This is a genomic window from Polaribacter ponticola, from assembly GCF_026191475.2.
Classification (GTDB): Bacteria; Bacteroidota; Bacteroidia; order Flavobacteriales; family Flavobacteriaceae; genus Polaribacter; species Polaribacter ponticola.
Genome location: NZ_JAOSLC020000002.1, coordinates 115,343 through 173,013 on the forward strand (window position 1 = coordinate 115,343; position 57,671 = coordinate 173,013).

The 57,671-nt window shown below is 28.5% G+C and carries 51 protein-coding genes and 3 pseudogenes (2 of these 54 running past the window's edge); 25 read left to right on the top strand and 29 right to left on the bottom strand.

The window, feature by feature from the left end; genetic code table 11:
- The 4 genes from N5A56_RS00845 to N5A56_RS00860 all read left to right on the top strand — a co-directional run.
- Positions 1-100: the 3' portion of a hypothetical protein gene (locus tag N5A56_RS00845; protein ID WP_265724214.1), read on the top strand. The gene continues 41 nt to the left of window position 1, outside the view; only the last 100 of its 141 coding nucleotides appear in the window; its start codon lies off the left edge, out of view; it ends in the stop codon at positions 98-100.
- 65 nt (positions 101-165) lie between these two features.
- Positions 166-483 (top strand): hypothetical protein, encoded by a 318-nt coding sequence (locus N5A56_RS00850; protein ID WP_265724213.1) that lies wholly within the window; start codon positions 166-168, stop codon positions 481-483.
- 156 nt (positions 484-639) lie between these two features.
- Positions 640-1,539, top strand: coding sequence for a DUF4097 family beta strand repeat-containing protein (locus N5A56_RS00855; RefSeq protein WP_265724212.1), 900 nt, complete (start codon positions 640-642; stop codon positions 1,537-1,539).
- Positions 1,540-1,571: 32 nt separating this feature from the next.
- A complete protein-coding gene (locus N5A56_RS00860; RefSeq protein ID WP_265724211.1) occupies positions 1,572-2,306 on the top strand; it encodes a head GIN domain-containing protein in 735 nt (244 codons plus the stop codon).
- Between the two features lie 84 nt (positions 2,307-2,390).
- Here N5A56_RS00860 and N5A56_RS00865 read toward each other — a convergent pair whose 3' ends face one another.
- Positions 2,391-3,566, bottom strand: a complete 1,176-nt coding sequence (locus N5A56_RS00865) for a GlmU family protein (RefSeq protein ID WP_265724210.1) — start codon at positions 3,564-3,566, stop codon at positions 2,391-2,393.
- A gap of 103 nt (positions 3,567-3,669) precedes the next feature.
- On the bottom strand, positions 3,670-4,455 hold the full coding sequence (locus tag N5A56_RS00870; protein ID WP_265724209.1) for a choice-of-anchor V domain-containing protein: 786 nt from the start codon (positions 4,453-4,455) through the stop codon (positions 3,670-3,672).
- A gap of 242 nt (positions 4,456-4,697) precedes the next feature.
- On the opposite strand from N5A56_RS00870, the gene N5A56_RS00875 reads away from it, so the two are divergent.
- Together N5A56_RS00875 and N5A56_RS00880 are read left to right on the top strand one after the other, a co-directional pair.
- Complete coding sequence (locus N5A56_RS00875) at positions 4,698-5,261, top strand: acyl-CoA thioesterase (protein WP_265724208.1); 564 nt, start codon at positions 4,698-4,700, stop codon at positions 5,259-5,261.
- Positions 5,262-5,361: 100 nt separating this feature from the next.
- Positions 5,362-5,790: a hypothetical protein gene (locus N5A56_RS00880; protein ID WP_265724207.1), complete on the top strand. Its 429-nt coding sequence runs from the start codon at positions 5,362-5,364 to the stop codon at positions 5,788-5,790.
- Positions 5,791-5,908: 118 nt separating this feature from the next.
- Here N5A56_RS00880 and N5A56_RS00885 read toward each other — a convergent pair whose 3' ends face one another.
- From N5A56_RS00885 to N5A56_RS00915, 6 genes and pseudogenes are all read right to left on the bottom strand, one after another.
- Entirely contained in the window at positions 5,909-6,301 is a 393-nt protein-coding gene (locus N5A56_RS00885; RefSeq protein WP_274270127.1) for a hypothetical protein, read from the bottom strand.
- A gap of 156 nt (positions 6,302-6,457) precedes the next feature.
- Positions 6,458-7,326: pseudogene (locus tag N5A56_RS17635) on the bottom strand (DUF5777 family beta-barrel protein).
- 4 nt (positions 7,327-7,330) lie between these two features.
- Positions 7,331-7,876, bottom strand: a complete 546-nt coding sequence (locus N5A56_RS00900) for a YceI family protein (protein ID WP_265724203.1) — start codon at positions 7,874-7,876, stop codon at positions 7,331-7,333.
- A gap of 14 nt (positions 7,877-7,890) precedes the next feature.
- Entirely contained in the window at positions 7,891-8,307 is a 417-nt protein-coding gene (locus tag N5A56_RS00905) for an OB-fold protein (protein WP_265724202.1), read from the bottom strand.
- Positions 8,308-8,318: 11 nt separating this feature from the next.
- Positions 8,319-8,687, bottom strand: a complete 369-nt coding sequence (locus N5A56_RS00910; RefSeq protein WP_265724201.1) for a cytochrome c — start codon at positions 8,685-8,687, stop codon at positions 8,319-8,321.
- Positions 8,688-8,835: 148 nt separating this feature from the next.
- Complete coding sequence (locus N5A56_RS00915) at positions 8,836-9,921, bottom strand: LytR/AlgR family response regulator transcription factor (RefSeq protein WP_265724200.1); 1,086 nt, start codon at positions 9,919-9,921, stop codon at positions 8,836-8,838.
- Positions 9,922-10,060: 139 nt separating this feature from the next.
- On the opposite strand from N5A56_RS00915, the gene N5A56_RS00920 reads away from it, so the two are divergent.
- From N5A56_RS00920 to N5A56_RS00935, 4 genes are read left to right on the top strand one after another with little or no spacing between them, the layout of a single operon-like run.
- The gene (locus tag N5A56_RS00920) at positions 10,061-10,498 is read left to right on the top strand and encodes an OB-fold protein (protein WP_265724199.1); all 438 of its coding nucleotides are present in this window, start codon (positions 10,061-10,063) and stop codon (positions 10,496-10,498) included.
- The gene (locus N5A56_RS00925) at positions 10,491-10,670 is read left to right on the top strand and encodes a hypothetical protein (RefSeq protein ID WP_265724198.1); all 180 of its coding nucleotides are present in this window, start codon (positions 10,491-10,493) and stop codon (positions 10,668-10,670) included. The genes N5A56_RS00920 and N5A56_RS00925 overlap by 8 nt, the downstream gene beginning before the upstream one ends.
- Before the next feature lie 44 nt (positions 10,671-10,714).
- A complete protein-coding gene (locus tag N5A56_RS00930) occupies positions 10,715-11,038 on the top strand; it encodes a YceI family protein (RefSeq protein ID WP_265724197.1) in 324 nt (107 codons plus the stop codon).
- A complete protein-coding gene (locus tag N5A56_RS00935; RefSeq protein ID WP_265724196.1) occupies positions 11,028-11,936 on the top strand; it encodes a DUF5777 family beta-barrel protein in 909 nt (302 codons plus the stop codon). Before N5A56_RS00930 ends, N5A56_RS00935 begins: the two co-directional genes overlap by 11 nt.
- 288 nt (positions 11,937-12,224) lie before the next feature.
- Here the strand turns inward: N5A56_RS00935 and carB are convergent, their stop codons facing one another.
- Both carB and rpmH read right to left on the bottom strand, forming a co-directional pair.
- Positions 12,225-15,080, bottom strand: a complete 2,856-nt coding sequence (carB, locus tag N5A56_RS00940; RefSeq protein WP_265724195.1) for a carbamoyl-phosphate synthase large subunit — start codon at positions 15,078-15,080, stop codon at positions 12,225-12,227.
- Between the two features lie 107 nt (positions 15,081-15,187).
- Positions 15,188-15,349, bottom strand: a complete 162-nt coding sequence (gene rpmH, locus N5A56_RS00945; protein WP_026775082.1) for a 50S ribosomal protein L34 — start codon at positions 15,347-15,349, stop codon at positions 15,188-15,190.
- A gap of 227 nt (positions 15,350-15,576) precedes the next feature.
- On the opposite strand from rpmH, the gene N5A56_RS00950 reads away from it, so the two are divergent.
- Positions 15,577-17,190: a CTP synthase gene (locus N5A56_RS00950; RefSeq protein ID WP_265724194.1), complete on the top strand. Its 1,614-nt coding sequence runs from the start codon at positions 15,577-15,579 to the stop codon at positions 17,188-17,190.
- A gap of 204 nt (positions 17,191-17,394) precedes the next feature.
- Positions 17,395-19,293, top strand: a complete 1,899-nt coding sequence (gene yidC / locus N5A56_RS00955) for a membrane protein insertase YidC (protein ID WP_420793177.1) — start codon at positions 17,395-17,397, stop codon at positions 19,291-19,293.
- Positions 19,294-19,751: 458 nt separating this feature from the next.
- On the opposite strand, the gene N5A56_RS00960 is transcribed toward yidC, so the two are convergent.
- The 3 genes and pseudogenes from N5A56_RS00960 to N5A56_RS00970 form a co-directional block, all read right to left on the bottom strand.
- Entirely contained in the window at positions 19,752-21,059 is a 1,308-nt protein-coding gene (locus N5A56_RS00960) for a sugar MFS transporter (protein WP_265724193.1), read from the bottom strand.
- 220 nt (positions 21,060-21,279) lie between these two features.
- A pseudogene (locus N5A56_RS00965) lies at positions 21,280-22,282 on the bottom strand (isoaspartyl peptidase/L-asparaginase family protein).
- A gap of 43 nt (positions 22,283-22,325) precedes the next feature.
- Positions 22,326-25,258 (bottom strand): annotated as a pseudogene (locus N5A56_RS00970) (GH92 family glycosyl hydrolase).
- A gap of 62 nt (positions 25,259-25,320) precedes the next feature.
- Here N5A56_RS00970 and N5A56_RS00980 point away from each other — a divergent pair.
- The 6 genes from N5A56_RS00980 (at position 25,321) to N5A56_RS01005 (ending at position 35,378) form a co-directional block, all read left to right on the top strand.
- On the top strand, positions 25,321-27,573 hold the full coding sequence (locus N5A56_RS00980) for a beta-N-acetylhexosaminidase (protein ID WP_265724190.1): 2,253 nt from the start codon (positions 25,321-25,323) through the stop codon (positions 27,571-27,573).
- Positions 27,574-27,796: 223 nt separating this feature from the next.
- Positions 27,797-28,501 (top strand): copper homeostasis protein CutC, encoded by a 705-nt coding sequence (locus tag N5A56_RS00985; RefSeq protein ID WP_265724189.1) that lies wholly within the window; start codon positions 27,797-27,799, stop codon positions 28,499-28,501.
- On the top strand, positions 28,494-31,118 hold the full coding sequence (locus N5A56_RS00990) for a beta-mannosidase (RefSeq protein WP_265724188.1): 2,625 nt from the start codon (positions 28,494-28,496) through the stop codon (positions 31,116-31,118). The genes N5A56_RS00985 and N5A56_RS00990 overlap by 8 nt, the downstream gene beginning before the upstream one ends.
- Positions 31,119-31,343: 225 nt before the next feature.
- The gene (locus tag N5A56_RS00995) at positions 31,344-33,659 is read left to right on the top strand and encodes an outer membrane beta-barrel family protein (RefSeq protein WP_265724187.1); all 2,316 of its coding nucleotides are present in this window, start codon (positions 31,344-31,346) and stop codon (positions 33,657-33,659) included.
- A gap of 280 nt (positions 33,660-33,939) precedes the next feature.
- Positions 33,940-34,707, top strand: coding sequence for a sensor histidine kinase (locus tag N5A56_RS01000; RefSeq protein ID WP_274270128.1), 768 nt, complete (start codon positions 33,940-33,942; stop codon positions 34,705-34,707).
- On the top strand, positions 34,704-35,378 hold the full coding sequence (locus N5A56_RS01005) for a LytR/AlgR family response regulator transcription factor (RefSeq protein ID WP_265724185.1): 675 nt from the start codon (positions 34,704-34,706) through the stop codon (positions 35,376-35,378). The genes N5A56_RS01000 and N5A56_RS01005 overlap by 4 nt, the downstream gene beginning before the upstream one ends.
- A gap of 212 nt (positions 35,379-35,590) precedes the next feature.
- On the opposite strand, the gene N5A56_RS01010 is transcribed toward N5A56_RS01005, so the two are convergent.
- From N5A56_RS01010 to N5A56_RS01065, 12 genes are all read right to left on the bottom strand, one after another.
- Entirely contained in the window at positions 35,591-36,550 is a 960-nt protein-coding gene (locus N5A56_RS01010; protein ID WP_274270129.1) for a glycosyltransferase family 2 protein, read from the bottom strand.
- A 3-nt stretch (positions 36,551-36,553) separates the two neighbouring features.
- Positions 36,554-37,003 (bottom strand): hypothetical protein, encoded by a 450-nt coding sequence (locus tag N5A56_RS01015; protein WP_265724184.1) that lies wholly within the window; start codon positions 37,001-37,003, stop codon positions 36,554-36,556.
- A gap of 89 nt (positions 37,004-37,092) precedes the next feature.
- A complete protein-coding gene (locus N5A56_RS01020; RefSeq protein ID WP_265724183.1) occupies positions 37,093-37,911 on the bottom strand; it encodes an enoyl-ACP reductase FabI in 819 nt (272 codons plus the stop codon).
- Positions 37,912-37,969: 58 nt separating this feature from the next.
- On the bottom strand, positions 37,970-39,622 hold the full coding sequence (gene recN / locus N5A56_RS01025) for a DNA repair protein RecN (RefSeq protein ID WP_265724182.1): 1,653 nt from the start codon (positions 39,620-39,622) through the stop codon (positions 37,970-37,972).
- A 61-nt stretch (positions 39,623-39,683) separates the two neighbouring features.
- Positions 39,684-40,574, bottom strand: coding sequence for a type IX secretion system protein PorD (gene porD, locus N5A56_RS01030; RefSeq protein ID WP_265724181.1), 891 nt, complete (start codon positions 40,572-40,574; stop codon positions 39,684-39,686).
- A gap of 96 nt (positions 40,575-40,670) precedes the next feature.
- Entirely contained in the window at positions 40,671-41,879 is a 1,209-nt protein-coding gene (coaBC, locus tag N5A56_RS01035; RefSeq protein WP_265724180.1) for a bifunctional phosphopantothenoylcysteine decarboxylase/phosphopantothenate--cysteine ligase CoaBC, read from the bottom strand.
- Positions 41,879-42,199: a DNA-directed RNA polymerase subunit omega gene (locus N5A56_RS01040; RefSeq protein ID WP_265724179.1), complete on the bottom strand. Its 321-nt coding sequence runs from the start codon at positions 42,197-42,199 to the stop codon at positions 41,879-41,881. The genes coaBC and N5A56_RS01040 overlap by 1 nt, the downstream gene beginning before the upstream one ends.
- Before the next feature lie 6 nt (positions 42,200-42,205).
- Positions 42,206-43,078 carry an outer membrane protein assembly factor BamD gene (locus N5A56_RS01045; protein ID WP_274270130.1) on the bottom strand — a complete coding sequence of 291 codons (873 nt, stop codon included), beginning with the start codon at positions 43,076-43,078 and terminating at the stop codon, positions 42,206-42,208.
- Positions 43,079-43,195: 117 nt separating this feature from the next.
- On the bottom strand, positions 43,196-43,708 hold the full coding sequence (locus tag N5A56_RS01050; RefSeq protein WP_265724177.1) for a ferritin: 513 nt from the start codon (positions 43,706-43,708) through the stop codon (positions 43,196-43,198).
- 107 nt (positions 43,709-43,815) lie between these two features.
- The gene (dapA, locus tag N5A56_RS01055; RefSeq protein ID WP_265724176.1) at positions 43,816-44,691 is read right to left on the bottom strand and encodes a 4-hydroxy-tetrahydrodipicolinate synthase; all 876 of its coding nucleotides are present in this window, start codon (positions 44,689-44,691) and stop codon (positions 43,816-43,818) included.
- Positions 44,692-44,834: 143 nt separating this feature from the next.
- Complete coding sequence (locus N5A56_RS01060) at positions 44,835-45,314, bottom strand: DUF6913 domain-containing protein (RefSeq protein WP_265724175.1); 480 nt, start codon at positions 45,312-45,314, stop codon at positions 44,835-44,837.
- Between the two features lie 30 nt (positions 45,315-45,344).
- Positions 45,345-46,430: an esterase-like activity of phytase family protein gene (locus N5A56_RS01065; protein WP_265724174.1), complete on the bottom strand. Its 1,086-nt coding sequence runs from the start codon at positions 46,428-46,430 to the stop codon at positions 45,345-45,347.
- A 133-nt stretch (positions 46,431-46,563) separates the two neighbouring features.
- On the opposite strand from N5A56_RS01065, the gene N5A56_RS01070 reads away from it, so the two are divergent.
- On the top strand, positions 46,564-46,905 hold the full coding sequence (locus N5A56_RS01070) for a DoxX family protein (RefSeq protein ID WP_265724173.1): 342 nt from the start codon (positions 46,564-46,566) through the stop codon (positions 46,903-46,905).
- On the opposite strand, the gene N5A56_RS01075 is transcribed toward N5A56_RS01070, so the two are convergent.
- From N5A56_RS01075 to N5A56_RS01085, 3 genes are all read right to left on the bottom strand, one after another.
- Positions 46,883-47,548 carry a lysoplasmalogenase gene (locus N5A56_RS01075; RefSeq protein WP_265724172.1) on the bottom strand — a complete coding sequence of 222 codons (666 nt, stop codon included), beginning with the start codon at positions 47,546-47,548 and terminating at the stop codon, positions 46,883-46,885. The two genes, N5A56_RS01070 and N5A56_RS01075, sit on opposite strands and share 23 nt — an antisense overlap.
- Before the next feature lies 1 nt (position 47,549).
- Positions 47,550-51,203 carry an ABC transporter permease/M1 family aminopeptidase gene (locus N5A56_RS01080; RefSeq protein WP_274270131.1) on the bottom strand — a complete coding sequence of 1,218 codons (3,654 nt, stop codon included), beginning with the start codon at positions 51,201-51,203 and terminating at the stop codon, positions 47,550-47,552.
- A gap of 101 nt (positions 51,204-51,304) precedes the next feature.
- Complete coding sequence (locus N5A56_RS01085) at positions 51,305-52,195, bottom strand: ATP-binding cassette domain-containing protein (protein WP_265724169.1); 891 nt, start codon at positions 52,193-52,195, stop codon at positions 51,305-51,307.
- 229 nt (positions 52,196-52,424) lie between these two features.
- Here N5A56_RS01085 and N5A56_RS01090 point away from each other — a divergent pair, with 229 nt between their 5' ends.
- The 3 genes from N5A56_RS01090 to N5A56_RS01100 are packed head-to-tail and all read left to right on the top strand — an operon-like array spanning position 52,425 to position 55,275.
- Positions 52,425-53,513 (top strand): M42 family metallopeptidase, encoded by a 1,089-nt coding sequence (locus N5A56_RS01090; protein WP_265724168.1) that lies wholly within the window; start codon positions 52,425-52,427, stop codon positions 53,511-53,513.
- A gap of 55 nt (positions 53,514-53,568) precedes the next feature.
- A complete protein-coding gene (locus N5A56_RS01095; RefSeq protein WP_265724167.1) occupies positions 53,569-54,726 on the top strand; it encodes an aminotransferase class V-fold PLP-dependent enzyme in 1,158 nt (385 codons plus the stop codon).
- A gap of 6 nt (positions 54,727-54,732) precedes the next feature.
- Positions 54,733-55,275: an NUDIX hydrolase gene (locus N5A56_RS01100; RefSeq protein ID WP_265724166.1), complete on the top strand. Its 543-nt coding sequence runs from the start codon at positions 54,733-54,735 to the stop codon at positions 55,273-55,275.
- Here the strand turns inward: N5A56_RS01100 and N5A56_RS01105 are convergent.
- Entirely contained in the window at positions 55,257-56,003 is a 747-nt protein-coding gene (locus N5A56_RS01105; RefSeq protein ID WP_274270132.1) for a DUF6503 family protein, read from the bottom strand. The genes N5A56_RS01100 and N5A56_RS01105 overlap by 19 nt on opposite strands.
- Before the next feature lie 138 nt (positions 56,004-56,141).
- Between N5A56_RS01105 and N5A56_RS01110 the strand changes: the two genes are divergently transcribed.
- The 3 genes in view from N5A56_RS01110 to N5A56_RS01120 are tightly spaced (at most 55 nt apart) and all read left to right on the top strand, a layout consistent with a single transcriptional unit that may run on beyond the window.
- Positions 56,142-56,702 carry a TetR/AcrR family transcriptional regulator gene (locus N5A56_RS01110; RefSeq protein ID WP_265724163.1) on the top strand — a complete coding sequence of 187 codons (561 nt, stop codon included), beginning with the start codon at positions 56,142-56,144 and terminating at the stop codon, positions 56,700-56,702.
- A 55-nt stretch (positions 56,703-56,757) separates the two neighbouring features.
- Positions 56,758-57,165 carry a nuclear transport factor 2 family protein gene (locus tag N5A56_RS01115; protein ID WP_265724162.1) on the top strand — a complete coding sequence of 136 codons (408 nt, stop codon included), beginning with the start codon at positions 56,758-56,760 and terminating at the stop codon, positions 57,163-57,165.
- A gap of 34 nt (positions 57,166-57,199) precedes the next feature.
- Positions 57,200-57,671: the start of an alpha/beta fold hydrolase gene (locus tag N5A56_RS01120; protein WP_265724161.1), read on the top strand. 515 nt of this gene lie beyond the right edge of the window; the window shows 472 of its 987 coding nt (coding positions 1-472); it begins with the start codon at positions 57,200-57,202; its stop codon lies off the right edge, out of view.

Consider the following 57,671-nt stretch of genomic DNA (forward strand, 5'->3'; position numbering starts at 1 on the left):
CGATTTTCATGAGCCACAATCTGCACATTTAGAACGTTTTGAACGTAAGTTAAATAGAACTGAAAAAAAAGCAATTCTTCTTGGAAATGGCTTTCTGTAGCAGCATCTGTAGTTTTAGTTTTAGGTTTTTGGCTAGGAAGTAACCATCAAAAACAACAAATAGAATTGGCAGACATTTCTCCTAAAATGGAAGAAGTACAAAATTACTTTGTTTCCACAATCAATCAAGAAATAAAAACTATTGAAAAAAATAGAAACTTAGAAACTGAAACAATTATTGAAGAAGCCTTAGATCAATTAGAAGAATTAGAAGACAATTATAAACTTTTTATTAAAGAATTAAATTCTGAAGGAAGCGCAAGAAGAATTATAAATTCTATGATTAAAAATTACCAACAACGTCTTCAAGTTTTAGAAAATGTTTTAAAACAGATAGACCAAATAAAGAATTCAAACAACATAAACAATGAAAGCTATATATAAAATTACTTTATTAATATTACTTTTTCCGCTCATTGCATTAGCAAACAACGATGGCAAAAAACACGAAAAAAGTAAAAGATTAAAAAAAGAATATAAAGTTAATTCTGATGCCAAATTATCTATTGATAATAGGTACGGGAATTTAAACATTACTACTTGGAAAAAAATAATATTGAAATTGAAGTTATTATAACTGTAAAAGGTGATGATTTAGATAGAGTTGAAGAAAAACTAGATAATATTGATGTAGAATTTGAAGCTTCTTCTAACCTAGTTTATGCGAAAACTATATTTGGAAAAGAACAAAAAAGTTGGTCTTTCTGGAAAAGAAACAATAATTTAAGTTATAAAATTAACTATAATGTTAAAATGCCAAAAACTAATTCTGCTGATTTAAATAACGATTATGGAAATATTTCTTTAGGAGATTTAATGGGTAAAGCAAATATTAACTGCGATTATGGTAAAATTTCTATTGGAGAATTATCTGCAAACAATAATGATATTAATTTAGACTATTGCTCATTATCTACAATTGTATATATGAAAGGTGGAAACTTAAATGCAGATTATTCTAAAATTACTATTGAAGAATCTGAGAGTTTAAAAGCAAATATCGATTATTCAACTTTAAATATAGAAAAAGCTGGTAATGTAAACTTCAACGCAGATTATGGATCTATTTCTATTGATGAAGCTACAAATGTAGTTGGTAATTCTGATTACGTAGGTATGCATTTTGGAACCATAAAAAAGAACTTAAAAATAGATACTGATTATGGAGCAATTTCTGTAAAAAGGTTGGTTAAAGGTTTTGAAAATGTAAACATAGATGGAGAATATGCTGGCATTAGAATTGGAGTAGATGCAGATGCTAGTTTTGAATTTGAATTAGATTTACAATATGCAGGTTTTAAAAGAGATGATGATAAAATAGAATTCTTTAAAAAGATTTCTAAATCAACTAAAAAATATTACCAAGGAAAATTTGGAACAGGAAAATCAAATTCTCGTATCAATATTAGATCTCAATATGGTGGTGTAACTATCAAATAAAATTAAAAAAATAATTTAAAATATAAAAAATCATGTTTAAAAAAATAATATTAACCTCTATTATATTAACTGTAAGTCTATCTCTTAATGCACAAGATTGGTGGGGTAATAGTAAAAAAATTAAAGGAAACGGAAACGTTGTAAAAGTAAAAAGAACAACATCTGATTATGATGGAATTGGAGTTGGTGGTTCTTTTGATGTTATACTTGTAAAAGGAAAAGAAGGCAAAATTACTATTGAAGGTGAAGAAAATATTATCCCATATATAGAAACCGAAGTTAAAGGAAATACTTTACGAGTTAAATACAGAAAAAACATAAATATTAGAACTACAAAAAAACTAGTTGTTACTATAACTTATGAAGATATAGAAAAAGTTTCATTAGGTGGTTCTGGTAATATTACCAACGAGGGTATTATTAAAAGTAACGACTTTAAAGTCTCTTTAGGTGGTTCTGGTAATATTACTTTACAAATAGATGCAGATGAAGTTAGCTCTAACATTGGTGGTTCTGGTAATATAAAATTATCTGGTAACTCTAATGAGCTAAATTGTTCTATAGCAGGTTCTGGAAGTATAAAAGCATATGAATTAAGAACAGATAAATTATATGCAAATATTGCTGGATCTGGAAGTATAAAAACAACTGTTAAAAGTAAAATAAAAGCTAAAGTTGTTGGTTCTGGTAGTATCTATTATAAAGGAAACCCATCTCACATAGATAGCAAATCTGTTGGTTCTGGAGATATTATAGATAGAAATTAACTATTAATAATTAGAAAACTTAAAAAGCCATAAAACAAATATATGTTTTATGGCTTTTTAAGTTTATTCTTTTAAGTAAAAAAATTAATAATTTCTAAACTCTTTAGTTGTATCGAAAACATGCTGTAAAATTCGTTGTTCAATATCATTAAAAACCATATTTCTTCGCTTCATAACTACTTCTGCTACTTCATATACTTTATTCGTTTTATATTCGGTAAAACCAGCTGCTCCACCCCAACTAAAAGAAGGAACAAAATTTCTAGGAAATCCGCTTCCATATATATTTGCAGAAACACCTACAACAGTTCCAGTATTAAACATTGTGTTAATTCCACATTTAGAATGATCTCCCATCATCAAACCACAAAACTGAAGTCCGGTTTTTGCAAATCTACCCGTTTCATAATTCCATAATTTAACCTCAGCATAATTATTTTTTAAATTTGAGTTATTTGTATCTGCTCCTAAATTACACCATTCTCCTAAAACAGAATTACCTAAATAACCATCGTGTCCTTTGCTAGAATATCCCATTAAAACAGAATTACTAATCTCTCCGCCTACTTTACAATAAGGTCCTAAAGTAGTCCCCGAATAAATTTTGGCTCCCATTTTTACTACAGCATTATTACACATTGCAAATGGTCCTTTTATAGATGAATTTTCTAAAATTACAGCATCTTTACCAATATAAATAGGTCCTTTAGAAGCATTTAAAACAGCAAATGTAATTTCTGCTCCTTCTTCTATAAAAATATTCTCTTTATTAATATATCTTGTTCCTTCTGGTATTGGCTCAGAAGTTCTATCATTTGTTAATAAATCGAAATCTTGTTGAATAGCTATTTCATTTAAAGAAAAAATATCCCAAGTATTTTTAACTTGAATTAAATCTTCTTCAAATTCGATTTGCTTATAAGCATCAAAATCTACTTCTTCTTGAGAATCTGAAGTAAAAAAAGCAATTACATCTTCACCTTTAAAAATAGCTTCGTCTTTAGATAAATTTTTAACTTTATCAACTAAACTTTCCGTTGGACAAAATGATGCATTTATTAAAATATTTTTTTCCAACTCTACCATTGGATACTTTTCTTCTAGATATTCTTCTGTAACTGTAGTTGTAGTTAAACCTAAATGCTTCTCCCACTTTTCTCTTATCGTTAAAATACCTATTCTAATATCTGCAACTGGTTTTGTATATGTAAAAGGTAATAACGATTTTCTAACATCGCCATCAAATAAAATATAATTCATTTTTAAAGTTTTATAGCTATACAAATTTACTTTAATTAAGGCACAAAAAAAACCGATTGTATAAAATACTATCGGTTTCAATAACTTTCAGGTAAAATAGCTGTTATTTTTTTATGAATTTCTGGCTACCAATTTTATTTTCTGACAAAACTTTTAAAACATAAATACCCGTAGATAGGTTATTTACATTTATTTCATCATCATTTCTAGTAATTTTTTTAGATAAAGCTAACCTCCCAACATAATCATAGAATTCTACTGTTGCATTATCTGTACCAGAAGGCAACTGAATTGTAAGTTTCTCTGAAGATGGGTTAGGATACATTTCAAAATTTAATCGTTTTGCCTCAGAAATACCTAATACGTTAATATTAGAAGAAGTAGTTGTTACTACCTCATCACCTCCAGTTCCAGAACCATTACCAGCAAGTGCGGCAACATAGAACTTTATAGCACCAACATCTGTACTTGGAGCTTTCCAGTTAAAATTCCAAGATTTTTTACTGTTACCTGCAGTTGTATGTGTAACGTGAGTACCACCATTTTTTAATTGATTATCTGTACCATCTGCAATAAAGGTTCCTATTTTAGAACCATCGCTAACTTTCTCTGCTGTAATTTGAAAACCATGTCTAGAATTTGAAGAACTAGATACATCAACTTGTAAACCATAAGTTGTTCCTAATTCATAACCTGTATTTGGCACCTCTGTTTGAAGTGAAACAGAAGTATTAAAGTTACCTCCAGAATGGCATTGTGTACATGTAGTATTACTATCTCCTGGTGATCCAGAATATCCTCCATCTCTTCCGCCAGAAAGAGACATTAAAAAAAGAGCTGAAACAGGAATTAATAATAAAAATGATCTAAAAAAGTAGTTTTTTTTCATGTTAGTTAATATTTAATTTTATTTTTTTCTTAGTAATAATATCATTATACTTAGTGAATTGTTAATTTCTTAAAAAGAATGATTTATATTTTGAATTCTATTGTAAATAAAACAAAAACAACACTTTAATGCAATAAAATAAATATAAAAGGGAAAAAACACACCTTAAAAAGGAAAAAAATCAGTTGAAAACCTACTATGTAAAAACTATTTTTAAGAAAAAAGAATCGTATTTTTGATTTATGACAGAAATAAATAAAAAGTACAAGCATATAAAAGAATCTCAATTAACAATTACCGAATTAATGCTACCATCGCACTCCAACTTTAGTGGAAAAATACATGGTGGTCATATTTTAAATCTAATGAATCAAATAGCTTTTGCTTGTGCTTCTAAACATTCTGGAAATTATTGTGTAACAGCTTCTGTAAATAAAGTAGATTTTTTAAACCCTATTGAAGTTGGTGAGTTACTTACTTTAAAAGCTTCTATAAATTACACTGGTAGAACTTCTATGGTTGTTGGTTTACGTGTAGAATCGGAAAACATAAGAACTGGAAAAACCAAACATTGTAACTCTTCTTACTTTACTATGGTTGCTAAAAATGAAGAGGGAAAAAGCACGCCTATTCCTGGTATAATTTTAACTTCTAAAGCTGAAATTAGACGTTATGCTAGAAGTATTAAAAGGCAAGAAGAAGGTAGAAACAGAACTTCTAGATTTAGTAGTAAAATTTTTAAAATTAATGATTACTTACATTTATTTGAAAATAGTAATTCTAAAATTGAATTAAACGAAAAATAAACAAAACCTATTTCACCTTTTAAAATGCATTTTGTTTTCTCCTTATTTTATTGTAAATTAGCTAAGTAAGAAATATTTATCACTATTAAAATCATCCCCCATGAACAAAACTATCAATACTTCAAGTGTTAATTGGCTAGAAGATGCTTTAAAAGAGTACTCTTTAAAAAATGAATTTACTTTAATTGATGACAAAAAATTTAAAATAAGAGAAAGAGATTTAAAATCTGCAGTAAGCCTTATTAAAGCCTCAAAAGCCAAAGGAGGAAAATCTACCAAACAAATTACAAAAGCATTAGTTAGTTTAGGATTAAGCAGTGCTGGAATTTATGTTATTATATTAGCTATTGCAGACCCAGAACCAACAACTAAACTAAGTTTACTTCTAGTTGGTGGAATTATACTCGCTATTTCTGGAGGATATGGAACACTTAGAGCATTAAGAATTAAGTTTAGAGTAAGAAAAAAAGAGAAACAGATGGTGTTTTCCATGTTAAACCTGTTGCTAATTATTAATTATTTGCTCTAAATAGGACAGTCATAACAGTCTAAATAATTAAAAATAAGATATAGAAAAGCTAAACAAACTGCCTTGATAACCAAACGAAAGCAAGAGGTTTATCCAACTTTTCTAAAATCTTCTTTTTCTAAAAAGTATTTAGAAATTGTTTTTGGAGGGGATATTGTTTTCCAAGAACTGTAATCAAACCAAAAAGTTCTCTTGTAATTGTTGTACACAATTCATTCTCTTGATTATAAAAATGAATGACTACATTCATTTTATTATTTGTAAACAAGATATTTTTAAATTCTAACTCAACTAAAAAAGATTGTGTAAACAATAATGGTTTGTATTGAGTTATTTTATCATTCTTTTTTTGCAAACCTACTTTTAAAGTATTCATTTTTAATTTTGTAAATCCTTTAACAAATAAAAATGTTTCTAGTAATTTTGACGAATAATGTAAATAAGCTGCATTTTGCATTACCATAAAATCATTTACATCATTACCTTTAACTGTATAATTTCTTTGAAACATTTGCATAGTTTTAAGATAAATTAGGAAAAAATTTAATTATATTTTTTTTAATGATACTAAATTGAAAGCAGATTACTGATTAATTTTGATCATGAGTCAACTCCTCAATAATCTGCTTTAGGTATTTCTTTCTTTTATTTTTCTATAAATTGGATACTAAAAAGTTCTTGATATATTAAATCCAAGATGAATATCTCCACCAAAGAAATTATCAGTAGTTTCTGTAATAAAACTTTTTTCGATCATAGTTATTGCATTCGATAAAATTAATTGAAATACATGTCCGCCTGTTTCAATATCTACACCAAAAGCTAAAGAATTTCTAGCGTTAATTGATTTAGACTCATCAAAAGCATAATAATACTCGCTATTAAAAGATACTCTTTTGCTTAACTTTATACGGCTCCCAAAACCTAAAGCAAAAATATCATGTGGATCAGCTTCAATTTTTACTGTGTTTCGATGAATATAAGTTGGTGTAATTTGATATGAAAAAGACTGACTTACTTTTCTGGCAATTAAAACCTGCCCAACATAAGTTAAACTTTCTGCAAAAGTTCTTTTATCTGCTGGGTCATAATCTTTAATAGTTTTTAGTGCAACACTTCCAAAAAGAGAAACCGCAAAAGGAAATGATTGATTTCCTTTTTTTGTTTTAACCAACTATATTTTAAAAAACTATCATAAGTTTTATCAAAACTACTTCTTCCAAAACCTATTGTTAAATTATCATTTAAACCATATTCTAAAGCAAAACGTATGTTTGATTGATCCAATCCAAAAAGTTCATCAAAACCTAAATTTACTCTTCCGAATCTATGAGAAATAACAAACTCTAATTCTTTTTCTTTTCTGTTTTCTATAGAATGACCGTTTAATATTCTTGTTCCTTTAAAGGTTGAAGTAACAATGTTTTCTTTTCCGTTTTTTGGCGTTTCAGTATCTAAAACATCTAGTAAATCATCTTGTGAAAATGAATAAATAGATATTGAAAACAGAAGAATGGTTAGTAATCTTTTTTTCATAATATTATTTCTTATATGTTGTATGGTTAAATTTAAAACTTACTTTTATTTTTTTTGCAATGTTTTTTGCTACTACTGCAGGAATTTTAATATTAAAATTATCTACTTCAATTATAAAATCTCCATCAACTAAAATTGCATCTTTTATTTTTTTGAAATTTGCATTTATAATTACCTCCTTCTTTACACCATGTAAAGATAAAACACCTTTTACTTGAGTATTTGTTGCAGTTTCTTTTATGTCATCAAACCCCAATATACTTCCTTTAAATGTAGCCTTTGGAAACTTATCTGACTCAACATAGTTTTCATTAAAATGTTCTTGCATTAATGCCTTTTTAAACATAAATGATTTCATTAAAATAGAAATTGCCATTTTACCAGATGATGCATCAATAATACTTAACACTTGATTATTTTCTGCAGTAATATCTTCCATTGGCGCTTTAGAGTAAAAAGTAATTGCTCCTTTTTTTGTTAGATATCTTTCTTGACTATTTACTACTGTTGTTATAAAAAAACAACAAATAAATGTTATAACTAATTTCATAATTGATAATTTTATTAATTAATAATTTCACATTTTACCAGAACAACATCCATTAAGTATCCTGTACAAATTCCTTTTACACTCACAACATCTCCTTCTTTTATAGCATTTACATTTTTTGAAGCAACTTCAGATAAGTGGCATAAAACGCTTCCGAATTCATCATTCGTTTTTAGAGTAATTATTCCTTTTCCGTTTTCAATTTCTCTTTTAGAAATAACACCTTTAACTTCAATAATTTTTTCTAGATATTTAGTATTCGCAGCATTTTCATCCGAAGTAAAATCGTTTACTATTTTATTGGCTGTAAGTATAATATTCGCAGATGAATTTGCTACATTTATATGTGGCTTATTATACATTTTATAAGCTAACAAAACAGTAGTTAAACCCAAAATTAAAACGATAAAGAATATTTTTTTCTTGTTCATTATTTCTAGTTTTAATTGTTTATAGCTCCATTATCTACCCAGCATTTAATTGTTGCAATTTCATCATTAGTTAAACTACCACCAAGTGGCATTCTTCTACTTTCTATTGCAGAAAGCACCGAACTTGAGTTAGAACTTACCCCATTATACGAATCTAAATTAGGAAACTGACCACCACTTGTACTATGACATTGAGTGCAATTATTATCTATAATTACTTTTACATTTGAAGAAAATGTAATTGATTCACAAGGATCTATGTTTTCTGGATCTTCTCCTTCTTCATCTATAGGTTGTTCTACATTAGTTAAACACGAAGTAAAAAGAAAAGTTGCTAAAAATACTAAGTAAAGATTTCTAATTTTTAATATTCCATTCATAATAGTTAGTTTTAAATTTCTTCTGTAAAGTAACTAAAATATAAGAAGTTATAAAGTATGAACCTTTATGAAAGGGAAATAAAAATGGTTAAAAAGGAAAAAAAGAGTTAAAAAGTAAGCACATTTAAGAAATAAAAGGTGTCTTTTACTATAAGTTTAACCATTGTTTAAATTCGGCAGCCTTATTTTTGCTAATTATGATTTCGTCTGAAGTTTTAGATTGCAATAAAATTTTTAATTGACTATTACCGTATTTAATAATTTTATCTATAGCAGAAATACTAATAATAAATTGCCTGTTTGCTCTAAAAAATAACGTAGCATTTAAATGTGTAAAAATATCATCTAAACTCATGTTAGAAGTAGATTTTCTTCCATCAAAACAAATTACATAAGTAATAGTGTTTTCTGTATAAACATAAGCAATATCTGCAATAGAAATTGGCACCAACTCATTTCTTATATAAGTAAGAATTCTTGTTTTTTCTATTTCTAAAGGCTCTTCTATGACTTCTTCTAAACTTGTATCTGCAATTCTTTCTTTATAAGAAACCAAATCTGTATTTAATTTAGATAGGTTTAAAACTTCAGAAGCTAAAGTTGTATTTTTTAACTCTAATTGCTTTTCATAAGAACTTCCAATTATTCTAACTGCCACAAAAGATAATACAATTACTAAAACACCCATAATTGAAAAAATTAAATAAAAATTCCCTTTTAAAGTATTCATTTGAGATGTAATACCACTAATATTTACATTGGCTGCAACAATTAAATCTGTTTTTTTTATTGGAGAAATATGAATTATTTCAGAAAGATCTGGATTACTTTCATCCATTAATAATTCATACAAATCATCTGAGTTAATTTTTTCTTTTAATGATGATAATAAAGTTTCATTAGAGTTTACTTGCTGACCTACTTTTGTTTTATCTGGATGACAAACCTCTCTCCCGCTCCAATTAAATACACTTATAAACCAAGTATTTGAATTAGAATTTTCAATAATATTCTGAATATTAATAACAACATCTTCTTTGTTAATACCAGAAGAAATCTGAAAATCGATAAACCTAGCAACTTCATTAGCCTCTCTTTTACTAGATTCAACTTGAACTTCTATTAATTGATTAGCACTTACTTTTATAAAGTATTGAGATGCAATTAAAGCAATTAAAAGAAAAATTGCTGCAATAGATAAAAAAGTTAAAAAATAAAGTTTGTCTTTTTTCATAAGGAAATATAAAGTTGAAATATACTACTATTCTTTTCTTATTAATAATTATTTTTTCCTCTTTAAACTTATTTTTTCCTTTTCATAAAGATTTATAAGCTTAAAAAAAGTAAATTTCATTTTCTTTGAATAATTATTTATGAAAAGCAAAAACAAATTATTTTTAACCTTTATTCTACTTTTACTATTAGTAAATGGATATTATTATATTGTTCCATTATTTATTTCATCCGATAAAAATTTAGAACATGAAATTGCAGAAATGGTTTTAACTTCTAATGACTTAGTAAAATCTTATAACAAAGACGAAAAAAAATCCAATGCTCTATATGCTGGTAAAATTATAGAGATTACAGGTTTTGTAGAAAAGGTTTCTTTTTTAAATAATAGAAATACTATTATTTTAAAAAGTAATACCGAAAACTTTGGTGTAATATGCGATGTTCATCCTAATGATTTTGAAAATTTAAAAGAACTAAAAGAAAATCAAAAAATACGTGTAAAAGGAATTTGTAAAGGTTTTTTAAAAGACGTAATTTTACTAAACTGCTCAATTGATCTAAAACCGAATGAATAAATTTTTACCACTCATTTTTTTATTAATAACTTTTGCCGATTTTAATCTTAAACAGCAACAATTTATTGCAAGACAAGGCCAAATTTCTTTTTTCTCTTATACCTCTGTAGAGAATATAGAAGCTAAAAACAACCAAGTTCTTAGTATTCTAGATTTAGAAAAAAAGAAATAGCAATTAGCATGTTGATGCGTGCCTTTGTTTTTAAAAAAGATTTAATGTATGAACATTTTAATGAAAGCTATATAGAATCAGATATATACCCAAAAGCAAGTTTTCTTGGAAAAATATTAGATTTAGACCTAGTTAGCAAGGAAACTCAAACAAAGATTATTAGAGGTAAATTAACTGTTCATGGTATTACAAAAGAAATAGATATTAAAACTACAATTGAATATATTAATGATAATTATGTACTATCTGGTAATTTTAATGTTTTAGTAAAAGATTTTGAAATTAAAATACCTCCTATTTTATCGAGTAACATTGCAAAAACAATTTCTATTAAATTTAGATTCCAATATCAACCTTATGAAGAATAAAATAAAATATCAACTGCTTACTATTGCAATAATGGTTTTAGGTTCTTCTATAAATGCTCAAGATTTACTTGATAAATTAAATAAAGAATTTCCTGATAAACCCGTTTATAAAATCGCAACTTTTAAAACAACAAGAATTGGTTTAGGACATTCTATTGAAACTAGAAAAAAAGGTGCTTTAGAAATTTCTTTATATAACAGATATTGGAATATTCCTAACTTCGAAGGTCAACGTTTTCTTGCTGATGTAGTTAGTACTCGTTATGGTTTGGATTATGCTTTTTCTGATAATTTAACCGTAGGTTTAGGATATACAAATCACGATAAAATTACAGATGGTTTTTTTAAATACAAGCTTATAAAACAACGCAAAAACACAAAAAAAGGACCTTTTAGTATTTCATTATTACAATCAATTTCAAGTAGAAGTGTAAACACAACTAGTGGTGGTTTATACCCAGGTAATAAATCAACTAACAATTACGCATTTACTAGTCAGGTTTTAGTAGCAAGAAAAATGAATTCTGAATTCTCTTTACAAGTATCACCAACATTTATTCATAAAAAAGTAGACAAGTTAACAGATGATCCTAATAATCAATTTGCAATTGGTTTTGGAGGAAGGCATAAAATTGGAGGTCATGCCTCTATAGTTTCAGAATATTTCTATGTTGCTAACCCAATAAAATCTGTTAATACTTACAACGCTTTTATGGTGGGTGTAAATTGGGAACTAAGCCATTTATTATTGCAATTCCATGTAACTAACGCTCGTAATTTTGTAGAAGATACTTTTATAACACAAACTAAAAATAATTTTAACGCTAAAGATGGTAACTTCCATTTTGGTTTTAATGCAACTTTTGTATTGCATACAAAAAAGAAAAAGTTAAAGTAAAACCTTGTTTTAATTAAAAACCATTAAGAAAATTTATTCTTAATAAGGATAATATTTTTTTGTTTAGTAATATTAAAATCGGCATTTTTCTATACTATTTTACTTCTTTTAATATCTAAACTTTTATAATAATAATAATAATAAGTGTTTTCAAATTAATCTTCTAATAAAAAAATCGAGTTTAGCTAAAGAATGAATCGTTTTATATTCTTATTAACATTAGCTTACCCATAAAAAAGCATCCAATTCTATAAAGAATTGGATGCTTTTAATTTATAAAGAATTAATTTATTTATTCAAGTACATTTTACGTCTTGAATATAAATTATAAAATTCATCATCTTTTAAACTATCTATAAATAAGATACTTTCTCCTGTTGATTTCATTTCTGGACCTAATTTTTTATTAACATTAGGAAATTTATTAAAAGAAAAAACAGGTTGTTTAATTGCGTAACCTTCTAATTGAGGATTAAAATTAAAGTCTGTTACTTTTTTATGACCTAACATAACCTTAGTTGCATAATTTACATAAGGTTCTTTATATGCTTTTGCAATAAAAGGTACCGTTCTAGAAGCTCTAGGGTTTGCTTCAATGATATAAACAACATCATCTTTAATAGCAAATTGAATATTAATTAAACCAACAGTTTTTAATTCTCTTGCTATTGTATGTGTATGATCTTTAATTTGTTGCATTACAAATTCACCTAAATTAAAGGCTGGCAAAGTTGCATTTGAATCTCCAGAATGTATCCCACAAGGCTCAATATGCTCCATAATACCGATGATGTACACATTTCCATCAGCATCACAAATAGCATCTGCTTCTGCCTCTATTGCTCCATCTAAATAATGATCTAATAATAATTTATTACCTGGCATTCTACCTAGTAAATCAACTACATGTTCTACAAGTTCTTCTTTGTTTATTACAATTTTCATTCCTTGCCCTCCTAACACATAAGATGGTCTAACCAAAATTGGAAAATCTAACTCATCTGCTAAAGTTAAAGCTTCATCTGCAGTTTCAGCGATTCCAAATTCTGGATATGGAATTTTATTATCTTTTAACATCGCTGAAAATCTTCCTCTATCTTCTGCAATATCTAGAGCTTCAAAAGAAGTTCCAATAATTTTAATACCATAACTAGTTAATTTTTCAGCAAGTTTTAAAGCTGTTTGCCCTCCTAACTGTACAATAACTCCTTCTGGTTTTTCATGACGAATAATATCATAAATATGTTCCCAAAATACCGGCTCAAAGTATAATTTATCTGCTGTATCAAAATCTGTAGAAACCGTTTCTGGATTACAGTTTATCATAATTGTTTCATAACCACACTCTGCAGCTGCTAAAACACCATGTACACAACAATAATCGAATTCAATACCTTGTCCAATTCTGTTTGGTCCAGATCCTAAAACTATAATTTTCTTTTTATCAGAAACTACACTTTCGTTAGCTATAGTTATCTCTCCGTTTGCAGATTCAATTTCATTTTCAAATGTTGAATAATAATAAGGAGTTTTTGCTTTAAATTCTGCAGCACAAGTATCTACTAATTTAAATACACGTTGTACGTTTAACTCTTCTCTTTTAGTATAAACTTCACTTTCTAAACAACCCAACATGTGAGCAATTTGTCTGTCTCCGTATCCTTTTTGTTTTGCTTCTAATAATAAATCTCTACCAAGTGTGTCTATTTTATAAGTAGATATTTCTTTTTCTAACTGAAATAACTCTTCGTATTGTTTTAAATACCACATATCAATTTTTGTGATATCATATATTTGAGACAATGGAATACCCATAGCAATAGCATCGTAAATAGCAAAAACACGATCCCAACTTGCATTGGTTAATTTATCTATAATTTGGTTATAATTAGTGTAGCCTTTACCATCTGCACCTAAACCATTTCTTTTAATTTCTAAAGATTGTGTTGCTTTATGTAATGCTTCTTGGAAAGAACGTCCAATTCCCATTACTTCTCCAACTGCTTTCATTTGTAAACCTAAAGTTCTGTCTGAACCTTCGAATTTATCAAAGTTCCAACGAGGTATTTTCACAATTACATAATCTAATGTTGGCTCAAATAAAGCTGAAGTAGATTTAGTAATTCCGTTTTCTAACTCATCTAAACTATATCCAATTGCTAATTTAGTGGCTACTTTTGCAATAGGATAACCTGTTGCTTTAGAAGCTAATGCTGATGAACGAGACACACGTGGGTTAATTTCAATAGCAATAATATCTTCTTTTGCATCTGGTGAAACTGCGAACTGAACATTACAACCACCCTCAAAATCTCCAATAGAACGCATCATATGAATAGCCATATCACGCATTTTCTGAAAAGTAGTATCAGAAAGTGTCATTGCTGGTGCAACCGTAATAGAATCTCCAGTATGAATTCCCATTGGATCCATATTTTCGATAGAACAAATAATAACTACGTTATCATTTTTATCTCTTAATAGTTCTAGTTCATATTCTTTCCAGCCCATCATTGCTTTATCAATCATCACCTCATGTATTGGTGATGCTTCTAAACCTCTGCTTAATAATTCGTCGAAATCCTTTGGATCATATACTATAGAAGCTCCTGCTCCACCTAAAGTATATGAAGAACGAATAACTAACGGAAAACCAAATTCTTGAGCAATTTCTTTTCCTTTTAAGAAAGATGTTGCTGTAGCTTGGGGCGCCATTGGCACTCCAATTTTAATCATTAATTCTCTAAACTGTTCTCTATCTTCTGTAACATTAATCGCATCTATATCTACACCAATTAATTTTACATCAAAATCTTTCCAAATTCCTTTATCATCGGCTTCAATACATAAATTTAATGCTGTCTGACCTCCCATTGTAGGTAAAACTGCATCAATTTGTGGATGCTCTTTTAAAATTTGAATAATTGATTTTGTTGTTAATGGTTTCAAATATATATGATCGGCCATTGAAGGATCCGTCATAATAGTTGCTGGGTTAGAATTTATTAAAATTGTTTCTATCCCATCTTCACGTAAAGAACGTAAAGATTGTGATCCAGAATAATCAAACTCGCAGGCTTGACCAATAACAATAGGTCCAGATCCAATAATAAGTATGGAATTAAGGTCTTTTCTTTTTGGCATTGTAAGTTGTTGTGTTGTTTAAGTTTACAAAAATAGTTCGTGTTTGGGTATAAAAAAAGGTGTTACTTAAAAAAGTAACACCTAATATATTAACAATTGTTAATCATTTATTTTTTATGTCTAGTTTCAGATGAAACAGAAATTTTCTTTCTTCCTTTTGCTCTTCTACGAGCTAATACTTTTCTACCATTAGCAGAAGCCATTCTTTCCATGAAACCGTGTTTGTTTCTTCTCTTTCTCTTTGATGGTTGGTACGTTCTTTTCGGCATTATTATGTATTTTTAAATATCTTCTTTATTAATTTTACTGCTTAACAATTTACACCTTGTTAAAAGCGTGTGCAAATATACAACTGTTTTTATTTTTGACAAACAGTATTTTAAAAAAATGAATTATTTTTATCTTTTACAAAAGTACTCTTTTTTTAAATGTTTTTAGTGTTTTTTATTTGTGATAAAAACGAGAGTTAGTACTTTTGCCCAAACCTAAAAGAACCATGAGTAATACTAAATACGTTTTTGTAACAGGAGGCGTAACTTCATCACTTGGAAAAGGAATTATTGCTGCATCATTAGCAAAATTATTACAAGAAAGAGGCTTTTCTGTAACTATCCAAAAACTAGACCCTTATATTAATATAGATCCAGGAACATTAAACCCATATGAACATGGAGAATGTTATGTTACCGAAGATGGTGCTGAGACTGACTTAGATTTAGGTCATTATGAGCGTTATTTAAACATTCCTACAAGTCAGGCAAACAATGTTACTACGGGTAGAATTTATCAATCTGTAATTAATAAGGAAAGAAAAGGAGAGTTTTTAGGAAAAACTGTACAAGTTATTCCTCATATTACAGATGAGATTAAACGTAGAATTCAAATTTTAGGTGAAACTGGTGATTATGATATTGTAATTACAGAAATTGGTGGAACTGTTGGTGATATAGAATCTTTACCTTATGTAGAATCTGTTCGTCAAATGCTATGGGAAAAAGGAGAAGACAATACAATTGTTATTCATTTAACATTGGTACCATATTTAGCTGCAGCAGGTGAGTTAAAAACAAAACCTACACAACATTCCGTAAAAATGTTAATGCAAAGTGGTGTTAGCCCAGATATATTAGTATGTAGAACAGAGCATGAAATATCTGATGATATTAAACGTAAATTAGCGTTATTCTGTAATGTTAAAACTGAAGACGTTATACAATCTATAGATGCAGAAACAATTTATGATGTTCCTAATTTAATGTTAGATCAAGGTTTAGATGAAGTTGTTTTGAAAAAACTACAGCTTTCATCACCACTAAAACCAGAGCTAAAAGTTTGGAATAACTTTTTGCAAAAACATAAAAACCCTAAACACGAAGTAGAAATTGCTCTAATAGGTAAATATATAGAGCTACAAGATTCATACAAATCAATAACAGAAGCCTTTATTCATGCTGGTTCTACTCATGAAACAAAGGTAAATGTAAGATGGATTCACTCAGAAAGCTTAACTCCTGATAACTTTGCAAAACAACTAGAAGGTGTTAATGGTATTTTAGTTGCACCTGGTTTTGGAGACAGAGGAATTGATGGTAAAATTAAAGCAGTACAATATGCAAGAGAAAACAATATTCCTTTCTTCGGAATTTGTTTAGGAATGCAAATGGCGGTAATTGAGTTTTCTAAAAACGTATTAGGTTTAAAAGATGCTTTTTCTACAGAGATGAAGAAAGATGCTGTAAACCCAGTTATCAATTTAATGGAAAGCCAAGAAAATGTTACCGAAAAAGGTGGTACAATGCGTTTAGGTGCTTGGGATTGTAAAGTAGAAAAAGATTCTAAAACATATAATGCGTATAAATCAGAAAACATTAGCGAACGCCATAGACATCGTTATGAATTTAATAACGACTATTTAAAACAAATAGAAGCTGCTGGTATGAAAGCTACAGGTACAAATCCAAAAACTGGTTTAGTAGAAGTTGTAGAAATTACTAATCACCCTTGGTTTGTTGGTGTACAATATCATCCAGAATATAAAAGTACGGTTTTAAAACCGCATCCTTTATTTGTAGATTTTATTAAAGCTGCTTTAAAACAATCTAAAAAATAAGATACTAAATCTAGTTCAATAAAAAGGGAACACTCTTTGAACTATATAATGTAACTAAACTAATCGTAGTAAAATTAAGTATAAACAATACTCTTTTGCTACATTTGTCGGTTTTTCATTAATACTGAAAAACAAAAAATGACAAAATGACATTTTAAATTTACACATGGAACAAAAAAATTCGATTTAAATTCTTTTATTGGTATGATTCTTCTTGGAGGAATTATGCTTTGGTATTTTTATATGAATGCCCCCGAAGCTGAAGTAGAAACTACAAAAACCGAACAAGTAATTGATGCTTCTAAAAATGTAGCTACAGATCAAACATTTGCAAATACAACTCCAACTGTTTTAAATGATTCTTTACAACAAGTTGCAGCAAAAAACAAACTAGGTGCATTTGCAAGTAGTGCTATAAATGGATCTGAAGGTAGCTCTGTTATAGAAAATGAGTTGGTTAAATTAACGATTGATAATAAAGGTGGACAAATTATTGAAGCTTTAATTAAAAACTACAAAACTTACGATTCTCTACCTTTATATATGATTAAAGACAACAACGCGTCTTTTAACATTAATTTTGGTACAACAGACAATAGAATTTTAAATACAAAAGATTTATTTTTTGAACCTGTTTTAACTAAAAACGGAAACAATTCTGTATTATCTATGAAACTGAAAGTTTCAGAAACACAGTTTTTAGAATATAGGTATGAAGTTAAGCCTAATAATTACATGATAGATTTCTCTGTTAGATCTCAAGGTTTAAGCACAGTTATCAATTCATCTAATCCTATTAATTTAGATTGGTCTTTAAAAGGTTTTAGACATGAAAAAAGTTTAAAAACAGAGAATACAATGTATTCTTATTACTATTATAAAACAGATGACGAAGTAGATTATTTAAATGCTGGTAATACAGAAATTGTAAATGATTTAGATTGGGTAGCTTATAAACAACACTTTTTTACTAGTAATTTACTAACAGACACTCCTTTTTCAAATGCTACTGTTACCTCTACAGACTTAGTAAATGATATTAAAGTTGATACCTTATTTACTAAAAAATACGAATTAAAAACTCCTTTAGCTTTAACAGGTGGTGAGTTAAATTATAATATGAAATGGTTTTACGGACCAAGTGATTATAATTTATTAAGCGGAGAACAATTTATAGGAACGGATTTAGACCAGATTGCAGATTTAGGTTGGGGAATTTTCGGCTTTTTAAACAGAAATTTATTTTACCCTGTATTTAACTTCTTAAAAGGTTTTATGGGTAATTACGGGTTAATAATTATATTAATGACGATTGTTGTTCGTATTTTCATGTCGCCTTTAGTATATAAATCTTATTTATCTAGTGCAAAAATGAAGGTTATAAGACCTGAACTTACAGCATTAAATGAAAAATATCCTGGAAAAGAAAATGCAATGAAGCGTCAACAAGAAACTATGGCGATTCAAAGAAAAGCTGGGGTTAGTATGATGTCTGGTTGTATACCTGCCTTATTACAAATGCCTGTTTTCTTTGCTTTATTTAAGTTTTTTCCAACAAACATATCTTTAAGACAAGAAAGTTTTTTATGGGCAGTAGATTTATCTTCTTATGATACAGTTTTTAAACTTCCGTTCGAAATTCCTTTTTATGGAGATCATGTAAGTTTATTTCCAATACTAGCTTCTATTGCTATTTTCTTTTACATGAAAATGAACCAAAGTCAACAAGCTAACATGCAAGCACCACCACAAGAAGGTATGCCAGATATGAGTAAAATGATGAAGTATATGATTTACTTCTCTCCTATTATGATGTTATTTTTCTTTAACAACTACGCGAGTTCATTAAGTTTATACTATTTTATATCTAACTTGTTAACGATTGCTATAATGTTAGTAATCAAGCACTATGTAATTGATGAGGATAAAATTCATGCACAAATTGAGGAAAACAAAAAACGCCCTGAAAAAGCGAAGAGTAAGTTTCGTCAAAAAATAGACGCGGCAATGAAACAAGCACAAGAGCAACAAGCTGCACAACAGAAAAAAAGAAATAAACTAAAAAAATATTTCTTTCATATAAATAAAAAAACCAAAACTTAATTGTTTTGGTTTTTTTATTTTGTGAATTAGTGTTTTTATATTGATTCTAATTCTTAAAGAAAAAATATTCATGAACTTTAAACATAAGATATTAAAACATCGTAAATTTAAAATTGTAACCTCACAAACTCTCTAAAAATAAATACTTTTTTGATTTAGATAAAATAGTAAAATTTCTAATAGGTCAGAAAAAAGAATTACATGGATTTTGTATTTGTAAATTTTAATGAATTTAAAATTTAAAGAATACCCTAAAAAACATCAAGTAAAAGAAATTATCTTCAAATAAAAATCAACAATTAATATGGTATTTCTTACTCTAAAGTGAGTAATTAATTTAGCAATTTTTAAAATCTACAAATAACTTCGTACAATTTCTAACAAACTAAATATTATTGAATCCCTATAATTATTTCTATGTTTAACTAAAATATAAATTACTGACAATTACACTTTCTTTAATTTAAATTTACCAAAAAAAGGATATAAACGTAACATAAAATTGTTAACACAAATGCTGTTTTAAAACCTACAGAATCTATTAAAGAGCCAAATATAAATGGAATAATTGCTCCACCAACAATTGCCATACATAATAAACCAGATGCTTGTGCTTTTAAATCTCCCAAACCATCTAAGCTTAGTGTGAAAATTGTTGGAAACATAATAGAATTAAACAAGCCAACTGCTAAAATAGACCACATAGAAAGTAATCCTGTGGTGTTAATTGAAATTAAAATCATGGTAATTGCTAAACCTGCAAAAATTGCTAACACTTTACCTGGTGCCATAATTTTGGTTAAATACGCACCTACAAAACGCCCAATCATTGCGCCACCCCAATAAAAGATGACAAAAATACCTAATAACGATTTTGGGTCTGAATCTGTAAATGTTTTATTAAATGTGCTTGCAATGGTATTGGCAATATTCATCATAGTTTCGTTTTGAGATACTACTGGCGCTAGATTCATATCTGTAAAATAATTCACTAAAAAACTTCCAATAGCAACTTCTGCACCAACGTAAACAAAAATACCCAATGCACCCATTAACATTAATTTATTTTTAAGCAATGTTAAATATCCACCTTTAGGATTTTCTTGCATTACTTTTGGTAATTTTATAAAGCCAAAAATTAATGCTAAAACGGCAATGGAAGCAGCTATTAATATAAATGGAGTTTGAACTGTTGCTGCTTCAGCAATATAATAATTGTTTTTTTCTACTTCTGATAAAAGTTCTATTTCGGTTGATGTTTTTACAGAATCGCTCAATAAAAACAAGGCACCAACAACAGGTGCAATGGTAGTTCCTAAAGAGTTAAACGCTTGCGATAAGTTTAAACGACTACTTGCACCATCTTCACTACCCAACAAAGCAACATACGGATTTGCAGCCACTTGCAATACAGTAATACCGCCTGCAAGTGTAAAATATCCTATTAAAAACACAGGAAAAGACCTCATTGAAGCTGCAGGATAAAACAACAAACAACCTAATGCCATGGTTAGTAAACCTAAAACGATTCCTTTTTTATAACCGATTTTCGACAAAATAAATCCTGCTGGCAAGGAGAAAACGAAAAAAGCTACAAAAAATGCAAATTGTACCAAAACAGTTTTTGCATAAGACATTTCGAAAACATCTTTTAATCTTGGCACTAAACTATCTACCAAAACGGTTATAAAACCCCAAAGAAAAAATAAGGTTGTTAAAAAAATGAAGGCGCTTTTATATGATTTTTTGGTAGTTGTTAATGACATACTTTTACTTTATTGTTTTTGATTAAGGCTTGTTAGCTTTTAAAATACTGATTATTTTTAATGTCCAAAAAAATAAAACTAAAAAAATAGTTTATGTAGAAAATTGCAAATATTTTTAGCCCTGATTGTAGCATTTGTTTGAGCTCTTTTTTGATATGCTGATTTTTATCAGCACGAAGAAAAAGCGAGTGCGAAAAGCAGGAAATAGCTTCTAAAAAATTTATGCTTTATTAAAATAATTTGATTGTATATTTTTGTTTTCTCCGTTTTTAAATAGATTGTAACTAAACCATTGATGGATGGAATACGCGCCTGTTTCTCCTTGTTTATTTACCGCAATATAACCAACTTGAAAGTTTTTAAAATCTTTACCTGGTTTATTTACAATTCTTCCAATTGCAATTTCACATGCTTCTTGTGGGGTTTTTCCTTGTCGCATTAATTCTACAATTAAAAAACTACCAACGGTTTTTAAAACTTCTTCTCCCAAACCAGTTGCAGATGCGCCACCTACTTCATTGTCTACAAATAATCCGCCACCAATAATTGGCGAATCTCCTACTCTACCTGCTAATTTATAAGCCAAACCACTTGTGGTACAAGCTCCAGAAATATTACCATCTTTATCTACCGCTAACATTCCAATTGTATCGTGGTTTTCTATATTGATAATCGGTTTGTATTCTGATTTTATTTTCCATTTTTCCCAAGCTTTTTTAGAAGCTTCGGTTAGTAAATTTTCTCTTTCAAATCCTTTAGAAACGGCAAATTGTTCTGCTCCTTCACCAACCAACATAACATGTGGTGTATCTTCCATTACTTTTCTAGCCACAGAAATTACATGTTTAATGTTTTTAACACCTAAAACGGCTCCGTAATTCCCTTTTTCGTCCATTATACAAGCATCTAGTGTTACATTACCATCTCTGTCTGGCAAACCTCCTTTACCTACAGATTGCCCTTTTTCGTTTGCTTCTTCTATTCTACAACCTTGTTCTACAGCATCTAGTGCAGAAGCTCCTTTTGCTAAATATGCTGCTGCAGTTTCTACAGCTAAATCGGTTTTCCAGGTTGCAATTACTAATGGTTTAACAGATTTTATGGTTGAAGCTACAGTTTTTTTCGGTTGGTTTTGTCTCATCACAACTTATTATAGTTGATGAAACTACAACCAAACCTAAACCTGTTGCCGATGCTTTTTTTATAAAATTTCTACGTTTCATTTCTATTAACTTTTATTTGTTTTTATGTCTCTAAATGATAAGTTTATTGTTTTATTTGAATTTCATCTACAAATAACCAACTTCTACCATTGTGTTTATATCCTAAATGCCATTCTGGAAGTTGCCCTAATTTATTTGCTACTACTTTAATATATCTAGCTTTTTTTAACACTTTAGCTTTCACTTTTTCTATTTCTACTTTATTTGATTCATTTATTTTTTTCAATTTTGGCGTAAAAATAGGATCAAATTTTTTACCGTTAATAGAAATTGAATATTGAACGCTGGTTGGTAAGAATATCCACGAACGTTGGTCTTTTAAAAAACCTACTTCTATTTCTTTAATATCTTTTACTTTTCCTAAATCTACAATGGCAACTACATCTGTATCAAAATAACCTTGCCAAGTACCCGTTCTAAAATCTTCTGCACCAACAATACCGTCTATTAAAGCATTATCTCCACCAGCATTGTATTGGTTTGCAAATTCGCTTTGTAATTCAATTTTTAAGTTTGGATCTATTTTAAAAAAATCAGTAGTAATTATTGTGCTTTTAGAGTTTCCTTTTTCTGCATATACTTTTAAAGTCGCTTTATCAGAAATTGTAAAAGGTTGTTTATATTGCTGAAAATCATCTCCTAAAGTATAGTAAATACTTGCTTCTTTATCTACATTTTGTAAACTAACTTCTGTACTTCCTTTAAAAGCAATATCTCCTTTTGCAATAAACGGTGCGGCTACAATTAAGTGCTCTTTAATTTCTGTTGAAGGAATAAATTCATCTTTCGTTCCCCAAGAAGTTGGCTCATTTGTCATTTCAAAAACCAAACTTCCGCCCTTCATAATATCTGTATGATTGATAAAAGAATTCTCATAATTAGTTCCATTTAACAAAACCGATTTAATGTATTTATTTTCTGATGAAATATTATTTGCTTGTACTGTAAACGATTTTCCTGATTCTAAATTAATAGTTGCTTTTTTAAATAAAGGAGCACCAATTATATATTGATTTGCTCCTGGAGTTACAGGATAAAAGCCTAAAGAACTAAAAATATACCAAGCACTCATTTGTCCACAATCTTCGTTTCCTGAAATTCCATCTGGAGTATTTGTGTACAATTCTGTTAAAATCTGACGAATTTTTTCTTGAGTTTTATAAGGTTTATTTACAAAATTGTATAAATATGCCATGTGATGACTTGGCTCATTTCCATGTGCATATTGCCCAATTAAACCAGTAATATCTAATTGATGACGACCAGAAGTTTTGTTTTCTGCTACAAACAATTTATCTAATTGATTTTCTAATTGTTGCTTACCTCCTAATAAATTCATAAAACCAGTAACATCTTGTGGCACATAAAAACTGTATTGCCAAGAGTTTGCTTCTGTGTAATTAAAATTAACTTCATAAGGATCAAAAGGTGCAAACCAAGTATTTCTAAAACGACCTCTCATAAATTGAGATTCTGGATCAAAAACATTTTTATAATATTGTGCTCTTTCTGAGTAAGTTTTATAATCTTCATCTTTTCCTAATGATTTTGCCATTTGTGCAATTGTCCAATCATCATAAGCATATTCTAAAGTTTTAGACACAGATTCACTTTCTTTTTCCACAGGAATAAATCCGAAGTTTTTATACGAATCCAATCCTAATTTATCACGAGTAGCAGAATGTTTCATCGCTTTAAAAGCTTTCTCTATATCATAATTTTTAATGCCTTTTAAATACGCATCTACAATAATTGGCACTGCATGATAACCAATCATACAACCTGTATAATTACCTGCTAAATCCCAAATTGGCATAATACCACCTTCATCATATTTGGCTAAAAAGGTGTTTACAAAATCGTTAGTTTTTTCTTGTTCAATGATTGTATATAAAGGATGTGCAGCTCTATAAGTATCCCACATAGAAAATACTGTATAATAATCAAAATCTTTAGATTCGTGAATTTTTAAATCCATTCCTCTGTATCTTCCATCTACATCTTGATATAAATTTGGTGCAATTGAAACGTGATACATAGATGAATAAAAATTTGTCTTATTATCTAGATTTGAATCTTCAATTACAATTTTTTCTAATTGCTCTTCCCAAAAATCTTGTGCCGTTTTTTTAACTTGTTCAAAAGTTTGATTTCCTATTTCTCCTTTTAAATTTTTCTTTGCACCTTCAATATCAACTGCAGAAATTCCGATTTTGATAAAAACAGGCTCGTTATTTGGGTTGTTGAATTTCAAGGCTATTTTTTGAGCACCTTTCATTCCTTTTTTTCTGGTGATTGTAACACATCCGAAAATGAGTGTGATGTTTCAATTGCAAAAAACAATCGTTGATCTGTTGCCCAAGCACTAGAAAAACGATGTCCTGTTAATTCTGTATCAGAAACTCTATTAATTTTTGCATCTAACACTTTATCTCTGTGCAATAAATCTAAAATTACAAACTGATTTTCTTTGGAAGGAAAAATGTACTTATGAATTCCACTTCTTTTTGAAACTGTCAATTCAACATCAATATTAGTATCATCTAAATGCACTTTATAAAAACCAGGCTCTGCAACTTCTTTATCATGAGAAAACTTAGATTTATACCCTTCTTTTCCATCTGCTCCATTATTAAAAATCTGCTTATCTGTTGGCATCAGTAAAATATCTCCATAATCAGAAACTCCTGTTCCACTTAAATGCGTGTGCGAAAATCCGTAGATTTCATCATCTGAATAATGATAACCAGAACAACCATCCCAACCATCTAAACGTGTATCTGGAGACAATTGCATCATACCAAAAGGCATTGTTGCTCCTGGATATGTGTGTCCATGACCACCTGTTCCAATAAACGGATTTACATAAGAAATAAGATTTTTATCTTTTTTTGCATTAGAAACTACAGTTGGTTTCTGACAAGAAATGAAAGCAAAAAAGACAAATAAAAGTGAAATTTGGATAGCTTTTTTCATGATTTTATAAATATAAATTTTTGTCTAAATTAGCAAGATAGCGATAATCAATCAATTAACATATGGGCACTTTTAGACTAACAACACGTTTTATAATACACACAACAATAATACTACTATTAACAGCATGTTTTAAAGAAAATAAAAATCCAATTTCGTCATTAATAATACCAATTCCTACAGAACAGGTTATAAAAAAAGGAGCTTTTCTCTTAAATAGCCAAACAAAATTAACATTTGATAAAGAATTAGAAGACGTTGCAACTTTCTTTAAATCTTATGTTGAAAATCAAAAAAATATTGAATTAAATAGTGGTGAAAAAACTAAAATTCATTTTAAAATTGATACATCAATTACTAATAAAGAAGGTTATCAATTAACTATTTCTACTTCAGAAATTACGATTGCTGCTAAATCACAAAAAGGCGCTTTTTATGCTTTTCAAACAATCAGACAATTATTACCTTCTGATTTTGAAGCATCTAAAGAAAATGAATTTGCAATTCAATGTTTAGAGATTAAAGATGCTCCTCGTTTTTCTTACAGAGGAATGCATTTAGATGTTGGTCGTCATTTTTTCTCTGTAGATTTTATCAAAAAATACTTGGATTTAATGTCGATGTTAAAAATGAATACTTTTCATTGGCACTTAACTGAAGATCAAGGTTGGAGAATTGAAATTAAAAAATATCCAAAATTACAAGAAATTGCTGCTTATAGAGATGAAACTTTAATTGACCATTATAATGATCAGCCTCACAAATTTGATGGAAAAAAATATGGCGGATTTTATACTCAAGAAGAAATTAAAGAAGTTGTAAAATATGCAACGGAAAGACAAATTACCATAATACCAGAAATAGAAATGCCTGGACATTCTCAAGCTGCAATTTCTGCATATCCTGAATTAGGTTGCACAAATGAACAAGTTAAAGTCGCTACAAAATGGGGCGTTTTTGAAGAAGTGTACTGCCCAAAAGAATCGACTTTTAAATTTTTAGAAGATGTAATTGATGAAGTTGTTGCTTTATTTCCTGGAAAATACATTCATATTGGTGGCGATGAAGCACCTAAAACGAATTGGAATAAATGTAAACATTGTCAGAAACTCATCAAAAAAGAAGGCTTAAAAAACGAGCATGAATTGCAAAGTTATTTTATCACCAGAATGGAAAAATACATCAACATTAAAGGAAAACAAATTATTGGCTGGGATGAAATTTTAGAAGGTGGTTTAGCGCCTAATGCAACAGTTATGTCTTGGCGAGGAACAAAAGGTGCAATTGAAGCTGCTAAAGAAAAACACAACGTAATTTTAACACCACAATCTCATTGTTATTTCGACCATTATCAATCTACTAATGAAAATGAGCCCATTGCTATTGGAGGTTTTTTACCTTTAGAAAAAGTATATAGTTTTAACCCGATTCCTAAAGAATTAACTAAAGAGGAAGCAAAATATGTATTAGGAGCGCAAGGAAATGTTTGGACAGAATATATGCAAACTCCAGAAAAAGTAGAATATATGGCTTTCCCAAGAATGATTGCTTTGAGTGAAGTTGTTTGGTCTAAATCAGATACAAAAAATTATAACGAATTCGTAAAAAGATTAGAGTTCTTTAATAAAAAATTAGATGTAATAAATGTAAATTATGCAAATCATCTATATGAAGTTTCTGGTAAATTAATTAATAAGGATAGTCAAATTAGCTACCAATTAGAAACTACAACAAAAGGGAAAAATATTTTATTTACAACCGATGGTTCTAATCCATTAAATACTTCAAGTAAATATTCTGATAAAATTAAAATTGATAAAAGCGTAACAATTAAAGCTGCAGTTTTTAATATTGAAGGTAAACAACTTGGCAATATTTTTGAACAAAAAATAAACCTACACAAAGCTGTTGGTAAAAGTATTTCTTTAAAAGTAGCACCTCATAAATCTTATAATGCCGGAGGAAAACAAGCCTTTATAAATGGAATTTCTGGTAACAACAAACGTTATGGAGATAAAGAGTGGTTAGGTTTTAATGGAGATGATGTAGAAATTACAATTGAGTTTGATAAACCAACAGATATTAATTCAATTTCAACCCGTTTTCATAATGGAAATGGACAATGGATTTATGCACCGAAAGAGGTTTTAATTAGTTTTGATGGAAGTTATTTTGAAGGTTATGAAATAGGTCTTTCTGAAAATTTATTAGTGAATTTTAACCAAACTTTTAAGCATAAAAAAAGCAACCCTAATTCATTTAAAAATACCAAATTATGGAATTATTCCTTCGGGAAAACAAGGTGCAGGTCATAAATCTTGGTTATTTATTGATGAAATAATCGTAGAATAAAAATATGCTGTCTGTTCGAGTGAATTTTTGAAGAATAAAAAAACATCTCGATACAATTTTGATAAAAAACTCAAAATCACTCGATATAACAAATACTTTAAAAGAGGATAAATTACATAACAAAGTAAAAGATTATCTAAATAAGATTGCCACGTTATTCTTCTTCGCAATGACAAATAGAAAATTATGAAATTAGAAATTTGCGCAAACTCATATCTATCTGCAATAAATGCTCAAAAAGCGGGAGCAGACAGAATAGAATTATGTTCTGAACTCTCTGTTGGTGGAATCACACCCTCTTATGCCATTTTAAAAAAAATATCAGAAGAAATTACGATTCCTGTAAACGTGTTAATTAGACCTAGAAGTGGAGATTTTTGTTATATAGATGATGAGTTTTCTTTGATGAAAGAAAACATTTTACTTTGTAAAAAACTGGGTTTTAATGGTATTGTTTCTGGTGTTTTAAATACTGATAATTCCATAGATATAGAAAGAACAAAAGAATTAGTTGAACTTTCAAAACCCTTATCTTTTACGTTTCATAGAGCTTTTGACTGTGTTGACAATCCGCAAGAATCTTTGCAACAATTAATTGATTTAAAAGTGGATAGAATTCTTACTTCTGGTCAAAAGTTAAAAGCAGAAAACGGAATTTATCTTTTAATTGAATTACAACAATTAGCAAAAGATAAATTGATAATTCTACCCGGAAGCGGTATAAATGCTAAAAATGCACGCATTTTTAAAGTAGCAAAATTTAAAGAAATTCATGCTTCTGCATCTAAAATCATTGATAAAGAAAGTACTATTTTCTTTGATAAAACACCACAAACCATTTCTGATTTTGAAAATATTAAAGAAATACTAAACGTTATTAAAGATGCGTAAAACATTTTCAAAAATGTCTTTTCAAGTAATTTTGAGTTTTTTCTCAAAATTGTATCGAGAACTTTTTATAAAATTAAATTACTTATTCTCGATACAAATTTTAAAGTTTCACACTTTAAAACTCACTCGAATTGACAGTAATTTAAAAAAATATCATCTACTATATTATTTATCAATTATAGTGTTTTATAGCTGTTCTACTATAGAAAAAGACACACCTATAAAGACAACATTAACCAATAATTGGCAATTTAAAGGCGTTGACACTTTAGATTGGAAATCGGCTTCTGTTCCTGGAAATATTTTTACAGATTTATTAGATCATAAAATTATTGAAGATCCTTTTATCAAAAATAATGAAGAAAAAGTACAATGGGTTTCAGGTAAAAATTGGGAATACAAAACCACATTTCAATTATCAGACAAAATTTTAAAGAAGAATAACATTGCTCTTAATTTTGAAGGTTTAGATACCTACGCTTCTATTTATTTGAATGATTCCTTACTAGGACAAACAAATAATGCTTTTAGAAAATTTAACTTTAATATTAAAAAAATTGCAAAAAAAGAGAATCAACTTAGAGTTATTTTTACAAATACAGCTTCTAAAGAAGAAATTGCAGCGCATAAAAATCCATATAAATTACCCGAAGGAGAGCGAATTTTCACAAGAAAAGCACAATTTCAATATGGTTGGGATTGGGGACCAAAATTAAATACTTCTGGTATTTGGAAAGACATTTATATTAATGCTTGGGACGATTTAAAATTTGAAAACATCTTTATTAAACAGAAAGAACTCAACAAAGAAAAAGCTACTTTATCGGTTGAAATTACTATTGAAAGTGCTACCGATAAAAATGTAAACCTGTTTACCAAAATTAATAGAGAAGTAATTTCTTCGAATCTAACGCTAAAAAAAGGGAAACACACATATAAAGTTCCTATAGAAATTATAAATCCTACTTTATGGTGGACACATAATTTAGGTGATCCTTATTTATATCATTTTAATTTTCAGTTAATTGCTGATGGAAAAATAAAAGATGAGAAATCAATAAAAAAAGGCTTAAGAATTATAAAACTGATTACCGAAAAAGATACTATTGGCGAATCTTTTTATTTTGAATTGAACGGAAAACCTGTGTATGCAAAAGGTGCGAATTACATTCCGCAGAATAGTTTTCAGAATAAAGTTAACGATAATCATTATGAAAAATTATTGTCTGATGTTGTAAACTCTAATATGAATATGTTACGTGTTTGGGGCGGAGGAATTTATGAAAATGATGTTTTTTACGATTTGTGCGATGAAAAAGGAATTCTAATTTGGCAAGATTTTATGTTTGCTTGTGCTATGTATCCAGGAGATATAGCTTTTTTAGAAAACGTAAAAGAAGAAGCAAAACAACAAGTTAAAAGATTACAAAATCATGCTTCTATTGCTTTATGGTGCGGTAATAATGAAAATTTAGAAGGTTGGAAACGTTGGGGTTGGCAAGCAAATAGAAAAGAAAAAGAGAAACAAGAAATTTGGAACGATTATTTAATTGTTTTCGATACCATTCTACCAAATATAGTTGCTAAATTTAGTGAAACTGATTATTGGGAATCTTCACCAAAATACGGACGTGGAAATCCTAAATATGAATTTGAAGGCGATGCACACGATTGGTGGGTTTGGCATGATGCTACTCCGTTTGAACATTTTGAAGAAAAAGTTCCTAGGTTTATGAGCGAATTCGGTTTTCAGTCTTTTCCGAGTTTTGAGACTTTAAAATACATCAATCAAAGTGATGCAATTGATTTAAAAACTGATGGAATTAAATCGCATCAAAAACACATTCGAGGTTTTCAGCTGATTAATGAATATATGACGCGTGATTATAATGTTCCTACAAATGATGAAGATTATGCGTATGTAAGTCAATTATTACAAGCCAAAGGAATTGTTATGGGCATTGAAGCCCACAGAAGAGCAAAACCTACAAATATGGGGACTTTATATTGGCAATTAAACGATTGCTGGCCAGCAATTTCTTGGTCTAGCATCGATTATTTTGGCAATTGGAAAGCGTTGCAATACAAAACCAAAAATGCTTTTGAAAACGTTTTAATTTCTTCTAAAATTGAAAATAATGCTGTAAAAACGTTTGTTATTAATGATACTTTCGAGAATATAACAGGAACTTTAAAACTAAAAATTATTGACTTTTACGGAAAAGAGATTTGGTCTGATGCAAAAGAGATTGAAGTTTTAGGAAATAGCAGCAAACAATATTATAACTTTTCTTTAAATGAAATTAATAAAAACACTACTGTTTTAGTAGCTGAATTTAATAATGAAAAATCTTATTTCTATTTTGCAAAACCGAAAGATTTAAACTTACCAAAAGATGAAATTCTTAAAAGTATTACCAAAACTGACAAAGGATTTTTTATCACTTTAGAAAGTACTGTTTTACAAAAAGATTTATTTTTATTTACAAATGATAAAGGGCATTTTTCTGATAACTTTTTTGATTTGTTGCCAAATGAAAGGAAAATTATTGAGTTTGAAACTAATGCTAACTCTTTGGATAATTTACAATTTAAAACATTGAATACGATTGAATAAAAGGGTGTTTATCCTCTTGATTTTTAAAATCTAAAAAACTAACTTCGCTAACTATGAATATAAAACATTGAAACGTTGCATATTCATGTTAACGTTGTAGTGCATTTTAAAGAAGCCCCTGTTTTTAGCCTATTCTTTCACAGAGCAATAAAGTACGTTTACATATTAAAGTTTTTAAATAGTTAGCATAACAGCAACTTTGTTTTGAATTTAAAAACTATTATTTTGAAACGTATATTAATCTTACATTTATTATTGCTTTTTATAGTTACATCAGTATCTGCTCAAAAAACAAAATTAAAAGGAATTGTAATTGACAGTATTACACAAGAGACAGTCCCTTTTGCGGCTATAGCAATTTATAATAAAATTGAATTAGTGGATGGTGTATCTGCTGATGAAAATGGAAAATTTCAACTAAATACGAGTAAAGCATTTACACATCTAGAAGTTAGTTTTATTGGTTACGAAACATTGCGATTAACTTTTTCAGAAATTGAAAATAAAAAAGAATTGGTTATAATATTACAGGTTGATACTACTGTGTTAGAGGAAGTAATGATTAAAGGAAAACGAACCACAACACAACTTAAAATAGACAGAAAAGTCATTAATCTTGGTAGTGATATCCAACAAGCTGGTGTAAATGCATTAGAAGCTTTTGACCAAATCTCTGAAGTACAAACCGATATTGCTACTGGCACTATTTCACTACGTGGCAGTGATAATGTAAGTGTTTTGGTAAACGGCAAACCTTCTTCATTAAGCGCTACAGAATTATTACAACAAATTCCGTCTTCGTCTATTGATAGAGTGGAAATTATAACCTCACCTTCAGCAAAACACAAGGCCAATGGACTTTCTGGAATTATCAATATAATTTTAAAGAAGAATATAAATTCAGGATTGAACTTAGGGCTTAACACATCAATTGGAACCAGACGGCATAGTTATGGTTTAAATGGAAATTATAATTTGTCTTCCATAAATTTTCGCTGGAACGCTTCAAAATCGAACAGTAAAGAAACTAATAATCAAACGATACATCGTCAATTTAATAATGGGAATACCGAGAGTATTTTTACGCCTTATAAATTTGATGGAGGTGTTTACAAAATTGCTGCTGGGTTAGATTTCTATATTAAAGACAGACACGAATTTTCTTTTGAAATAGATTACACAGATGATTCTCATAATTATTTTAACAAATCAAATTATTTTAATGTAACAGCACACGATGATTATGAGTTTTTAAGAGAGAATAGCCACTTTCATTATGTAACCATATTTAATGCAAACTACAGGTTAAAATTTGATGACAGTCAGCATTTTTTAGAATTAGATTACAATATAAATAGTAGTAATAATAATTATCCAATAACAGATTATGAAGATAACACACTTTTATTTAAACAATTTTTAACTGAAGATTTTGTGTTGCAATCCTTAGCTTTAGATTACAATTTTCCTGTTAATGATAAATTAATTATTGAGACAGGCTTATCTCTAGACACACAAAAATTAAATAGTCAAGATATATTTACTCCAGTAAATGAGGTATCTACTAAAAATCAATTTGAATATGATGAATCTTTAGTTAGCTTATTTGGATTAGGTAAATTTTCTTTAGGCAAAATAAACTTACAGGCTGGGTTGCGCTATGAATATTTCAAATCTAATTCAAAAAATAAGGCAACTAATTTCAAATCATCACAAAAGTTCTTAAACCTATTTCCTTCTTTACATATTTCATACCCCATAAATGATGGCAACACACTAAATTTGGGGTATAGTAAGCGAGTGTCAAGACCAAATTTTCATCACATTAATGCGTTTCAAATTGTTAACCCTCTTTATATTTGGAGATTTAATCCAGATATAACACCAGAACTTACTGATAATATTGAACTTAGTTATCAAAAAAGTGCTAAAGGATTCAATTTAGGAATTACAAGCTTTTATAGACATAGAAAAAATGTAATTTTATGGACAGAATCTTCAGAAAATGACAAACAAGTATTTCGTTATGAAAATTCAGGCGCATTTAATTCTTTTGGGATTGAAACATCATTAAGATATAAATTGACACCTTTTTTGGATTCAAGGCTTTCAGGAAATTACTATTTTACTAAAATCAATCAAAGTTCAGCAGTTACTTGGGATAGAACATATGCTTCCAATATTCAATTTAAGAACACAATTAATATTAGTGAAAATTTCACAGCTGATATAACGTATCTTTACACACCAAAACGTCAAAACACATTTAACTATGTGAAATCTAGAAACAGATTAGATTTTGCTATAAACGGACGGTTTATAAAAAATAAACTCTCTGTAAACTTAAGAATCGTTGATGTTTTTAATAACAATTTTATAAATAGGACTAGTAAAACAATTAATTTAAGTCAAAATACTATTTGGGGTTTTCAGTCACAAACCCAGAACTTTTTATTGAGTTTAAATTACAAATTGTTTGAAAACAAAGAAAGGTTTAGAAGTAGAAAAGACAGAAAATATAATGAAACACCTATAGATTAAGTTTTACAAAAATGGAAGGTAACGTTTTTAAAGAAAGAGCATTTATTGAAAAATTTCGAGCCGGAGAACCTTTTTTACATATGGGTTTTTGGACTATATACTTGTTATTTCCTTTTTTTAAATCTATTGGTAGAAAAACACCATATCATTTTTATAGTGAGTTAAATGATTTAATTTTTGGGCTGATTGTGTTTTATGTGTCTTATTTGCTCTTTTTTCCTGCTAAAAAAAACTGAGAAATGTAATATTATTATTTATTCTCTTTTGTATCGTTGGATACTTGAATTTACAAGTCCACAATTGGTTATTTAAAGGAACACACTCCTCTTCTTTTTTAAGTTATTATGCGATAGGTTATATTTCCACCTATACTGTTTTGTCATTGTTTGCCTATTTCTTATACTCAATTAAAGAGTCTTATAAAAAACAAATTGCTTTAGAAGATGCTTATAAAAAGAAGCAACAAGCAGAATTGTCTGGATTAAAATCTCAAATTAATCCGCATTTCTTGTTTAACACTTTAAACACTATTTACTCAAGTGCATTAAAAAAAGATGACAAGACAGCTGAAATGATTTTAAATTTATCTGATATATTTAGATATGTTTTACATGAAGGACAAAATGAATACGTTTCTTTAAAAAAAGAAATCGCACATTTAAAAGATTATATCAATCTACAAGAAGAGCGTCTTTTAGATAAAATAAATATTGATTTATCAATAAATATAGATAACGATGAAAAGGAAATTGCTCCTTTATTATTAATTTCATTTGTAGAAAATGCGTTTAAATATACAAGCCTTTTAAGAGATTCATCGCATCTTATAAAAATAAAAATCACATTAAAAGACAATGCATTTACTTTTTATTGTGAGAATCCGTACAATGAAAAAGCAAAAAGAGATATTGATTCAAATTGGAAGAAAAGTGGTATCGGCATTGCCAACACTAAAAAACGACTTGAATATTTATATCCCAACAATCATCAATTGCATATTCTTGATGATAACAAGCTTTTTAAAGTAACACTTAATATCCAATTATGATTCATTGTATAATTTTAGAAGACGAAAAGCCAGCTCAAGAAGTGTTGCTAAGTTATATTAACAAAACTCCTTTTCTAGATTGTATTGGCATTTATGAAAATGGGTTGGACATTACTCAAGACAAATTACTACAAGCAGATATTTTGTTTCTCGATGTTCAATTACCTGAGTTAAATGGAATATCTTATTTGAAAACAATTACCAATCCACCAAAGGTTATTATAACCACAGCATATTCCAATTATGCTATTGAAGCTTTTGAAGAATCCGTCGTAGATTACTTATTAAAACCTTTTTCTTTTGAGCGCTTTTTTAAAGCCGTAAACAGAGTTAGAAACAATTTAATTCATCAAAAAAAGGAAATTGATAAGAACCTGTTTTTATATTCAGATAAAACCTTGTACAACATACATATCGATAACATCTTATTTTTAAAAGCAGAGGTTGATTATGTAAAAGTAATTACCGCAGAAAAAAGCATTTTGGTTTTAGATAGTTTGCGTAATTGGAATGAAAAACTACAAAATTTCAGATTTATACAGATACATCGTTCGTTTATTATCAATATAGACAAAATCACAAAAATATACGGAAATCAAGTATTTATTGGTGACCAAGTAATTCCTATTGGTAAAACATATAAGGAACTATTTATTAAAAAGATTAAATGACGGATGATTTTGAAAACCAGGTGAACGAAAAAAAGCGCACTACAACAAAGTACTGTGGTAAAAAACAAGTAAAAACTCATTAATTTTGCACTAAATTACTTTTATAGTTGTTATCATATATTAATCCTGATTTTGCAATTGCAAAAGCCTGTTTTAGTAACTTTACTACTAAACCAACGCAACTAAATCTTGTACAAACACGTTAGCGAATCTTATATTTTTTTGGGATAAAACTTCGATTCTAAAAAACCCAATCCATATCCTAAAAACTGCGTTAAAGAAGTTATCATGCTTAAAAAAGCTACATATAAGTTTTTATTCTGAAATAATGAATCTAAAAAAATTGCTAGAAAATAAAATCCGTAGAAAAAAAGTAATTGATAGTAACCAAAAATTGCTAAAATAACACTGACATCTAAACCTAAAATAAACAAACTAGGAAACCAATAGGTTGGTTTTGCAGTTGCTGGATATTTTTTATTTAAAATAGGTCTTGCAGTACCAAACCCAAACGTTTGTTTATAAAACTGTCTAATTGTACTTCTACGTTTATGATACACAAACGCTTTTTCAATCAATTGTGTTTCAAAACCATTTTCCCACAATCTGAAGGTTAAATCAATATCTTCTCCGTTTTTCATTTTAGAAAAACCTTCTGTTTTTTCGAATGCCTTTATTGACAGTCCTAAATTGAAACTTCTTGGTTGAAATTTACCAACAGTTTGTTTTTTACCACGAATTCCGCCTGTTGTTAACACAGAAGTCATAGAATAATTAATTGCTTTTTGCAAAGATGTAAAACTTTTATGAGCTGCATCTGGTCCACCAAAAGCATCCGTAAAATTGTTTTCTAAAGCATTTTGCACTTCTAACAAATACTGTTCAGGAACAATAACATCTGAATCTAAAATAATAAAATAGTTTCCAGAAGCATTTTGCATTCCGAAATTTCTGCTTGCTCCTGCTCCACTGTTTTCTTTAAAAAAGTATTTTAAATCGAGCTGAGACTCATACTTACTTACAATTTCTTCTGAAGAATCAGTAGAACCATCTTCAATAATTAACACCTCAAAATGAGTAGAAAAATCTTGCTTAGTAAGACTTGCTAATAACTCGTCTATTTCTTGCGGACGATTGTAAACTGGTATTATGATTGAGAATGCGAACTTCAATACCTATGATGTTAAAACAGAAAGCGCAATTTTGTTTCCGTTGATTTCAAAATGAACTTCATCAAAAGTTTGCTCCTTAAAAGAAGCAGCTTCTTCTTCAGATATGTTGTAATCAATTTTAGTAATAGATTTTTTAACTTTACTAGAAAAATCAGATTCAATCTTATTTTCATCAGATTCTAATTTTAAAGTTTGCGAATCATTAATAAAAGTAAGTGTACTTCCTTTTTTACTTTTCAAATTGGTAGCACTCACAATAATGGTTTCCAAAATTAAAAATCCTCCTAATTCATTTACTCTTAAATATAAATCGGCATAATCAGAAGTTGCAAACTTATCGATTCCAACAGTTTTTATATTTTCTTCAATTTGAATATCTACTTCTGTTCTTTCCATTACATTAAAACTTGCTGTTTGTTTTAATGCCTTGTCAACTTTCTTAAAAAATCCCATTTATAAAAATTAAATTCGTGAGTAAAAATAACAAAAAAAGGATGCCAATATAATAATGGCATCCTAATGAATTTATGAAGTAATAAAAATTACTCTTCTCCTACAAATTTATCCATTACAGGATCACTTACACCCATGTTAGAGAATCCTCCGTCATGAAATAAGTTCTGTAAAGTTACTTTTTTAGTTAAGTCTGAGAACATTGTAATTGTGTAATCTGCACACTCTAAAGCTGTTGCATTACCTAACGGACTCATTTTTTCTGCATACTCTATAAAACCATCAAAACCTTTAACTCCGCTTCCTGCAGTTGTTGGTGTTGGTGATTGAGAAATTGTGTTTACACGTACTTTATGATCTCTACCAAAGAAATACCCAAAACTACGAGCAATACTTTCTAAATATGCTTTATTATCTGCCATATCATTATAATCAGGAAACACTCTTTGTGCAGCCATATACGTTAAAGCAACAATAGAACCCCATTCGCTCATTGCATTTTTATTATATAAAACATTCATTACTTTATGAAAAGAAACCGCAGAAATATCCCAACCTTTAGTTGTAAAATCATATTTAGGGTTTGTATAATGTTTTCCTTTACGTACGTTTACAGACATACCAATTGAGTGTAAAACGAAATCAATTTTACCTCCTAAAATTTCCATAGACTTTTCTACTAAACTTTCTAAATCTTCCATAGAAGTTGCATCTGCTCCAATAACCTGAGAACCTGTTTTCTCTGCTAATGCATTTAACTCTCCCATTCTTAAAGCAATAGGTGCATTTGTTAATACAAAGGTTGCGCCTTCTTCATGTGCTCTTTCTGCTATTTTCCAAGCAATAGATTGCTCATTTAAAGCTCCAAAAATGATTCCTCTTTTTCCTTTTAATAAATTATATGACATACGTATAAATTGTTAATGTTCGTTTTTAGTTGTTTGTTTTGTTGCTGCAAATATAATCTTAATTTAATAACTCTTTTGCATGTGTTAAAGCCGTTTCAGAAATCTCTTTTCCGCTTAACATTTCTGCAATTTCTACAATTCTTTCTTCTATAGTAAGTAATTTTAAATTTGTAGTTGTAATTCTATTTACTTCTTTTTTATATACTTTATAATGGTTATTTCCTTTAGCTGCAACTTGTGGTAAATGTGTTATAGAAATTACTTGCATATGCTTGCTCATTTGTTGCATAATTGCAGCAATTTTATTGGAAACTTCTCCAGAAACACCTGTATCAATTTCATCAAAAATAATAGTTGGTAATTGTATATTTTCTGATAAGACTTTCTTTACAGCAAGCATTATTCTAGATAATTCTCCACCAGAAGCTACTTTCTTTAACTCGCCAAAATTACCACCTTTGTTTGCAGAAAAAAGGAATTCTAATTCATCTTTTCCGTTTGAAAAATACGTTTTTGTTGGTTTTATGTTGATAGAAAAGCGAGCATTTTCCATACCTAATTCTGAGAGCAACTCTTCTAATTCGCTTTTTAAGTTTTTAATTACTTTTTTTCTTGAAGCTGATATTTTTAAAGCTACTTTATCTAGTTTTTCAGATACGCTTTCAATCTCTTTTTTCTTTTGATTGATTGTTGCATCTGCATTTTCTACTAAACTTACTTTTTCTGATAACGTTTCTAGAATCGTTAATAATTCTTCATTAGAATTCACATAATGTTTCTTCTGTAAATTATATAACAATTGTAACCTGTAATTAATTTCTTCAGCTTCATTTGGATTGAATTCTACATTTTCATTGGCCGTTTCTAATTCGCCAATGATATCATCAACCTCTATTTTTACACTTGTTATTCTTTCTGATATTTCTTGATATTCTTTAGAAAAAGGTGCAATTTTAGACAACCTGTTTTCTAAAGTCTGTAGTAGATTTTGAATACCAGATTGTTCATTCACAGAAATATCTAAAGCTTCAGATAAATTAAGCTTTATGTCTTCTATATTATTTAATTTTTCTAGCTTACTCTCTAGTTCTTCTTGTTCGGCTGCTTGTAAATTAGCATCTTCTAATTCTGTAAATAAATGTAAATTATAATCGTGTTGTAAATTAACTTCTCTCTGCGTTGTCTCTAGATTTTCTAACTCTTTTTTAAGCACATTTAATTGCTGAACGCCTCTTTTATAAGAAGCTACTTTTGATGTATTTTTAGCTAAAGCATCTAAAACTGAGAATTGAAAATTAACATCAGACAATTCCATCGTTTGATGTTGAGAATGTACATCAATCAATTGAGAACGTAATTGATTTAATATTGATAAATTAACAGGCGTATCATTTACAAAAGCACGCGATTTACCAGATGGTAAAATTTCTCTTCTTAAAATAGTAATGTCTTCGTAATCTAAATCTACTTCTTCAAAAAAATCTTTTAAATTATAATTAGAAATAGCAACTTTGGCTTCTACAATACATTTTTTAGAAGTGTCTTTTAATGAAGATAAATCTGCTCTATTACCTAGAACTAAACCTAAAGCTCCTAAAAGTATCGATTTACCAGCTCCTGTTTCTCCAGTAATAATAGAAAGACCAGAAGAAAAATCAATAGATAATTGATTGATTAATGCGTAGTTATGTATAGATAATGAAGTTAACAAATTCGCTAAATTTTAGAGATTAAATTTAGTGAAATAATTTCATAAAAAATAAAGAAAACTATTATTCAATACTTCTCCATTTAGCGTTGTTATTGGGAGAAATTTTTCTTAAAGTAGTTGCTAAACGAGCGGCGTTTCTAGTTCTAGGTCCATCAGAATATATACTTACAACTTCATCTGCTTTTGCATCAAAAAAAGTACGGATTAAGAAATTACCAACTGTTTTGTTATAGATGCCTTCTATAGATAAAACTGCATCTTCTATAGATTGTTTTGCATAATCTTTATTATTTGCAAAATTATCTAAACCTTTAATGTGATAGTTGTATAAAGTATTTCTGTAGTTTTTTAATTTTGGAGATAACAAATTATCTATTAATAAATAACGATTTTGCTTTCCCACAACATTTTGCCATGAAGATAAACCACTTTGTTGTGCTTGCAACATTACATTCTGCGCTTCTTTTAATTCAGTTTCTCCTCCGTATTTAGAAAAAGTATCAGCATCTAAACCCAAAATTGTGTAAACATAAAAAACAATTGTAGAAATTAAGTTACTATCAAAAGAGTTTTTATTATAGACTAAAGGATCGAATTCGTTGTATTTAAAAGAAAAATCATTGTCTTTTAAGTTTAAAACAGGGCTTGTATAACTAGAACCAAAAATGGGTCTTGTAGATTGTACTTGTAAAGTAGCTGTAAACGTATTATTATCTCTAGCAGTTATAATAATGGTCATTGCGCAATCTACTTTTTCTTCATTATCAACAATTCTATCTGTCCATTTTGTTTGATTAATAAACTCATTTAAAGACTTTTGTAAAGTTGTAAAAACTTGTTTATTAGAACCTGCAACCTGTTCATCATTTACAGTTACCAAACAATTTAACTCTTGAGAATTTGTATTGATACTAGATAATAATAAAGCAAAAAGAAAAACAAGTTTACGCATCTTATATTTTTTAATTGATTTTGATACTATTTTTTATTGTTCAAAAATCACTCGAACAGATATAATATTAGTCTAATAAATTTAGATCGAAATATTTTAATTTATTTTACTTATTATCTCGCTAATAATATCTTTAGCAACTTCTATCTTCGATTTTAATTCAAATGGTTTTTCACTAAAATCTTTATCAATAATAGTAATTTTATTTGTGTTTGTTGCAAAACCAGCACCTTTATCTTGTAATGAATTTAAAACAATAGCATCTAAATTTTTACGTTTAATCTTACTTTTTGCATTTTCAATTTCATTATTAGTTTCTAAAGCAAAACCAACCAAAAACTGATTTTTCTTAATAACTCCTAAAGAAGCCAAAATGTCTTTTGTTGGAGTTAACTCCATTACTAACGAAGAATCTTTCTTTTTTATTTTCTGATTTGCAATATTTTTTGGTTTGTAATCTGCAACAGCTGCAGATAAAATTGCAATATCTACATTATTAAAATAGGTATGCGCTGCATTGTACATATCATCCGCAGAAACAACATCAATTCTAGTTACAAAAGAATGTTTTATTTGCTGATGACTAGGACCTGATATTAAAATAACCTCTGCGCCTAAATTAGCAGCAGCATTTGCAATTGCAAAACCCATTTTTCCTGAAGAATGATTTCCTATAAAACGAACAGGATCTATAGCTTCATATGTTGGACCAGCTGTTATTAAAACCTTTTTCCCACGAAGTGGTAATTTCGATAAAATATCATTTTCTATAAAAGAAACAATATCTTCTGGCTCTGCCATTCTACCTTCTCCAACCAATCCACTTGCAAGCTCTCCTGAAGCAGCAGGAATTAATATATTACCAAAAGATTGTAATTTTTGTAAACTTTCTTTAGTTGATGGATGAATATACATATCTAAATCCATGGCTGGCGCAAAGTATACAGGACATTTTGCAGATAAATACGTTGCTAACAATAAATTGTTGCAAGTACCATTAGACATTTTAGAAAGTGTATTTGCTGTAGCTGGAGCAATTAAAAAATAATCTGCCCAAAGCCCTAAATCTACATGATTATTCCATAATTCATTTTCTTCTTCTTTTTCATAAAAAGTAGAATGAACAGGATTTTTAGAAAGTGTAGAAAGTGTAAGAGGTGTTATAAAATCTTTAGACGCAGGTGTCATAATAACTTTAACATCTGCGCCTAATTTTATAAACAAACGAACTAAACTAGCCGTTTTATAAGCAGCAATTCCAGCTGTTACACATAATAGAATTTTTTTACCGCTTAAAACAGACATTATTCTGCGTCTGGAGTTCTAAAATATACTTTTTCGTTTAACCATTCTTCAACAGCAATTGCAGTCGGTTTAGGCAAACGTTCGTAAAATTTAGATACTTCTATTTGTTCTTTATTTTCAAAAACTTCTTCTAAACTATCATTATAAGTAGCAAACTCATCTAATTTATCAACTAATTCTTTCTTTAAATCAGAATTGATTTGTGTTGCTCTTTTTGCAATAATAGAAATAGCCTCATAAATATTTTCGGTTTGAGCCTCAATTTCGTTTTTGTTATAAGTAATAGTGCTTAAAGCAGCTTGTGTATCTTTATAATCCATAATTTGTTATTTCTTCTTTTTTGAATTCTTGTTTGCAGTAGTAGCATTTAATTTAGCCATTATTGCATTTACTCTTACTTCTTCTTTTTGTAAAGTTGCAAGCATATTGTTTGAATCTTCTAGATATTTAGTTTCTGGAAAATTTCTTTTTAATTTTTCGTAAGCCTCAATTGCATCTTTTATACGTTCAGATTTTCTTCTATCCGTACTTTTTAAGACAAAATCATGTGCACATTTTAATCTGTAATATAATGCTTCTTCTTTAAACTCAGAACCTAAATAATCTGAAAGTAAATTATCAAACGCTTGTATAGCAGCTTTATAATTTCTCATGTCATAATCTGCAGTTCTATAATACGTTTTAGCTATTTGAAAATATTTTTCCTGTAGTTTGTATCGTATTTCTTGATAATGCTTATTTGCCTCTTCTAATTTAGGAGAATCTGGATATGTGTTAATAAAGCTTTGAAAAGCTTCTAATGCTTTATTAGTGTCTGTAGGATCTTTACTAAAAACAGGCGAAGCTAATTTATAACTATATGCAGATAAAAATGCTGCATCTTCTTTTTTAGAGCTTTTAGAGTAATTTTTTGTAAAACGATCAAAATAATAACCAGCAATGCTATAATTTTTTTCGTTAAAATTTGATTGAGCAACCATAAACTGAATACGCTCCATCTGAGGTTTACCTCTATAAGCAGGTGTTATTTTTTCGAACAAACGCAGCGCTTTATTGTACTTTTTACTTTCGTACATCTTTGTAGCCATTTTGTATTGCTCATCTACACTACCTTTGTTAAGTACTTTCTGATATTCTCCACAAGAATATAACAAAAGACTCAACACTAATAAATACGCTAAATTTTTAATTTTTTGCATCGGGCAAAATTACTAATTAATAATGGATTATTAAAACGATTTTTACACTCTAAATTGTGTATTGCAATATTCAACAAAAAAGACTTAAAAAAAGTATAAAATGATACTAAATGTTTGTTAAGGTTGTTGCGTAGTATCCGCAGTAATTAACTGTTTTATATCGTTATCAAACAAATAAAAACCTCCTTTATCATCGCCAATTAACTTAATTTTATCTAAAATATTTCTTGCTAAAGCTTCTTCTTCTATTTGCTCAGACACATACCATTGTAGAAAGTTATGAGTTGCATAATCTTTTTGTTGCAAGCAAATATCTATTAAATCGTTTATACAAGCAGATACTTTAACTTCGTGATTAAACAATTCTTGAAACATTTCTTTAAAAGAACCAAATTCTTTTGGAGGTGCTTCTAAAGCAGAAACTTTTGCATGACCTCCTCTTTCATTTACAAATTTTACCAGTTTTAACATATGCATTCTTTCTTCATCAGAATGCGCATACATAAATTGAGCAACACCTTCAAAACCTAAAACCTCTGCCCAAGAAGCCATAGATAAATATACTTGAGACGATTGTGCTTCTACTGCTATTTGATTATTTAAAGCTTCTTCAATTATTGGTGATAACATAGTTCTTTGTATTATGATTAATCTATTTATAAGCCAAAAATACAACTTTTAAAAAAGGATTCCTCTTTTAGAAGTTGTATTTCTATTTATTTAAAGTTATTCTAAAATTAAAAATTTTCTACAAATTTTTTAATTTTAGTTTCTAATGCAGTACTTGCCTTTACCAAAGGTAATCTAACATTGTTAGAACAAATATCTAATTCTTGTAAAACAGTTTTAATACCAGCTGGATTATTTTCTTCAAAAATATAGTCTATAATATCCATCATTTTAAAATGAATAGCATATCCTTCTTTATTGTTTCCTTCTAAACCATGATTAATCATTGTAGAGAACTCTCTAGGAAAAGCTTGCCCAATTACAGAAATTACACCAGAACCTCCTGCTAAAGCTACACCTAAAGCTAAATCATCATCTCCAGAAATAATTAAAAAATTTGCTGGTTTATTTTTTAACAACGTATTGTATTGTTGTTGGTTATTTCCTGCTTCTTTTACAGCTACAATATTGCTAAAATCATTTGCCAAACGTATGGTTGTTGATGGCTCCATGTTTTTGGCTGTTCTACCTGGAACATTATATAGAATTATAGGTTTATCTGTAGCTTCTGCAATTGCTTTATAATGTTGATAAAACCCTTCTTGAGTAGGTTTGCTATAATAAGGTGCTACGGAAAGAATACCATCAATTTCAGATAAATCTCTAGTTTTTAATTCATTTACTACAGACAACGTATTATTACCTCCAACACCTAATACTAGTGGTACTCGTTTGTTATTCGCTTTTACAATAACATCTATTATTAAAAGCTTTTCATCTTCTGTTATTGTACCACTTTCTCCTGTGGTTCCATTAATTACTAAGTAATTTGTTCCGTTTTCAATATTAAAGTTCACTAATTTTGTTAGTGCAACAACATCTACTGTTAAATCATCTCTAAACGGAGTGACTAAAGCAACACCTGTACCAATAAATTTCTGCATTGTTTATAATTTTTACAACTGTAAAATTACGATTTTCAAATTGATAAAAAAGTGAAATAATTAATTCTTATAAAGAATAAACAACTTTTTGTTTGAAGTTTAATTTTTTATCTTTTTCAAGATTTTTAAGTACCTTTTAAGTTCTAAAAAAAAGTATCTGTTTTACTAGGCACTTCTGCAATTTCAATGTCATATAATTGCTGATTTACTTTAGAGATACCTGCTTTAAACTTAGCATTAGAGTTTAAAACTGCACTTTCTAAATAAAGATTTTCTTTATCAAAATAACCAATTAATAAATCGAAGGGCTCATCTGTAAAACTTTTAAAATTTGGTTGATGAATGTGCCCGTTCCAACTAAAATCTTTTTCAGAAAAATGTTTAAAAGAGACTTCTTGGTGCTTTTTATATGGTCTAAAACTATAAATTTTAGCATTTCTAAGGTTTAAAATCTTCTCTACTTCATCTTTTACATTTACCCATTTAGAAATTTCATCTGTAGTTAAAATACCAACTGTTTTTATTTCATTTTGGCAAACAACTCTATTGTTCTCTTTTATAATGAGAACTTTGTTAAATTGTTTTTTTAAAAAGTATTTTTTATATCTGGTAAATTTTAACAAGTTGTTACTTTTTGGTTTGTAAAAATACTATTATTTATTTGTTTGTATCTCTAACAAAATAAATTGATTTAATTGTTTCCCATAAATTTGAAAATTATCATCCGAAACAAGTAATAAAGATTTGTTTCCATTTGGTAAAACTGGACCAAATATAATCCCTTCAATATTATCTATAATACCTTCTGTTAACTTATTTTTTACATCATTAAAATTAAATAGCAATCGTTTTTTTAGAGGAATAAAATTCGTTGTTTTTAAAGCTTCTATCTCTATAATATTTGTAGATTCTTTTTCTATAGTAGCTTCAAAAATTCTAACAATATTGCCATAAGCTCCATAACCATTTTGGTAAGTTCTTTCGATTACAAAAAAATGATTTTCTTTATATTCTAAAATCGCAGTAACACCATTTAAATTAATGTTTCCTTTTGCTGGTTTTGTAATATGTTCTAATTGATATGCAAATTGCTTTGTTGCTTTTTTATAATTATTATCAAAATAGGTAATTCTAATTGGTGAAGATTTTTTTGTAAAAGTTGGGTCTTCTCCATCTGATTTTAACGGCGCTTCAAATGCTGCCCAAAAACCATCATCATTTATACTCTTAGAAGATGCTTCAAAAGCTGCATTATGTTTTATGTTTTCTAAATTTGATAAACTTTTAGGCAGTTCAATATTTTTAATAAAACCACCATTTTCATCAACCTTAAATACTCTTGGTTTTTTTCCTTTTCTTACAGAACCTTCACTTACTAAATTAATTTCTTTGGTCTTTTCATCAATAAAAACAGATTCTAAATCTAAAGCATTGTCTTTATAAAAAGTGGTTGTAGAATCTTTTAAAAAAATAGCATTATTAAAGTCTATAGACGCTATTTTATTTGCTTCAATTTTAATATTTGCTGATAAAATTCTTGGATTTCTAGCATCATCTACTACAAAATAGTATTGATTGTTCACATAATCCACCCCAGATAAACCTCCAATAATTGAGTTTTTAAATTCAATTGAATCTTTTAAAACATATTCATCCAAAAAGTTTAATTGCGTTTGATTTGTATGCTTGCAAGACAAAAACAAAATTTCTATGCATAAAAGAAAATATATTTTTTTCATCAATAAATTATTTTATAGCAAATATATCGTTTTATTGTTTTTGTAAGCACTTATAAAATGACTCGTCTAAAAGAAAAACCAAATAACATGAAAAAAAATTATTCTTATTTTAAAAATAATTGCTGCTGTAATTATGCTTCAAACTTTATTTTATAAATTCTCTGGTGCACAAGAGAGTATCGAATTATTTACAAAAATAGCCGGAGATCGAGAAGTTTATATGAGAATTGGCACAGGTATATTAGAATTTATAGCTTCTATTATGCTTTTTTCTAAACTAAACTCTTGGTTTGGTGCTTTTTTAACTATTGGTTTAATGGGAGGTGGTGTATTTTCTCATTTAACAAAACTTGGAATTGAGCATAACAATGATGGAGGACTACTTTTTGGAAGTGCAGTATTAATCCTTATTATTGGTTTAATAGTTCTTTTTAAAGAAAGAAAAAACATTCCTATTGTTGGAAATCGTCTTTAGCAATCATTGCTTTACAAATTAAATACTGTGCAACTATATATGTTAGCATAATGCACAATTGATAGTATTCTTTTGGAGAATAAAACTTATTTATAGCAATTAAACTATCAGATAAAATAAAAAGAATTGTTCCTAAAAGCAACCAAGTATTTGCTGTTCTTTTTTGATGCATATAATTAAGTAAAGATACTACTCCAAAAACTGAAATTACAACTCCATAAACAATTACGGGTATTTTAAATTCGCCTAAATTTTCTTTAATCAAGTTTAAAAACAAAAACAAGAACACCGCAAATGGCAAACATGCTATCGCAATTTTTTGCAAACTAATTTTCTTAAAAAAGGCAATTGTAATTTTTATATATAGAACATGAGCTAACAAAAAAGAAGCTAATCCAAACACAAAAAATTGCTCTTTAAAAAGCAACAAAACATCTCCCCAAAAAGAAAAAAACAAAGCAGAAACAAACCAAAAATTAGCTTTTTTAACCGATAGCAGATATACAACTACCAAGGAGGTAATTATAAAAGGCTTACTTATAAAAGCTAATTTTAAATTAAATAAAATACCTACTATATGTAAACTAGCAATTACTAAAAAAGCCAAAGAAGCAATTGTTGTTTTTCTCTTTAATGCTATCATATTATAATTTTATCCTATTATCTTCAGATTGTGTATCAATTAATTTATTATAAGGATCTACACCAACCTCAACTGGTTTTTTATCAACAATAATTGTTATTTTATTATTAATTGCTGTTATTCTATGCTTTTGAAGATACAATTCTATCTCTTTCTTTTTACCATCTACTTCTTCTTCAGCAAAAACACCTATATCTATATAATCTTCTAATGGAACAGATAAAATTGGTTTCTTCATTTTTTCGGTTTTATAAGATAAAGTGTCTCCTACTTTTTCTCCGTAATAACGTTTTCCTTTTTCATCATTTCGATATTTAGAAACCTCAAATTCTATATCAACTTGATATTTTCCGTTTTCTAATGCTGTTGTTTTTGCCTCTAAAACTCTATTTCTATATAAAGTAATTGTTTCAAACATATCCTTAATAACATATTGTAAAGAATCTGGAGTTACCTCTCTAATATAATCTACCATTTCTATTGATGTCGTATAAGGAGGCTCTTGAAATTGCACTTTTTCTACATATTTTTTTAAAGCTCTGTTTAAATTCTCTTCGCCAATATAATCACTCAAAGCATAAAATACTAACGATCCTTTTTGATAACGAATATACCCTTGACCATCGTTATACATTAATGCGTTTTCACGCTTTCTTTCTAAGGTTCTTTGCAATAAATAATCATCTAAAGCTTTCTTTAAAAATGTACGCATTTTTGCTTTTCCGTGTTCATGTTCTAATACTTTTAACGCAACATATTCAGACATGCTTTCAGACAACATTGTTGCTCCTAAAACATCTGCACCAATTACTTGATGTGCCCACCATTGATGTGCTACTTCATGCACAGTTATTGCAAAAGGGTAATCTACTCCATCATCATTTTTATCATCTACATCTGCAATAAAACCTACACCTTCAGAAAACGGTATTGTATTCGGAAAAGATTGCGCAAAACTACCTGCTGTTCTTGGAAACTCTATAATTCTTGCTTGCTTGTGTTGGTAAGGACTAAAGTTTTTAGCATTATAATCTAAAGATGCTTTTAAACCTTTCATCATTCTATCTAAATTAAAAGTGTGCCCTCTGTGATAATAAATTTCTAGACTAATTCCATTCCACATTTCTTTTACCACTTCATACCTAGCAGAATTAAAAGCGTAAAAGTTTAATATTTTACTATCCATTTTATAATGAAAATATTTACGGCCGTTTTCTAACCACTCTTTTTGCAAATAACCTGGAGCAATAGCAATTTGATCTTTAGAAGTTGATACAGTTGCTTCAAAATCTATCCAATCTGAATCTTTAGAAATATATGTATCACCTAAAGCAGTAGAATCTGATGGATGTGGACGTAAATTATTTTTTGGTAAATCGTATTTTTTTCGTGTTTTATTGTCTGTTAATTCTCCTGCCGATGAATATCCTAATGATGGAAACATAGAAAAATTATTTATAAATGTCCCGTTTTCTATAATTGAAGAGTTGTTTCTATAACTAGTATTTTCTTTACTTTTTACGGTTACAGATAATTGCAAGGTATCTCCAGGAGCAATTTTTTTATCAAAATGATAAATATCAAAATGATGAATTGTATCTTCTAAAACCAATTTATTTGATTTATTAAATGAAAAAGTACTTTTTAAAGAATTATGGTTTAAGAAAATACTATCTATTTCTTTATCTGTTTTATTAATCATAGTAAAAGTAGCAGAAGCATTAAAATGTTTTTTCTTAGGAAAGATATTTACATTGGTTTTTACCGCAACAATTCTTGGTTGCGCATAACCCTCAAACTTCTTATATGTTTTCTCCCATTCTACTCTTCTTAACTCTTGCTCTTTTGAAGAAGTTCTTTTTGTTTTTGAACCAGTCTCCTTATAAATAGAAAATCCGAGTGCTAAAAAAGCTATAGAAAAAATAACAAAACTAATAGCTGCAAATCCTTTAAATCTGTGCTTTGCAATAGCAATTCTTTCTGCAAATGAATTTGGTATACCACGAACCCAAAACAAAAATGAAGTGATTAATAAAAGTACACCACATAAAATCCAATAAGTTTTGTATGATAAATACGGAATTAATGTTGTTCCATATCCATTCATGTCAGAATAACTAAAACCTGGACCTTGATTGTATTTAAAAATGGCTTGTTCTATACCTGCTAAAGATAAAAATGGCATACCTATAGAAATTACTAATAATACAAACAATCCTAAATAAGGATTCCCTATTAAGGTTTGAATAAAAATAGATAGCAATGCCCAAATTAAATAACTAGCAAAATTTAATAAAAATAATTCAATTAAATAATGACTAAACTCAAAATTAGTATATCCATTATACATCTGAAAAACGATACCAGACAGCATAACAACAACTAATAAAACAAATTGCATTTTTATTAATGCTATTAATTTAGACAACAATAAAGTCCAGTTAGGTATTGGTGTTGTATCTACTAAATGATTTGTTCTTGCTATTTTAGCTCTATGCACTAGCATACCAGCATATAAAAACGTACAAACATTTATAGATACTGAAAAAACACCTCCTATATTTAACATTTTCCATGTTACAGGTAAAGTAGGAGTTCCAAAAATATTTCCTATTTCAGACAAGCCAACAACCATTAAAACTAAACCAACTAAAACAATAGAAATAAACGCCCAACTTTTTACAATGTATTTAAAATCTAATTGAGATAATTTCCAAGTCGTTTTTAAATTCTGATTTAAAGAATAATTGTAAGAAACTTTTGGTAAAGAAATTCTTGTAATACCACTAAAATTTGTTTTTGTTACTCGCTCTCCTTTTGATTTCTTAAACGAAATAGAAATTGCATTCTGACTAAAAGAAAAGAACTTATATACCAATCCAAAAATTAAAGTTGCAATTGCCAACCATAATAAACGATTATAAATAATCATTTCTTTTATAGGAATTGCTAATTCATTTTGCTCTGAAGGTGTCCAATATTTTGTATAATAATTTGATGCAGCAGCTCCAAAAGGATCTAATATTGCCGCCAAAGTTCTATGCTCTGGCTCAGAAAGCAAACTTTCTAAAACTCCCTGTCCAAACAAAATTATAATAACTGTTATAAAACCAGCTGCTATGTTTCTAGTAAATGCAACTACTGCAAATACAATAGCTCCAAACAACAATACATTTGGCAGAATAAACACTACATATGTTTTTAGGTAAGTAATTACATTTAGAGGACCTACAATTTCTGAATTTGTTCCTGGAAAACGAAACCCTATAATCATTCCGAAAGCAATAACTAAAACGATTAAAGAAACGATAACAATAGAACTAAAAAATTTAGCAAAAAGATAATTCGCTTTTGTAAAAGGATACGAATATAAAATGGTGTGCATTTCACTCTTAAAATCTCTATAAATAGACACACCTACAATAGATGGAAATAAAAAGAAAATAAAAATCGTCAAAGCATTTAACAAACCAGTAACTCCAATAGGTGAATTTACAATTCGAGAAGAACCTGTTGTTGCCGTAATAGAATCGAAAAAACCAGCAGAAGTTGCTGAAAGAAATAATGATAATACTAAAAAAATGGATGCATAAATATAAAATGCAGGTTTATTAAACCAGTATTTTAATTCTTGTTTGAATATTGTTGAAAACATAATAAAAAAGTTTTGAGTGTTTAGTTTTAAGTATTTAGTTTTTTGAGTTTAATTTTAAAATTCATCATAAATATTAACTTAAAACTCATCATTAAAAACTCTTAACTTGTTAAAACTGGTTCATCTTGTTTTAAAGCGATAAAATAAACATCATCTAATTGCGGAGTTACGGATGCAAAATCGTCAGAAGGTTTTTCTAATGAGTGTACTCTAATATTTAAAGAATTATCTTGATTATAATTTGAAGATAAAATATTAAATAGTTTTTCATTCTCTTCTAAATCATCTCTTCCTATTGTCTTTTCCCAAATTCTACCCATTAAATCATTAGTTGCTTCTTGTGGTGTAGTGTGCTTTAAAATTCTACCTCCATTTAAAATAGCCATTTCATTACATAATTCTTTTACATCCTCAACAATATGTGTAGAAAAAATAACGGTACAATTTGTACCAACTTCACGTAAAACATTTAAAAAACGATGCCTTTCTGCAGGATCTAAACCTGCAGTTGGCTCATCAACTATAATTAATTTTGGGTTATTTAAAAGTAACTGTGCAATTCCAAAACGCTGTTTCATTCCGCCAGAATAACCGGCAACATGTTTTTTTCTTACATCATATAAATTAGTAATTTCTAAAACCTCTTTTACAATAGCATTTCTTTCCGATTTATTTGCAATTCCTTTTAAAGTAGCAAAATAATCTAACAAATCTTCTGCAGACATTTTTGGATACACACCAAAAGATTGTGGTAAATAACCTAACACTTTTCTTAAAGACATATTGTCTTCTAATACATTTATATCACCAAAAGTTACAGAACCAGAATCGGGACTTTGTAATGTTGCAATTGTTCTCATTAATGATGATTTACCTGCTCCATTAGGACCTAAAAGACCAAACATTCCTGTACCAATTTCTATACTTAAATTATCAATTGCCTTTACACCGTTTTTATAAGTCTTTGTTAAATTCTCAATTACTAACTTCATTCTGGTTTGGTTTTTAGTATTACTTTGTGATTAGTGTAAAAGTAAGAACTTTTGTGACACTTTTTTATGATTATTTTTATTGAATTGATAAAAAATCGTATTATTTTTACAAAAAGAAGTCTAAAATGTTCTCGATACTTTTTCTTTTTCATTTCAATCAAACGAAAACATTCGAACTGGCATTTAACTTTTAAACCTTATTACACTAAAACTTTATACATATAATATAATGGCAAAAAAATCAATATTAAATAAAGAATCTATTACCTTTTTAGAAAAATACTTAAATAATGCCGCACCTACAGGTTACGAATGGGAAGGTCAGAAAATTTGGATGGATTACTTAAAACCTTATGTAGATACTTTTATTACTGACACATATGGTTCTGCAGTAGGTGTAATAAATCCGGATGCTAAATACAAAGTAGTTATAGAAGGGCATGCAGATGAAATTTCTTGGTATGTAAACTACATTTCAGATAACGGATTGATTTACGTGATTAGAAACGGTGGTTCAGACCATCAAATTGCACCGAGTAAAATTGTAAATATTCATACTAAAAACGGGATTGTAAAAGGCGTTTTTGGATGGCCTGCAATTCACACAAGAAATCGAGCAAATGAAGAAGCACCAAAACCAGATAATATTTTTATTGACACTGGTTGTGCTACAAAAGCAGAAGTTGAAGCTTTAGGAGTTCATGTTGGTTGTGTAATTACCTATCCAGATGAGTTTCATATTTTAAACGGAGATAAATTTGTTTGTAGAGCACTAGACAATAGAATGGGTGGTTTTATGATTGCTGAAGTTGCTCGTTTGTTAAAAGAAAACAAAAAAGAATTGCCTTTTGGATTGTACATCACAAATTCTGTACAAGAAGAAATTGGTTTGCGTGGTGCAGAAATGATTACTCAAACTATTAAACCAAATGTAGCAATTGTTACAGATGTAACTCATGACACTACTACACCAATGATAGAAGCTAAAAAAGCTGGCTTGCTAGAAATTGGTAAAGGACCTGTTGTAGCTTATGCACCAGCTGTTCAACAAAAATTAAGAGATTTAATTACAGAAACTGCAGAAGCTAAAGAAATTCCTTTTCAACGTTCTGCGCTTTCTAGAGCAACAGGAACAGATACAGATGCTTTTGCTTATAGCAATGGTGGTGTTGCTTCTGCTTTAATTTCTTTACCATTAAGATACATGCACACAACAGTAGAAATGGTACACAGAGATGATGTTGAAAACGTGATTAAAATGATTTACGAAACGCTTTTAAATATTAAAGACGGAGAAACTTTTTCTTACTTTGAATAAATAATATGAAAAGCGAAGTAAATTTACTTCGCTTTTTTTATATAACTCAATTTCTATGATTTTAGAAAATCAAAAACACCTTTTCAGTTTTCCTGAAGAAATTACTTACTTAAATATTGCAAGTCAATCTCCATCTTTTAAAGCTGTAGAACAAGCAGGAATTGAAGGTGTTTTAGAAAAAAGTAATCCACATAAAATTACAGGTCATCATTATTTTGAACCTGTAAAAGAGGTAAAACAACTTTTTGCAAAATTAATTGATGTTGAAGATTATAACAGAATTGCAAATATTCCTTCAGCTTCTTATGGTTTAGCAACTGCTGCAAACAACATCACTTTAAAAAAAGGTGATGAAATTTTATTGGTTGAAGAACAGTTTCCTAGTAATTACTATGTTTGGGAAAAACTAGCCAATAAATTTGATGCTACCATAAAAATAGCTTCAATGCCAACATCTAAAGAAAATAGAGGTGAAAATTGGAATGAAGAAATCTTAAATTCTATTTCTGATAAAACTACAGTAGTTACTTTAGGAAATATTCATTGGGCAAATGGTACTTTATTTGATTTAAAAGCTATCAGAAAAAAAACTACAGCACACAATGCTTTATTAATTATTGATGGAAGTCAGTCTGTTGGTGCTTTACCTTTTTCTGTAAAAGAAATACAACCAGATGCTTTAATTTGCGCTGGTTATAAATGGCTTTTTGGACCTTATGGTTGTGGTTATGCATATTTTGGTAGTTATTTTGATAACGGAAATCCGTTAGAAGAAAATTGGTCTAATCGTTTAGATAGCGAAAACATGAGTGGTTTAACTTCTTATCAACCAAAACACAAACCATTAGCAAATAGATATTCTGCAGGAGAACATGCTAGTTTTATTTATATGAAAATGCAAATAGCAGCTTTAAAACAAGTTTTAGATTGGACACCAAATGCAATTCAAAATTATTGTAAAGAAATTACTTCTGAAGCAGTTATCACTCTAAAAGAAAATGGCTGTTTTATTGAAGATGATAATTTTAGAGCTCATCATTTATTTGGTGTAGAATTGCCCGAAAACTTGAATGTTGAAAAACTTAAAAGCAAACTAAAAAAAGCTACTATTTTTATTTCTTTTAGAGGAAATTATATTCGTCTTTCGTGTCACTTATACAACACCAAAGACGATTTTAAGAAATTAACAGATTGTATTTCATCTTGTTTATAATTTACTATGGATGAATTTATAGATATCTTAACATCAAAAGGCGAATTTACAGGTGAAACTGCTTTAAAATCAGAAGCTCATAAACATGGTTGGTTTCATCAAACAGTTCATGTATGGTTTTATACAGTCACTAAAAAAATACTACTTCAAAAACGAGCATCAGTAAAAAAAGTTTTCCCAAATCATTGGGATGTTTCTGTTGCTGGTCATATTAGTGCAGGAGAAAGAGTAGAAAAAGCAGCAATAAGAGAAGTAAAAGAAGAGATTGGAATTGATATAGAGGAATCCGATTTACAAAAGATCGGATTTAGAAAAGATGAAATTGTACATCCAAACGGAATTTTAGACAATGAGTTTAAACATATATATGTATGTAAACTCAATAAAAGCATTAATCAACTTATCATGCAACCAGAAGAAATTGACGATTTACAACTCTTTGATCTTTCTATATTAAAAGACACCACAAAACATGGAAGTTTTATGGTGCCAAATATGAATCGTTATTATGATTTTATTTATGAAAAAATCTACTCTTTAGGTTTATAAAAGATATTTTCATCAAGTTTCTTAGTACTTACATTTTGATTTGTAAAAATAGTTGGACTTCTTGCAGGTTCAGAAACATTTCCATTCTCATCCTTTTTATACCAAGTTAAAGAGTTTGGCAATAAAAATCCGTTAACATCAATCCAGTCATTATATCTAATTGTATTGACTTTTGTGCTAGGTTTTTTACTAAAAAACGTAACTGAGTACTGCAACCATTCCATTTGATATGTTTTTGAATTGTAGTAGACATAATAATTATCATCAGGAGAAGACCCAATATTTGATTTAAACGAAATCTTAAATCCTGGGTAATTTTTTCCTTCAAAAATTAAATCATCTGTTTTTTCGTAAATAATTCCGTCATCAGCCAACACAAAAGGCATTGCATAAAAGTAAAAGTACAAGTTGTAATAAAAATCTTTATTCCCTTTAAAAGACATTGAGTCTTTTTGTTGTAACCAAACATTTTCTCCATCGAATCCTAATTTATAACTTACTGAAGTAATCAATGACTTTCGAGAGTGCAAATCAATTGCATGTGTTTCATTTCCCTTTATAAAAGTAAGCTGATTTAGTTCATTCCATTTATCTATTCCACCATGCTTTTGAAATACTTTTGAAATTGCTAATGGGATTTCTTTATTTATAGTTTTCATCTTTTTCGTTTCCTTACTGCAAGCAATTAGAGTTAGAATGGTAATTGACAATAATAATATTTTCTTCATGGTTCTTGATTTATTAGTTAGAGTCGTAATCAATAAAAAGCACTTACATGTGAAAAAATAAAATTCTCTAAATGTTAAATATATGTTAATTACATACAGACTTGTCTGTTTTACAAAAAATATTTATACATTTGTCTCATGAAAAAACCAGGAGTAAAAGATAGAATCATTGAAACAGCATCTGAATTGTTTTATAATGAAGGGTATAATCAAACAGGTATTAATCAAATAATTGCAGAAGCAGGTGTAGCAAAAGCTAGTATGTATCAGCATTTTAGATCTAAAGAAGATATTGCTGTAGCCTATCTTAAAAGACGTCATACTAATTGGATTGGAAATTTATTTGAATATATAGCTGATGAAAAAACTGTTCAAGATAAAATTGTAGGATGTTTTGATTATTTAAATTTTTGGTTAAAAGGAGCTGAATATAGAGGGTGTGGTTTTCAAAATATATTTATTGATTTACCAAAAGATCAACAAAAAATAAAAGATCAAGTTATACTTCATAAAAATGAACTAAGAACTTGGATTCATGGATTACTATTAGAAGACGAAAGGTACACTAAAGAATCAGCAAAAGAATTAGGCGATGAATTATTAGTTTTAATGGATGGAGCTATTATTCTATCTCAAATTCAACATAGCAGCTGGCCAATTCTATCAGCAAAAAGTACATGTATTAAATTAATATCATAAATTAATAAAAAAAATATTATTAACTAAATATTAAACAGACTTGTCTGTTCGTAAAATGAAAAATATCATCCCTCCTTTCAATAAGGAAACAGCTAAAGCAAAAGTACAAGCAGCAGAAGACGCTTGGAACAGTAAAAATCCAGAAAAAGTATCTATGGCCTATACAATAGACTCTAAATGGAGAAATAGAGAATTATTTTTTGTTGGTAGAGAAGAAATTAGAAAATTTTTAACCAATAAATGGAACAATGAATTACATTATAAATTAAAAAAATATTTATGGTCTTATACTGATAATAGAATATCTGTAAGATTTGAATATGAATGGCAAAATGCTACAACCAATCAATGGATGAGGACACATGGTAATGAGCATTGGGAATTTGACAAAGAGGGAAAAATGCAAGTAAGAGATATGAGTGCAAACGATATAGAAATAAATGAAAGTGAACGTAAATTTTAACAAAAACAATAAATTAATATCAAAACAAAGTAAAATGAAAACAAAAACAATCAAACCAGTATTAGGAATTCTATTATTAGCAATTCTATCTTTAGGGATATTTGCATTCAATGCACCTAAAGAGAAAAAAGTAATTAATATTGCTAAAGTAAAAACAGAACCAACATATCATAAAACCATAAAAATAAATGGTGTTGATATTTTTTACAGAGAAGCAGGAAATGTAAATAAACCAACTATTGTATTATTACATGGTTACCCAACTTCTTCTCATATGTTTCGTAATTTAATAACAGACTTGTCTGTTCGTTATCATGTATTAGCTCCTGATTATCCGGGTTATGGAAGAAGTGAACAACCAGCAATGAGAGATTTTGAATATACTTTTGACAATATGTCAAAAATCATTGAAGGATTCTTAGAGGTAAAAAACGTAAAAAAATACAGCTTGTACTTAATGGATTATGGAGCGCCTATAGGATTTAGAATTGCAGCTAAATATCCAA

Bases quoted from the DNA above. Each gene is read 5' to 3' on its own strand.
- N5A56_RS00860 (WP_265724211.1), top strand. From the start codon at position 1,572: ATGTTTAAAAAAATAATATTAACCTCTATTATATTAACTGTAAGTCTA.
- N5A56_RS00865 (WP_265724210.1), bottom strand. From the start codon at position 3,566: ATGAATTATATTTTATTTGATGGCGATGTTAGAAAATCGTTATTACCT.
- N5A56_RS00870 (WP_265724209.1), bottom strand. From the start codon at position 4,455: ATGAAAAAAAACTACTTTTTTAGATCATTTTTATTATTAATTCCTGTT.
- N5A56_RS00875 (WP_265724208.1), top strand. From the start codon at position 4,698: ATGACAGAAATAAATAAAAAGTACAAGCATATAAAAGAATCTCAATTA.
- N5A56_RS00880 (WP_265724207.1), top strand. From the start codon at position 5,362: ATGAACAAAACTATCAATACTTCAAGTGTTAATTGGCTAGAAGATGCT.
- N5A56_RS00885 (WP_274270127.1), bottom strand. From the start codon at position 6,301: ATGTTTCAAAGAAATTATACAGTTAAAGGTAATGATGTAAATGATTTT.
- N5A56_RS00900 (WP_265724203.1), bottom strand. From the start codon at position 7,876: ATGAAATTAGTTATAACATTTATTTGTTGTTTTTTTATAACAACAGTA.
- N5A56_RS00905 (WP_265724202.1), bottom strand. From the start codon at position 8,307: ATGAACAAGAAAAAAATATTCTTTATCGTTTTAATTTTGGGTTTAACT.
- N5A56_RS00910 (WP_265724201.1), bottom strand. From the start codon at position 8,687: ATGAATGGAATATTAAAAATTAGAAATCTTTACTTAGTATTTTTAGCA.
- N5A56_RS00915 (WP_265724200.1), bottom strand. From the start codon at position 9,921: ATGAAAAAAGACAAACTTTATTTTTTAACTTTTTTATCTATTGCAGCA.
- N5A56_RS00920 (WP_265724199.1), top strand. From the start codon at position 10,061: ATGAAAAGCAAAAACAAATTATTTTTAACCTTTATTCTACTTTTACTA.
- N5A56_RS00925 (WP_265724198.1), top strand. From the start codon at position 10,491: ATGAATAAATTTTTACCACTCATTTTTTTATTAATAACTTTTGCCGAT.
- N5A56_RS00930 (WP_265724197.1), top strand. From the start codon at position 10,715: ATGTATGAACATTTTAATGAAAGCTATATAGAATCAGATATATACCCA.
- N5A56_RS00935 (WP_265724196.1), top strand. From the start codon at position 11,028: ATGAAGAATAAAATAAAATATCAACTGCTTACTATTGCAATAATGGTT.
- carB (WP_265724195.1), bottom strand. From the start codon at position 15,080: ATGCCAAAAAGAAAAGACCTTAATTCCATACTTATTATTGGATCTGGA.
- rpmH (WP_026775082.1), bottom strand. From the start codon at position 15,349: ATGCCGAAAAGAACGTACCAACCATCAAAGAGAAAGAGAAGAAACAAA.
- N5A56_RS00950 (WP_265724194.1), top strand. From the start codon at position 15,577: ATGAGTAATACTAAATACGTTTTTGTAACAGGAGGCGTAACTTCATCA.
- yidC (WP_420793177.1), top strand. From the start codon at position 17,395: ATGATTCTTCTTGGAGGAATTATGCTTTGGTATTTTTATATGAATGCC.
- N5A56_RS00960 (WP_265724193.1), bottom strand. From the start codon at position 21,059: ATGTCATTAACAACTACCAAAAAATCATATAAAAGCGCCTTCATTTTT.
- N5A56_RS00980 (WP_265724190.1), top strand. From the start codon at position 25,321: ATGGGCACTTTTAGACTAACAACACGTTTTATAATACACACAACAATA.
- N5A56_RS00985 (WP_265724189.1), top strand. From the start codon at position 27,797: ATGAAATTAGAAATTTGCGCAAACTCATATCTATCTGCAATAAATGCT.
- N5A56_RS00990 (WP_265724188.1), top strand. From the start codon at position 28,494: ATGCGTAAAACATTTTCAAAAATGTCTTTTCAAGTAATTTTGAGTTTT.
- N5A56_RS01005 (WP_265724185.1), top strand. From the start codon at position 34,704: ATGATTCATTGTATAATTTTAGAAGACGAAAAGCCAGCTCAAGAAGTG.
- N5A56_RS01015 (WP_265724184.1), bottom strand. From the start codon at position 37,003: ATGGGATTTTTTAAGAAAGTTGACAAGGCATTAAAACAAACAGCAAGT.
- N5A56_RS01020 (WP_265724183.1), bottom strand. From the start codon at position 37,911: ATGTCATATAATTTATTAAAAGGAAAAAGAGGAATCATTTTTGGAGCT.
- porD (WP_265724181.1), bottom strand. From the start codon at position 40,574: ATGCGTAAACTTGTTTTTCTTTTTGCTTTATTATTATCTAGTATCAAT.
- coaBC (WP_265724180.1), bottom strand. From the start codon at position 41,879: ATGTCTGTTTTAAGCGGTAAAAAAATTCTATTATGTGTAACAGCTGGA.
- N5A56_RS01040 (WP_265724179.1), bottom strand. From the start codon at position 42,199: ATGGATTATAAAGATACACAAGCTGCTTTAAGCACTATTACTTATAAC.
- N5A56_RS01045 (WP_274270130.1), bottom strand. From the start codon at position 43,078: ATGCAAAAAATTAAAAATTTAGCGTATTTATTAGTGTTGAGTCTTTTG.
- N5A56_RS01050 (WP_265724177.1), bottom strand. From the start codon at position 43,708: ATGTTATCACCAATAATTGAAGAAGCTTTAAATAATCAAATAGCAGTA.
- dapA (WP_265724176.1), bottom strand. From the start codon at position 44,691: ATGCAGAAATTTATTGGTACAGGTGTTGCTTTAGTCACTCCGTTTAGA.
- N5A56_RS01065 (WP_265724174.1), bottom strand. From the start codon at position 46,430: ATGAAAAAAATATATTTTCTTTTATGCATAGAAATTTTGTTTTTGTCT.
- N5A56_RS01070 (WP_265724173.1), top strand. From the start codon at position 46,564: ATGCTTCAAACTTTATTTTATAAATTCTCTGGTGCACAAGAGAGTATC.
- N5A56_RS01075 (WP_265724172.1), bottom strand. From the start codon at position 47,548: ATGATAGCATTAAAGAGAAAAACAACAATTGCTTCTTTGGCTTTTTTA.
- N5A56_RS01080 (WP_274270131.1), bottom strand. From the start codon at position 51,203: ATGTTTTCAACAATATTCAAACAAGAATTAAAATACTGGTTTAATAAA.
- N5A56_RS01085 (WP_265724169.1), bottom strand. From the start codon at position 52,195: ATGAAGTTAGTAATTGAGAATTTAACAAAGACTTATAAAAACGGTGTA.
- N5A56_RS01090 (WP_265724168.1), top strand. From the start codon at position 52,425: ATGGCAAAAAAATCAATATTAAATAAAGAATCTATTACCTTTTTAGAA.
- N5A56_RS01095 (WP_265724167.1), top strand. From the start codon at position 53,569: ATGATTTTAGAAAATCAAAAACACCTTTTCAGTTTTCCTGAAGAAATT.
- N5A56_RS01100 (WP_265724166.1), top strand. From the start codon at position 54,733: ATGGATGAATTTATAGATATCTTAACATCAAAAGGCGAATTTACAGGT.
- N5A56_RS01105 (WP_274270132.1), bottom strand. From the start codon at position 56,003: ATGAAGAAAATATTATTATTGTCAATTACCATTCTAACTCTAATTGCT.
- N5A56_RS01110 (WP_265724163.1), top strand. From the start codon at position 56,142: ATGAAAAAACCAGGAGTAAAAGATAGAATCATTGAAACAGCATCTGAA.
- N5A56_RS01115 (WP_265724162.1), top strand. From the start codon at position 56,758: ATGAAAAATATCATCCCTCCTTTCAATAAGGAAACAGCTAAAGCAAAA.